Source organism: Pelomonas margarita (assembly GCF_043555875.1).
Classification (GTDB): domain Bacteria; phylum Pseudomonadota; class Gammaproteobacteria; order Burkholderiales; family Burkholderiaceae_C; genus Pelomonas; species Pelomonas margarita.
This window is the reverse complement of the sequence record NZ_JBIGHW010000006.1, coordinates 1-54612: the sequence shown is the minus strand read 5'-3', so window position 1 is coordinate 54612 and position 54612 is coordinate 1. Positions and strand designations below refer to the sequence as shown.

Here is a 54612-nt window from a genome sequence, read left to right as displayed (position 1 = left end):
TGCCGCCCATGACCTGGTGGTGCAGCTGCTGCAGGCGCTGGGGGCCGCGTGCGTGACGACCGACGCCGCTCAGCTGGCCCTGCTGTCGCACGACGTCTACCGCAGCGGCGGCCTGCCGCTGGCGGCCGTGCGACCGACGAACGTAGCGACGCTGCAGACCGCCGTGAAGCTGTGTGCCGCCGCGAAGGTCGCCATGGTGCCGCGCGGTGGCGGCGCCTCCTACACCGACGGCTATCTGCTGCCGGCCGGCGGCCATGTGGTGTTCGACACCGGCGGTCTGGACAGCATCGACGTCGACGCCGCCAACGCGGTGGTGACCGTCGGCGCCGGCGTGACCTGGGCCGCGCTGCGCGAGCGCCTGGCCCCGCTGGGCCTGCGCACGCCCTTCTGGGGGCCGTTCTCCGGCCTGGTGGCCACGGTGGGCGGCAGTGTCAGCCAGAACGCCATCAGCCACGGCAGCGCCAGCCATGGCATCTCGGCGCAGTCGGTGCTGTCGGTGGACGTGGTGCTGGCCTCGGGCGAGCTGCTGAGCACCGGCATCAGCTCGGCCACGCGCCACTTCGGCCCCGACATGACCGGCCTGTTCACGGGGGACTGCGGCGCCCTCGGCATCAAGGCCACCCTCCGCTTGTCGCTGATCGCCGCGCGTAGCGAGTTCGAAGGGCTGTCCTTCGCCTTCACCGACTTCGCGGCCTTCCACGAGACCATGCGCCTGGCCGCGCAGCAGGGGCTGGAGGACGAGAGCTTCGGCCTCGACAAGGCCTTGTCGCAGGGGCAGATCGGCAAGCAGGAGGGCATGGGCTCCAGGCTGCGCATCGCGCTGCAGGTGTTCCGCTCCGCTCCCAACGCGGTGGCCGGCCTGAAGCAACTGCTGCGCATGGCCCTGGCCGGCGACCAGGTGCTCGCCAGCGGCGAGTACATGGCGCACTTTCTGGTCGAGGGCGCCAATGCCGCCGACGCGAAGGCCAAGGCCCGTCACCTGCGCGAGCTGGCGCTGCGGCATGGCACGGAGATCGCCAACAGCGTACCGGGCTTCGTCCGCGCGCTGCCCTTTGCGCCGCTGACCAACATCCTCGGCCCCAACGGTGAGCGATGGGTGCCGCTGCACGGCATCCTGCCGCATGCCCGGGTGCCGGCCTTTCACACCGCGCTGCAGGACTTCCGCGCCCGCCACCGGGCGGACATGGAGCGGCTGGGCGTGTGGATGGGCACGATGTTCTCCACCGTCTCGTCGACCGGGCTGCTCTACGAGATCGCGCTGTACTGGCCCGAAGTGCCGACGGCCTATCACGAGGCGATGCTGGGCCGCGAGCACCTGCAGCAGGTGTCCAGCCACGCCGCCAACGCCTCGGCCTCGGCGCTGACGGCCGTGCTGAAGCAGGACCTGATCGAGCTCTACGCCGAACACGGCAGCGCCCATTTCCAGATCGGTCGCGCCTACCCCTACGCCCCCCGCCTGCACCCCGAGGCGCTGCGCATGCTGCGCACGCTGAAGGCGTCGCTGGACCCGCACAACCTGATGAACCCCGGCGCGCTGGGGCTGGACACGGCGACCGACTGACCACGGCGTGAATTCGCGTTCGCCCGCGTTTGACTTGCGTCCACGCTGCCCCTAGCCTGCGCGCCCGCCATCACTGGACCGCCCACCATGACACCTCGCCTTCTTCCCTGTCGCATCAGCCCGGGAAGCCGGCCATGACGGGCACCACCGGCGAGTTCCGCCGCGACCATGCCTGGCGCATCGTGCTCGCGGCCTGGCTGGGGGTGGCACTGGGCCTCACTGCACTGCCTTTCTACACGCTGGGCATCTTTGCCAAGCCGCTGGCGCAGGAGTTCGGCTGGTCGCGCGCGGTCATCCAGAGCGGCATCACCTTCTCCATGCTCGGCGTGGTCTGCAGCGCCTGGGCGGTGGGCTGGCTCATCGACCGGTTCGGCGTGCGCCCGGTGGCGCTCGCCAGCCAGGCCGGGCTGGCGCTGGGCTTTCTCGGGTTGTCGGCCCAGAACGGCTCGACCACGCTGTGGCATGCCAACTGGTTCCTGTTCGCGCTGGTGGGCGCCGGCACCACGCCGCTGGCCTGGTCGCGCGGCATCGCCTCCTGGTTCGTCGAGAAGCGCGGGCTGGCCCTGGGCATCGCGCTCAGCGGCACCGGCGCCACGGCGCTGCTCGCACCGCCGCTGCTCAACCAGCTGATCGCCTCGCATGGCTGGCGCAGCGGCTATGTGGCGGTCGCCGCTGCCATCGCGCTGGTGGCCATGCCCGCCGTCTGGCTGCTGTTTCGCGAAAAGCCCGACACCGGCAGCAGCAGCAGGCAGGCCAGCGCCGCGTCCAGCGACGGCCTGACGGTGGGCGAGGCGCTGCGCACCCGCCACTTCTGGCTGATGATCGTCGGCTTCTGGGCGATCTGCTCGACGGTGGCGGGCCTGATTCCCAACCTGATGCCCATGCTCACCGACGGCGGGCTGAGCGCGACCGAGGCGGCGGGCTATGCCAGCCTGCTGGGCCTGATGGTGATGGCCGGCCGCCTGCTGGCCGGCTGGCTGCTCGACCGCCTCTGGGGGCCGCTGGTGGCGCTGCTGCTGCTGACGCCGCCCGCCGCGGCGTGCCTGCTGCTGGCCTGGCAGCAATGGCCCGGCCTGGCGGTGATGCTGATCGGCCTGACGGCCGGCGCGGAGTTCGACCTGCTCGCCTATCTGTGCCTGCGCTACTTCGGCACGCGCAATTTCGGCCAGATCTACGCCTGGCAGTGGGTGGGCTTCTCGCTGTCCACCGGTGCCGGCCCGGTCGCCTTCGCGCTCATCTTCGACCGCACCGGTGGCTATCAGCTGGCCTTGCTCACCTCGGCCGTGCTGCTGGTGCTGGGGCCGCTGTTGCTGCTCGGCCTGGGCCGCTACCCGACTTCCTGGCCCGCTCGCACCGCAAGCGGGTCGTAAACTGGGCCGGGGCAGTGATGCAGAGGCGCGGTTCGGGGCATGGCAGAGCGGGACGAGATCAAGTCGCTGAAGAAGGCCCTGCGCGCCATCACCTTCCTGAACCAGCACGGCGACGCCACGGCGAGCAAGGTGGCCTCCGGCATCGACGTGCCGCGCGCCACCGCCTACCGCCTGCTGCAGACCCTCGCGTCTGAAGGCTATGTGGACAAGCTGCCCAGCAGCGACATCTACCGCCTCACCAGCCTCGTGCGGCGCCTTGCCGCGGGCTTCCAGGACACCGACCTGCTCGTCGAGATCGCTCGCCCGCTGCTGGCCGAGGTGCAGCGCGAGCTGGGCTGGTCGCTCGCGCTGGCAACGCCCCGCGGCAATGAGATGGTGGTGCGCCTGAACACCGACCACGACTCGCCGCTGGTGCTGACCCGCCACCGGATCGGCTTCGCCATTCCGATGCTGATGTCCACCAGCGGTCTGTGCTATCTCGCCCACTGCCCGGCAGCGGAGCAGGAGGCCGTGATGAAGGCCGACTTCAAGGACCGCAGGCCCCATGCGGCGCCTCGTTTCGAACGCGCCCGCATCGAGCAGCTGATGCGCGGGGTGCTCGACCAGGGGTACTGCCACATCGAGTTCGATCACAACCGCGAGGGCAATCTGGGCGTGCCGCTGCTGCTGGCCGGTCGACCAGTGGGTGGCATCGTGATGCGCTACATCAAGTCGACGCTGCGCAACACCGACCGCCTGCGCGAGGTCTATGCGCCGCGTCTGCAGCAGCTGGCCCATCAGATCGCCACTCACCGCTCCCATGCCGCCGATCACGACGCAATCCATGATGTGAACACGCCGCAGATCTGACTTTGCTAACGCCTCCATGACGGTTAGCCTGCGTGGCAGATCGATGGCCGGGGAGGCATTCAGATGGCAAGCACCGCCAAGGCCGGCTCGGGCCCCCGAAAACCGTGCGGCCCGGACAGCAGGCGCTGATGCGTACCACGCCCCTGGCTGCCCGGCTGGCCGATTTCATCCTTGCAAGGCAGCACACAGCCTTCGACGAGGCTGTCACCCGGCCAGCCAGGCGCTTGCTGCTGAACCAGCTCAAGGCCTCGGCCGAGTGCTACCTGCAAATGACGCATGCGCAGCAACTGCCTGCAACCATTGCTCCGCAGGACGGCGAGGCGCAAAGCGGCGGGGCGCTGGCCTGGTGGTCCGGCCTGCCCACGACGCCACAGCACGCGCAAAGCTGCAATCGCGCCTTGCTGGACCCGCTGGATTTCGGCGATACGCACCTGCCCAGCCTGCGTCGGCTCACGCCGGACATCGTGACCGCCCTGCTGGCGCATGCGCAAGCCGGGCGCTGCAGCGGACCTCGCCTGCTGACGGCGCTGGCCATCGGCCTGGAGGCGGAGATCGCCTGCGCCGCCCTTTGGCCCGGCATGGGCGTGGCCGCCGCCCGCTGCACCCTGTTGGGGCTGGACCGCGCAGCGACCATGGCGAGCCTGGCGCAGGTCGTGCCGTTGGCCATGGCCGCGACGCCTGCGGTGGCCGAAGCGCTGGACGGCCCCGATGACGACTGGCATCTCGACGACATCGCCATCCACTGCTGGCCCGCGCCCGTCCAGGCTTTGGCGGCCATCGATGCAACGCTGGTGCTGCGTGGCCTGTGCGCCGGGCGAGAGCCGCAGGCCTTGCAACTCACGATATCTCCGGTGGCGTGGCAACTCGCCGAGCAGCAGGCGGCGGGCACGGGCGCTGGCACGGCACTCTCGCTGCAGCACTGCGTTGCGGCCAGCTGGCGGCTGGGCCAGTTCACGGTGGACGAGCGCCAGCCCGCCTGCGTGGCGGACGCCGCGATGCGCGGCCTTGCGGACAAGGTGGCGCTGCGGGCCGATACCGACTGCGCCGGCGTGCAGGCCTGCTCGCTGACGGCCTGGTTCGATGACGGTTCGCGCGAGCACGTGGACGTGCCCGCCTTCCTCGGTACCAAGGGCGCGCCGCCGAGTGACTCGCAGCTCTGCGAGCTGTTTCGCGCCGCCGCCAACGACCTGGTGCTGCCCCAGCGCGCCGGCGAGGTGCTGCAAGCCTTGTGGAGCCTGGATCTGTCGCCAGATGTGGGCACGCTGTTGCGTCTGCTGAGGCCGCAGGCAGCGACAGCCTGAACGCGGCGCCCTGTGGCGCCGCCCGCTCCCTCAGGCCACTGCCAGCGCCTCGGTGGCGGGCTGGTTGACCGAGGCCGGAGCGGCCAGTTGCAGGGACAGCTCGCGGGCTGCGGCCTTCAGATCGTCGGCATAGCGGCGCACGGCCTCGGCCATCGGCAGGGCGGTGGCGAAGAACACCAGCGTCAACGTGGCCACCACCGCGCCCTTGTCGAACACCGGCACGGCGATCGAGGAAGTTTTTCCGGGGAACTGCGTGTGAGGATTGCGCTCCCAGGTCGCGTAGCCGTTCTCGCGGACGTTCTGCACGAGGCGCTCGGACTTGAACATGTCCAGCATGGGCGTTCGGCGGTCATAGGCTTCCAGGCCCGTCAACAGGCTCAGCCGCTCCTCGGCACCAATGTGGGCCAGGAATGCATGCCCGGAGGCGCATTCCAGCAGTGGCAGGCTATAGCCTGGTGCGTAGTTGCAGAAGGTCAGCGAGCTGAGCGTGTGCGTCGAGTCCCGCACGATCATGCTGCGGCCCACATGGGTCGTCAGCGAGATTGGCCAGGCGTGCTTCTGCGTCAGCTCGACCATGCGCGGACGTGCCAGTGAAATGAGGTTGCCATGGTCTGTGTAGCCCAGCGCCAGCGACTGCACCAGCGCGGTGACGCGATAGCGCTTGCAACTGGCTTCGCACGCCACCAGGCCTTCGTGCATTAGCGTCTGGATGATGCGGAAGGTGGTGGGATAGGGCAGGTCGACTGCCTTGGAGATTTCCATCACCGTCAGCCATTCGCCGCGGTTGATGGCCTGCAGGACAGCGATGCTGCGGCTGACGGAGCGGATGGGGACACTTCTTTCCATGATGACATCTCCGGATGCATGCGATGTGAGTCGGCCCTGCTGCGACGGCTCCGCAGGGCGGGTTGAAACCAATGTCTCGCAAGCCACATGCCGCAGCGTCCGAAAAAACCCGAGGCCCGAATCGACTGCCCGCAATGCGGACAGTGCGGTCAACCACATGGACAGAGGCGGGCCTCTTTGTAGGGGTGACAAGGTCGCCGCGACCGTTCCACTGTGTGGAGAGAGTGCCGCCGCCGATGGCCGCAGCCGCGACGACACGCACAAACTGACCCCGCCCGGGCACGCCACGCCCGCCATGCCAACTTCACCCAGAGGCAGACCTTGCAAGCTTTCTCCTTCCAGACCGTTCCTCATCTGGTGGTCGAGCGCGGCGCCAGCGCGCAGCTCGGCGGCCTGCTGACGCAGCGCTTTGCGGCCACCCGCGTCTGCGTCGTCACCGACGCCTTCCTGTACCGCAGCGGACTGCTGGAGCCGGCGCTGTCCAGCCTCACGTCCTCGGGGCTGAAGGTGCTGATCGTGGACGACGTGCAGGCCGACCCGCCCGACCATGTCGTGGACGCCGTCACCGCGCGTGCGCGCGAGTTCGGCACCGACCTGGTGGTGGGCCTGGGCGGCGGGTCGTCGATGGACGTGGCCAAGCTCGTCGCTGTGCTGCTCGCAGGGCGCCAGACGCTGGCCGACATCTACGGCATCGACAAGGTGCTTGGCGAGCGTCTGCCACTGGTGCAGGTGCCCACCACGGCCGGCACCGGGTCCGAGGTCACGCCCGTCGCCATCGTCACCACCGGCAGCACCACCAAGAGCGGCATCGTCTCGCGCCAGCTCTATGCCGACATGGCCATCGTCGACGCGACGCTGACCGTCGGCATGCCGCGCGGCCTCACGGCGGCCACCGGCATCGATGCGATGGTGCATGCCATCGAGGCCTTCACCAGCCGGCACAAGAAGAACTTCATGTCGGACCTGCTGGCCTTGCAGGCGCTGGAGCTGTTGTCGACCCACCTGCTGCCCGCCTGCGAGAACGGCCACGACCTGCAGGCGCGGGAAGCCATGTTGCTGGGTGCGCTGCTGGCGGGCCAGGCCTTTGCCAACGCCCCGGTTGCCGCCGTGCATGCACTGGCCTATCCGCTGGGTGGGCGCTTCCATCTGCCGCACGGGCTGAGCAACGCGCTGGTGCTGCCCCATGTGCTGCGCTTCAACGCACTGACCGCCGCTGCGCTCTATGCCACGCTGGCCGACCGGCTGCTGCCCGGCGTGCAGGGCAGCGATGGCAGCAAGGCAGCCGCACTCATCCGCCATCTGGAGGCCTTGATCGCCGCCACGGGCATGCAGACGCGACTGCGCGATCACGGCATTGGCGCCGACGCGCTGTCCCAGCTCGCGGCCGATGCGATGCTGCAGACGCGCTTGCTGGGCAACAACCCGCGCGATGTGCTGGAGGCGGACGCGCTGGCCATCTACCAGGCTGCCTATTGAAGTCACGATAAAAAACGGGCAGCGCTGCTTGCGCAGCGCTGCCCCATGTGCAGGCCAACCCGGGTCAGGCCGCCGCGCTCGCCCGCCCGGCGGACCACACCGGCTGCTCGGGCGCCGGCAGGCCGGTCTCCTCCAGGCAGCGCTCGCGCAGCGTCTGGATGTCGGGCCCGAAGTTGAAGGTGCCGAACTCGCCGCGCGCGGCGCGCATCTCGGCGCGAAGCGCCTCGGTGGCTTTCGCATCCACCTCATCGCCCACCAGCACCACGCCGTAGTCCCGCGCGCCCTGCACGCTGACCAGGCCCTGCTTCAGCTCCTTGGCCAGCAAGCCGGGGTCGCGCGCCAGCGGGTCGCCCCAGCCGCCTCCGCCCCAAGTGATGAACTGCAGGCTGTCGCCAGCCTCGACCGGATAGCCCTCCAGCTTGTTGCCGACGACGACCTGCGTGCCGTCCGCCTTGGTGAGGATCTTCCTGGCGCGTTTGCCCGGCAGGCCGCCGTTGACGCCCCAGGGCGGCACGAACCAGCGGTCGTCGTGGATGGCGATGGTGCCCGGCTCCAGGAAGCGGTAGACCATGTTGATGCCGTTACCGCCGCGGTGCAGGCCCGCGCCGCCGGAGTCGGTCACGGTCTCGTAGCGCAGGATCTCCAGCGGGAAGTAGCGCTCCAGGAACTCGTTGGGCACGTTGGTGAAGCCGGGGAACAGCGAGTGGCCGTCGGGGCCGTCGCCCAGCGGGCGGCCGGGGATGCCGCCGAAGCCGATCTGGAACAGCTGGAACCACTTGCCGTTGCTGTCGGTGCCCGCGTAGAACAGGTGGGGCGACGAAGAGAAGCCGGCGGCGTTCAGGAACTCCGGCGTCTTCTGGCCCAGCAGCCCGCCCAGGATGTCGAACAGCCGGCCCAGCACATGGGTGCGGCCCGACAGCGCGGCCGGGAACTTGGGCTTCAGCAGCGAGCCTTCCGGCACGCGCACGTCGATCAGGTCGTAGTAGCCGTCGTTGAACAGGATCTGGGGGTCGAACACCATGATCATGTAGATGCCGAAGAACATGCGCATCATGTTTTCGTTCAGCAGCATGTTGATCGACGCCTGCGACTGCGGATCGGTGCCGTCGAAGTCCAGCACCACGCGCCCGTTCTCACGCCACATCGTGCACTTGATCTTGTAGGGGCCGTAGCCCAGGCCGTCGTCGCAGACGTAGTCCTCGAAGGACACCTTCTCCTCGCCGATGGAGTTCTCGATCAGGTGCTTCATCGCGCGGTGATTGCGCTCCAGCAGCATCCCGGTGGCCGACACGAACACGTCGTCGCCGAAGCGCGTGACCATCTCGACGACGCGGTGCGCGGCCACGCGGCACGATGCGATCAGCGCGTTCAGGTCGGCTTTGCACCAGTCAGGCGTGCGGGACTGGTGCATCACCAGCTTGATGAGGTCCTCGTTGTACTCGCCCTTCTTCCAGATCTTGACGGGCGGGATGCGCACGCCTTCCTGGAAGATCTCGGTGGCGTGGATGGGCATGGAGCCGGGCACCATGCCGCCGATGTCGCTCTGGTGGCCGAACATCGAGGTGTAGGCGATCAGTCGGCCGTCCTTGAACACCGGCAGCAGCACCAGCCAATCGTTGCAGTGGCTGATGGCGCCGCCAACCGAATAGGGGTCGGACAGGAAGATCAGGTCGCCGTCCTCGACGGTGCCGTCATAGCCGTCCAGGAAGGGGCCGATGTACGAACCGAACTGGCCGACGATCATCTTGCCCTGGTGGTCGGCAATCAGCGGGAAGGCGTCGCCCTGTTCGCGGATGCCGGGCGACATGGCGGTGCGCACCAGCGTCGCGTCCATCTCGATGCGGGCATTGCGCAGCGCGTTCTCGATGATGTCCAGCGTCACCGGATCGACGGCGACCTTGTTGAAAGGCTTGGCGTTGGCCTGGATGATTTGTGCGGGCATGGTGGGTTGTCCTCGTCAGGCCAGGTGGATCAGGATGTTGCCGACGTGGTCGACGGTGCCGACGCAGCCGGCTTCGATCAGCGTGGTCGAGTCCATCTCGACGACGATGGCCGGGCCGGGGATCACGTCCTCGGCCAGCAGCCTGGCGCGGTCGTAGATGACGGCGGGCACCATCTGCCCGCCGGCCCACAGCTGGTGGTCGCGGACCTTGGCGCGCGCGACGTTGCCGTCGCTCTTGGCCAGCGGCGGCGCAGGCAGCTCCAGCGCCGGGCCCATGGCCACGGCGCGCAGGTTGACCAGCTCATGGGCCGAGTCCATGTTGAACGTGAACAGACGCAGATGCTCGGCGTCGAAGCGGGCGGTGACGCCGGCCAGACCGTCACGGCGCAGCGTGTCTGGGTCGATGGACAGCGGCACCTCGAAGGCCTGGCCTTCGTAGCGCACGTCCAGCTCGAACAGGCTGGTGATGTCGGCGTCGGCGATGCCCTCGGCGCGCAGCTCGGCGCGGGTCTGCTCGGCCATCTCGGACAGTAGCGTGATGACCGATTCTTCGTTCGTCTCCGCCACGCGGCGCGAGAAGCTGCGAGCGGTCTCCGTGCGCATGCGCGTCGTCGCGTCGCCAAGTGCGCACAGCACGCCCGGAGACACCGGCGAGATCGCGGGCCACGAGCCCATCAGCCGCGCCACCGCGTTGACGTGCAGCGGGCCGGCGCCACCGAAGCCCATCAGCGCGAAGTCGCGCGGGTCGTAGCCCTGTTGCACCGAGATCATGCGCAGCGCGCCGAACATGTTCTCGTTGACGATGTCAATGATGCCGCGTGCGGCTTCCATCAGGCCGATGCCGAGCGCGTCGGCGATGCCCTGCACCGCCTTCTTGGCGCCTTCGCGGTCCAGCTTGAAGGTGCCGCCCAGCAGGTTCTCCGGCAGGTAGCCCAACACGACGTTGGCGTCGGTCACGGTCGGCTGCGTGCCGCCCTTCTGGTAGGCCACCGGGCCGGGCACGGCGCCAGCCGACTGCGGGCCGACGCGCAGCGCCTTGGTCAGCTCGGGCACGTAGGCGATGGAGCCGCCACCAGCACCCACCGTCTTCACGTCCAGCGCCGATGCGCGCACCGACAGGTGGGCCACCTCGGTGCTGCGCTGGCGGCGCGCGTCCAGGTTCTCGATCAGCGCGACGTCCGTGGACGTGCCGCCAACGTCCAGCGTCAGGATGTTCTTGATGCCGGCGTTGCGGCCCACCCAGATGGCACCCGTAACGCCGCCGGCCGGGCCGGACATCAGCAGGTTGACCGGCTGCAACTCGGACTTCTCGGACGACATCAGGCCGCCGTCGGAGCGCAGCAGGCTCAGCGAGCCGCTCATGCCGGCGCCGCGCAGCTTGTCGCGCAGGTTCCGCACGTACTTGCCGACGACCGGGCGCATGCTGGCATTGGCCACCGTGGTCAGCGTGCGTTCGTACTCCTGCATCTCGGGCAGCACCTCATGGCTCAGCGAGATGGGCACGTCCGGCATGATCTCCGCGGCCAGTTCGCCGACGCGCTTCTCGTGCGCGCCGTTCAGGTAGGCGTTGATGAGGCTGACGGTCAGCGCCTGAATGCCGGCGTCGCGCAGCGTGGTCAGCACCTGGCGGATCTGCGCCTCGTCGATGGGGGCGGTCTCGCGGCCCTCGGCGTCCATGCGGCCGGTGATTTCGAAGGTGTCCTGCAGCGCGGCCAGCGGCTCGGGCTTGGGCCAGACGATCCAGCCGGCCAGGCCGCCCGGCACGAAGCTGCGCGCGATCTGCATGATCTGGCGGTAGCCCTCGGTCGTCACCAGCCCGACGCGTGCGCCCTTGCCCTCCAGCACCGCGTTGGTGGCCACGGTCGTGCCGTGCAGGAAGAACTCGACCTGCGACGGCGCGATGCCCGCCTTGTCGCAGATGGCGTTCACGCCGTTGAGGATGCCCTCGGACGAGTCATGCGGCGTGGACGGCGTCTTGTGCCGCCAGAAGCGTCCGTCAGTGTCGTTGAACAGCAGTAGATCGGTGAACGTGCCGCCCACGTCCACACCCAGGCGAAAGGCCATGTTTGCTCCAGCAAGTCGTCCCCGGAAGGACGGATGGAGGCATTCTTCGGACGGCGGCGCGAGTTCAGAAACCGAGGGCGCGGTTTGTTCGCCTGATGGCCTCTAGAGGAAGTTGTTCAGTGACGGGGCAAGCGAGCCCGCTGCCGCGAAATTGACGCAACGTGCTCTGGCTTGATAGTGGAAGCGAGAGAGGTTTGGCCAGTTTGCTGCAACCGGTTTGATACTGCATCGGAGGCGAGTCTAGACCGCCTCGTCAGGACCCCAACCAAGCAGGTTCACGTAGTACCGTGTCGAGCGCCCAGCGCCTGCCCGGGCAAGCAAATTGAGGTCTTCCAACTCGATGAGCTCTCGCGACGCCGTGGCGCGGGAAGTGCCTGCGATGCTCTCGTATTTCTTGGTGCTCATCCCACCTTCGAAGCCGTGGGGCCAGCGTCGAGCAGCAGGTTCACGACCTTGCGTTGACTCTCACTCAGGGCCTTGTTGCTGTGGTCCATCCAGAACCTCGCTTTGGCCAAAGTGTCGTCGACGGTCCTAGATGCCTCCTCGCATGACACCTGGACCTGATGCAAGAACCACAACACCCAGTCGGTCACATCGAGCCCGCCGCGCTGGGCGCGCTCAAGCTGCTCGTAGTAGTCGTTGCGGCGCTCCAGTGTAATAGTCCGACCACTACCCGCGACGATCAGTAGACCTCTGGCGTGAGGCGGCGGTTGGTCTCTTCGATGCTGAACTCCTTCGGGTCGAAGTCGCGGCCGATCCATTCCTTTTTCTCGGCGTACTCCGGATGCGCCGGGTCGGCCATGATCTCCAGGAATTCTTCGTACCCACCAGCTCCGCCGATGTCCTCTGGCGGGCATGCGTTCTCGCCTCCGATGCAAATCGCCAGCGCAATCGGTGCGTCGAGTTCGACGACCTTCTCGACCTTGACCTTGTGCCACCAGGCGTCGCCGTAGTCGTAGACATAGCGGAACGACCTGCTGCGGCCCAGCGCCTGTCGCAGCGTCACTCCTTCCTCGTCCAGCGCGTCGTCCGGCAACTCTGAGTTGGGCTCCTGCGCTACGTAGTTGGCGTCTGCGAACTCGAACTCGTGGATGTGGCCGCCATCCCACCCCGTGCCCCACAGCAGCGTCACGTGAAGACGAGGCAGCTCGATCGTGTCGGGCACGAGGAAGCGCCGCCACACCTTGGGCTTGACCCGCTCGAGCTCGACGTAGATTTGGTAGGCCAGCGTCGATGCGCCGGGCTCGAACAGGGTGGACTGGCTCATGGCGCCCACTTTACTGAACGACGCCTGGTTCGGCTGCCAGGTGCGACCGTTGCTCAGGCGGCCATTGGCAGCGCTTGAACCTCGGTCGCGGAGGCAGCCTCTTGCGCCCACTTCGCCGCAACCACCCATGGCAGCAGCTCGTCGATGCGGTTGCTCGGCTGGTCAGCAATGCGCTCCAGGACGTGACGCAGGTAGCGCTGCGGGTTGATGCCGTTCAGCTTGGCCGTGCCCAGCAACGTGTACATGACCGCTGCGGTCTGGCCGCCCACGTCTGAGCCCACGTGCAGGTAGTTCTTTCTGCCGATCGCCACGCCACGCAGGGCGCGCTCAGCCGTGTTGTCGTGCGCGTCAATACGCCTGTCATCAACGAAGTTCGTCAGCGCCGTCCAGTTGCTCAAGGAGTAGCCGATGGCCAAGGCCAGCGGCGACTTCGCCGACACCTGCGCCAACGTCTCGTTCATCCAGGATTTGAGCTCCCTAAGTACAGGCACCGAGCGCACCTGGCGCATTCGTCGTCGTCGCAGTGCCGAGCGCCCGTTCACCTCGGCCTCGACCTTGAACAGCTCGCCAATGCGCACCAAGCCCTGGTGCGCCAGCGTGCCCGGCAGGCGCTGCTGTTTGACGTGCAGGTCCCACAGCTTTCTGCGGGCGTGGCTCCAACACCCAGCCTCCGTGACCCGGCCGTCTTTGTAGATCGCGTTCTAGCCGGCGAACGCGTCGGCTTGCAGCACGCCTTGGAAGTTCTTCAGGTGCCGCGCAGTGTGCTCGCCCTTGCGGTCGGCAGAGTATTGGAACCACACCGCCGGCGGCGCCTGGTCGCCGCTGGGGCGGTCATCGCGAACATAAACCCACAGCCGACCCGTGTGGGCCTTGTTGCCCTTGCCGCCCAGCGCGCGGATCGGTGTGTCGTCGCCGTGGACCTTGTGCGCTCGAAGCACGTAGCGGCCCACCGCCTCGGCCAGCGGTGTCAACAATGCACCGCAATTGGTCACCAAGCATCCCCGCCAGGCTGCCGGCAAACCCCAGTGCGCAAGCAACACCAGCGACGAGCATGGCCGCGCTGCGAACTTGCTTGAGGTCGTGAATGCTGGTCACTGGCGTCGCTTTGAATCGTTGTTCATGGCTGCACGCGAACCGTAGCGTCTTGATGGTCGAGTGTCAAAGGCTAGGCCGACATGCCTGCGCGCCCGGCATTCATGGCGGTGCAGAGCAATGGGACAAATTTGGGACAACGACCCGGGGGATTTGCTCTAAAACGACATGAATGCCGATCAAAAGTAAAAAAGCCCAAGTGCTTGATTCACTTGGGCTTTTCCGTTTTTTGCCTGGTCGGGGTGAGAGGATTCGAACCTCCGGCCTCTACGTCCCGAACGTAGCGCTCTACCAGGCTAAGCTACACCCCGATGCCTTTGCTGATTACCACTTCAGGAGTGGCGCTCAACTGACTGAATTGCGAATTCTAGCAGAGATTCTGACCACTTGTTGCGAGGCAGCAGCTTGAGGCACTCTCCGGCGTGCTGCGCCTCAGTGCGGGCGGCTTCGCGGGTGGATTCCAGTGCGCCTGTGGAGCGCACGATGGCGACGATGTCCTGCAGCTTGTCGAGCTCGCCTTCCTCGATAGCGTGGCGCAACAGCGCGCGTTGCTCCGGCGTGGCGCGTTCCATCGCGATCAGCAGCGGCAGCGTCGTCTTGCCTTCGCGCAGGTCATCGCCGATGTTCTTGCCGAGTTCGTGCGTATCACCTTCGTAGTCCAGCACGTCGTCGATGAGCTGGAACGCCGTGCCCAGTGCGCGCCCGTAGCCGGCGCAGGCGTCTTCGATCTCGGGTGACGCATTCGCGAGCACAGCGCCCAGTCGCGCGCTGGCTTCGAACAGCTTGGCGGTCTTGAAGCGGATGACGCGCAGGTAGCTCTCGACGGTGATGTCGGGGTCGTGCATGTTCATCAACTGCAGGACCTCTCCCTCGGCGATGACGTTGGTCGCCTCGGCCAGCACTTCCAGCACGCGCATGCGGTCGACCGAGACCATCATCTGGAAAGCGCGCGAGTACAGGAAGTCGCCCACCAATACGCTGGCGGCGTTGCCGAACAGTGCGTTGGCGGTCGGCTTGCCGCGACGCAGCGACGATTCGTCGACGACGTCGTCATGCAGCAGCGTGGCGGTGTGGATGAACTCGACGACGGCCGCCAGTTCAAGGCGCGCTGCGCCCTCGAAGCCCAGTGCATTGGCGAACAGCAGCACGAGCTTGGGGCGCATGCGCTTGCCGCCGGCATGCACGATGTATTGGGCGATCTGGTCGATCAGCGCGACCTCGGAGCTCAGGCGCTGCGCGATCACTGCGTCGACCTGCGCCATTTCGGCGGTCAGCAGGGCGAGTGCCTCGGCAATTTGGGGTGGGGGCGAGGCAGACTCGACGCGCACTCTTGTCTCTCAAGCGAAGAAATTCGCGATTGTAGTGACCGCCGTTGCATTGTTCGTGGCGCTTGTCTGGCTTGATGTTGTCGGTCCGCGCGAGGGCCCGCATTGCTCTTGGCGTAAAGATGCGGGTATACTCGCGGGCTCTTTGCAATTCGTGTGCCTGGCGTACTGGTGTGTGCGATGTTGCTGAGAGCATCAAAAACCCACAAAAAGGCTGAACAAAGCGCGGTGGCTCAAGCTGCGGCGGCAGTTCGGTGATGCACCTTCGGGTGTGAAAGGAAGTTTATGTACGCAGTCATCAAGACTGGCGGCAAGCAATACAAGGTTGCTGCCGGCGAGAAGATCAAGGTCGAGCTGCTCGACGCTGAAGTTGGCGCTGTGGTCACTCTGGACCAAGTGCTGGCTGTTGGTAGCGGCGACGGCCTGACCGTTGGCGCGCCGCTGGTGGCTGGTGCCACCGTCAGCGCCACGGTTGTCAGCCATGGCAAGCACGACAAGGTTCGCATCTTCAAGCTGCGCCGTCGCAAGCACTACAAGAAGAGCCAGGGCCATCGCCAGAACTACACCGAGCTGGAAATCAGCGCGGTGAACGGCTGATCCCAACCTCTTCTTACGCTAATTTCTAGGAGCTAAACATGGCACAGAAAAAGGGCGGCGGTTCTACACGGAACGGCCGCGACTCCAAGCCCAAGATGCTGGGCGTCAAGGCTTACGGCGGTGAACTGATCTCCGCTGGCTCGATCATCGTCCGCCAGCGCGGCACGAAGTTCCACCCCGGCGTCAACGTCGGCATCGGCAAGGACCACACGCTGTTCGCGCTGGTTGATGGCCACGTGAGCTTCACCGTCAAGGGCGCCAACAACCGTTCGACGGTTGTCGTGACCCCGCTGGCTGCCTAAGGCAACAGCGATTGCGGGCGAACACATCGCCCGACACACGAGCCCCGGCCTGCCGGGGCTTTGTCATTTCTGAAGTCTGGCGCGTTGCACGACGGTGCGCCGGATTCAACCCAGCCATTACGATGGCCAAACGCCATGAAATTCGTTGACGAAGCCACCATCGATGTTGCCGCCGGGAACGGTGGAGCTGGCTGCGCGAGCTTTCGCCGCGAAAAGTTCATTCCGTTTGGCGGGCCCGACGGTGGTGATGGCGGCAAGGGTGGCAGCGTCTGGGCCGAGGCCGACCGCAACCTGAATACGCTGATCGACTACCGCTACGCGCGCCGCCATGAGGCGCGCAACGGCGAGGCCGGGCGAGGCTCTGACTGCTTCGGTGCAGCCGCCGACGACATCGTGCTGCGCATGCCGGTCGGCACCATCATCACGGACCTGGGAACCGAGTCCGTCATTGGCGAATTGTTGGAGCAGGGCGAGCGCATCCTGCTGTGCAAGGGCGGCGACGGCGGCTTCGGCAACCTGCATTTCAAGACGTCGACGAATCGCGCGCCGCGGCAGAAGACGCCGGGCTGGCCGGGTGAGATCAAGAAGGTGCGGCTGGAGCTGCGCGTGCTGGCCGACGTGGGCCTGCTGGGTCAGCCAAACGCGGGCAAGTCCACGCTGATCACGGCGGTCTCCAACGCCCGGCCGAAGATCGCCGACTATCCGTTCACGACGCTGCACCCCAACCTGGGGGTCGTTCGCGTCGCGCCGGAGAAGAGCTTCGTTGTCGCCGACATTCCCGGCCTCATTGAGGGCGCGGCGGAAGGCGCCGGCCTGGGCCACCAGTTCCTGCGCCATCTGCAGCGCACGCGGCTGCTGCTGCATGTCGTCGACCTGGCACCGTTCGACCCCGAGGTCGATCCCGTCAAGGAAGCCAAGGCCATCGTCGCGGAACTGAAGAAGTACGACGCCGAGCTGCACGCCAAGCCGCGCTGGCTGGTTCTGAACAAGCTGGACATGGTGCCCGATGACGAGCGCGCTGCGCGCGTGAAGGACTTCGTCAAGCGCTACAAGTGGAAGGGCCCGGTCTTCGAGATCTCGGCACTGACCCGCGAAGGCTGCCAGCCGCTGATCCATGCGATCTACGACCACGTTGCCGCCGAGCAGCGCGTCATCGAAGAGCGCGATGTCCGTTTCGATTCCCCTGATCCTGCCGAATGAGTTTGCTGTCCAGCGCGCGCCGTATCGTTGTCAAAGTCGGTTCCAGCCTCGTCACCAACGAGGGCCGCGGCGTGGATGCCGAGGCGATTGCGAACTGGAGCCGCCAGCTGGCGGCCTTGGCGGGCGAGGGGCGTGAGCTGGTCATGGTGTCCAGCGGCGCGATTGCCGAGGGCATGAAGCGCCTGGGCTGGACGACACGGCCCAAGGAACTGCATGAGCTGCAGGCCGCCGCTGCGGTCGGCCAGATGGGCTTGGCGCAGATGTACGAGAGCCAGCTCAGCGCACATGGCATGCACAGCGCGCAGGTGCTGCTGACGCACGCCGATCTGGCCGACCGCGAGCGCTACCTGAACGCGCGCTCGACGCTGCTGACGCTGATGGCGCACAGCGTGCTGCCGGTCATCAACGAGAACGACACGGTCGTCAATGACGAAATCAAGTTCGGCGACAACGACACGCTGGGCGCGCTGGTGGCCAACCTTGTCGAGGCCGATGCGCTGGTCATCCTGACCGATCAGCGCGGCCTGTATTCGGCCGACCCGCGCAAGGACCCGAACGCCCGCTTTATCGACAACGCCCAAGCCGGCGATCCCGAGCTGGAGTTGATGGCCGGCGGCGCCGGGTCCAGCATCGGCCGCGGCGGCATGCTGACCAAGATCCTCGCGGCCAAGCGGGCCTCCGGAAGCGGCGCGGGGACCGTCATCGCCTGGGGGCGTGAGCCCGACGTGCTGCTGCGACTGGCGCGCGGCGAGGCAATCGGCACGGCGCTGCACGCCGCCACCGCCAAGCTGCAGGCGCGCAAGCAGTGGATGGTCGATCACCTGCAGATGCGCGGCGCCGTGACGGTGGACGCCGGTGCCGTGACCAAGCTGCGAGGCGAGGGCAAGAGCCTGCTGCCCATCGGCGTCACCGAGGTGCAGGGTGACTTCCACCGCGGCGACGTCATCGCCGTGCTGGCGCCGGATGGCACCGAGCTGGCGCGTGGGCTGGCGAACTACTCGGGCGCCGAGTCGCGGCTCATCGCACGCAAGCCATCATCGGAATTCGAGAGCCTGCTGGGTTATGCGGCCGAGCCGGAACTGATCCACCGCGACAACCTGGTGCTTCGCTAGGCGGGCTCGCCCCGCGCCACCTGGCAGGTCAGGCCGGTGGATCGCTTTTGGCGGGCGCCGCATCCAGTGGCGCGGGCGCGCTGTGCCGTTCCCGATGGGCCGGCCGCATGCCGGCGCGCAGATAGCGGTTGTGGTGGTTGATGCGGGGCAAGAAGCGGGCGAGCTCGGTCAGCGCCATCTCGTAGACGCCGCGCTTGAACTCGATGACGGCTTCCAGCGGCACCCAGTACTCGTTCCAGCGCCAGGCGTCGAACTCGGGGTGATCAGTGGCGCGCAGGTTGACGTCGGAGTCGCGCCCGGCCATCTGCAGCAGGAACCAGATCTGCTTCTGGCCGCGGTAGTGGCCGCGCGCGTCGCGTCGGATGAAATGCTCAGGCACTTCATAGCGTAGCCAGTCACGCGTTCGCGCAAGGATGCGCACATGCTCTGGTGTGAGCCCCACTTCTTCGTGGAGCTCTCGGAACATCGCCTGCTCTGGCGTCTCACCGTGTTTGATGCCCCCTTGCGGGAACTGCCACGAATGCGTCCGGATGCGTTTGCCCCAGAACACCTCGTTGCGCTGGTTGAGCAGGATGATGCCGACGTTGGGGCGGAAGCCTTCACGGTCGAGCATAATCAACCTCAAATCTCTAGTTGGTTCGATTATTGCATCGGGCCGCGATCGCGGTAGCGCCCTCGCTAACCCGAAGATTTCTCTCCTTTTTGTCGTGACTTGGCCGGGTTTTCACCCGGCCTTCGCATTCCAGCCCCGCCATGAAAGCCTCCCAGTTCTTCATCTCCACCCTCAAGGAAGCGCCCGCGGACGCGGAGATCGTCAGCCACAAGCTGATGATGCGCGCGGGCATGATCAAGCGCCTGGGCGCCGGCATTTACAACTACATGCCCATGGGCCTGCGGGTGATCCGCAAGGTTGAGAAGATCATCCGCGAGGAGATGGACGCGGCTGGTGCTGTCGAGTGCCTGATGCCCGTCATCCAGCCCGCCGAGCTGTGGCAGGAGACCGGCCGCTTCGACAAGATGGGCCCGGAGCTGCTGCGCGTGAAGGATCGCCATGGCCGTGACTTCATCGTGCAGCCGACGAGCGAGGAAGTCATCACCGACATCGCCCGCCAGGAGCTGCGCTCCTACCGCCAGCTGCCGAAAAACTTCTATCACATCCAGACCAAGTTCCGCGACGAGCGCCGTCCGCGCTTCGGCCTGATGCGTGGCCGCGAGTTCACGATGAAGGACGCCTACTCCTTCGACCGTGACGTGGAGTCCGCCGGCCGCAGCTACGACAACATGTACGCGGCCTACTGCAAGATCTTCGAGCGCTTCGGCCTGGAGTACCGCGCCGTAGCGGCCGACACCGGCGCCATCGGCGGCGACCGCTCGCACGAGTTCCAGGTCATCGCCGAGACCGGCGAGGACGCCATCGTCTACTGCCCCACCAGCGACTACGCGGCCAACATCGAGCTGGCCGAAGGCGTGGCGCTGACGGCTGAACGTGGGGCGGCGACTCAGCCGCTGGTCAAGACGCCTACGCCGGGCAAGAGCACCTGCGCTGATGTCGCTGAACTGCTGGGCCTGCCGCTGGCGCAGACCGTCAAGTCGCTGGTGCTGGCTACTGACGAGCTGGACAAGGACGGCACTATCGTCAAGAGTCAGGTCTGGCTGCTGCTGGTGCGTGGCGACCATGAGCTCAACGAAGTCAAGGCCGGCAAGGTCGAAGGCCTGAAGGGCGGCTTCCGCTTCGCGACGGGCGCCGAGATCGACGCGCACTTCGGCTGCAAGCCCGGCTATCTGGGCCCCATCGGCCTGAAGGCGCCGTTGAAGATCGTCGCCGATCGCACGGTAGCCAACATGGCCGATTTCGTCTGCGGTGCCAACGAGGTGGACTTCCACTTCACCGGCGTCAACTGGGGCCGTGACCTGCCCGAGCCCGATGTCGTGGCCGACATTCGCAACGTTGTCGCCGGTGATCCGTCGCCCGACGGCAAAGGCGTGCTCGCCATCCAGCGCGGCATCGAGGTGGGCCATGTGTTCTACCTGGGTACCAAGTACTCGGCCGCGATGAACGCGACCTTCCTGGACGTCAACGGCAAGCCCGCGCTGCTGGAGATGGGCTGCTACGGCATCGGCGTGACCCGCATCCTGGGTGCCGCCATCGAGCAGAACCACGATGCGCGCGGCATCATCTGGCCGGACTCGATCGCACCGTTCACGGTCGTCGTCTGCCCCATCGGCGCGGATCGCAGCGAGGACGTCAAGGTCGCCGCCGACAAGCTCTACGGTGAGCTGAAGGCGCTGGGCGTGGACGTGCTGCTGGACGACCGCGGTGAGCGCCCGGGCGCGATGTTCGCGGACTGGGAATTGATCGGCGTGCCGCATCGCGTGGTGTTGGGCGATCGCGGCCTCAAGGAAGGCCAGGTCGAGTACCAGGGCCGCCGCGATGAGGCGGCGACCAAGGTGGCCGTGGCGGACATCGTGGCCCACCTGAAGGGCAAGCTCAAGCTTTGAAGCGCCGGCTTCTGCTGCTGGTCGGGCTGGGCGCGCCGCTGCTGGCGCGGGCCGGGGCGCAGGTGGAGGAGCCGCTGGCCGACTCCATCCGCTCGGCGCTCAGCGCCTCCATCGCGCAGGCCGCACCGCCGCGCCCGCGGTTCGACGACCCCAACGCGCGCGTAGCCTACCTGCGCTGGCTGGGCGAGATGAGCGAGCGTCTCAAGAAGCGCAAGACCGAGACGCAGATCCGCATCGAGTTCCTGGAGACGGTCTGGTACGAGGCCAAGCGCGCGGGCCTGGAGCCCGGGCTGGTGCTGGGGCTGATCCAGGTCGAGAGCGGCTTTCGCAAGTACGCGATCAGCACGGCCGGCGCGCGTGGCTACATGCAGGTCATGCCGTTCTGGACGCGCGTGATCGGCGACGGCAACGCCTCGACGCTGTTCCATATGCAGACCAACCTGCGTTTCGGCTGCGTGATCCTGCGGCACTATCTGGATCGGGAGAAGGGCGACCTGTTCCTGGCGCTAGGCCGCTACAACGGCAGCCGTGGCCGCGCGGAGTACCCCAACGCCGTGTTTGCTGCGCGGCGCCAGTGGCTGCTGCCCGGCGAGCGTTAGCGCGCCGTCTGCGCATGGCTTTCGGCCCGCAGGCGCAGGCCGGTTAGGCTTGAGGACTTCGTCCACAAGACACCACCCCATGCCCGCTGCCAAACGCTTCGCGCCCCTGCTCCTGTCCGTCCTGCTGGCCGCCGGCCTGAGCCAGGCCCAGACCCCCGCCGGCAACCCGCTGCTGACGCTCAGCCCGCTGCCGTTGCAGTACCCGCAGTTCGACAAGGTGCGCGACGAGCACTTCGCGCCGGCGCTGGATCGCGGCATGGCCGAGCAGTTGGTCGAGATCCAGGCCATCGCGGACAACCCCGCCGCGCCGACCTTCGAAAACACCCTGGTGGCTTGGGAGCAAAGCGGCCGGCTGCTGGGCCGCACGACGACGCTGCTGTTCGCGCTGATCGGTGCCGATGTCACGCCCGCCCGCCAGAAGCTGCAGACCGACTACGCCGCCAAGCTGGCCGCGCAGCGCGACGCGGTGCTGCTCAACCCCAGGCTTTTTGCGCGTGTGGAGGCGCTGTACGCCGCCCGTGACAAGGCGGCCCCGAATGCCGAGGCCAAGCGCCTGATCGAGCGCTACCGTCGCGAGATGGTGCGCGCCGGCGCACTGCTCAATGACGAGCAGAAGGCCCGCATGCGGGCCATCAATGCCGAGCTGGCCACGCTGGGTGCCAGCTTCAGCAAGGCGGTGCTGGCCGAGGTCAATGACTCTGCCGTGGTGGTCGACAGCGTGCAGGAGCTGGACGGCCTGAGCCCTGGCCAGATTGCCGCTGCCGCCGAGGCCGCGAAGAAGCGTGGCCTGGAAGGCAAGTACGTCATCGCGTTGCTCAACACCACCATCCAGCCCTTTGAAGCCGCACTGCACAACCGTGCCTTGCGCGAGCGCCTGCACCGGGCGTCGGTGGACCGTGGCGCCCGCGGCAATGGCTTCGACACGCGCGCGACGGTCGCCCGTGTGATCGCCTTGCGCCAGGAGCGCGCGGCGCTGCTGGGCCATGCCTCGCCAGCCGCCTTTGTGCTGGAGGACGAGACGGCAGGCACGCCGGCTGCCGTCAATGCCCTGCTGCGCAAGCTCGCGCCGGCGGCGCTGGCGTCGGCCAAGCAGGAGGCTGCCGAGCTGCAGAAGCTCATCGACCGCGAGCAAGCCGCCAAGGGCCAGCCCAGCTTTGCGCTGCAGGCCTGGGACTGGAGCTACTACGCCGAGAAGCTGCGTGCGGCCAAGTACGGCTTCGACGAGAGCCAGCTCAAGCCCTACCTGGAGTTGACCAGCGTGTTGGAGCGCGGCGTGTTCTTCGCCGCCGAGAAGCTGTACGGCATCACGTTCAAGCGGCGTACGGACCTGCCGGTGTACCAGAACGACGTGATGGTCTATGACGTCTTCGACACCGACGGCAAGCCGCTGGCCATCTTCATCGCCGACATGTACGCGCGGCCAGCCAAGCGCGGTGGCGCCTGGGCGAATGCCTATGTGGGGCAGAACGCCTTGGAGGGTACGCAGCCGGTCATTGCCAACCACCTCAACGTGCCCAAGCCGCCGGCCGGCCAGCCCACACTGCTGACCTGGGACGAGGTCAACACGCTGTTCCACGAGTTCGGCCATGCCCTGCACGGCATGTTCAACAAGAGCCGCTACCCCAGCCTGGCGCGCACGCCGCGTGATTTCGTCGAGTACCCCTCGCAGGTCAACGAAGTCTGGGCCGACTGGCCCAGCGTGCTGGCCAACTACGCCAAGCACCACCAGACCGGCGCGCCCATGCCGCGCGAGTTGCTGGACAAGGTGGCGCGTGCCCAGCGCTTCAACCAGGGCTACACGACGCTGTCTTACCTGCAGTCGGCCCTGCTGGACCAGCGCCTGCACCAGGCCAGCCAGGCCCCGGTGGCCGCCACGCTGATGGAGGATGAGGCCCGCGTGCTGCAGGAAGAGGGCGTGGCCTTCGCCCCGGTGCCGCCGCGTTACCGCACGCCGTATTTCAGCCACATCATGGGCGGCTACGCGGCGGGCTACTACGCCTACATCTGGAGCGAGGTGCTGGACGCCAACACCGTGGAATGGCTGCAGGCCAAGGGCGGCCTCCAGCGGGCCAACGGCGACGCACTCCGCGCCAAGCTGCTGTCGCGTGGCGGCAGCGAGGACGCGATGGTGTTGTTCCGCAACCTCGTGGGCCGGGAGCCGCGTATTGAGCCGCTGCTCGAGCGGCGTGGATTGGTGGTCGCCAAGCCCTGAGCGACGATTCAGGCCCGGGCCGCCAGTGAACCCGGGTAGGTCAGCGTGCTCGCCGTCGCGGACACCGAGAAGCTGACGCTGGCCGTGCCAGCCTGCTGCATCAGCGAGGTGTAGAGCGCCATGACGCCACCGGTGCTCCGGGCCGCCTTGGCAGCCTGCGAGATGGCGGCGCTCTGCTGCAGCGTCGTCGACAGCTGCAGCGCCTCCTTGGCCTGCGTCGCGATGCGGTTGGCGAACGAGGGCCGGCTGGTGTCGGCCTTCAGAAAGGCTTGCGTGGCGGCCTTGTCGGCCTCGCTGCCCTTGACGTCCACGCTGCCGTCGCTCTTGATGGTGAACTCGATGGCGCCGGTCAGCTTGACGCCGGCTTTCTCCATCGCCGCACGCAGGTCAGCGGCAAGCGTCTTTTGGCGGTCTTCCAGCGTCTGGATCGCGCCGGCGTTCCTGGCCATACCGCTCACCCGCTGCATCGCGGCAGGCGAGAGGGTGGTGCTGGCCGACTTGCCGCTGGACGCGGTGGCCTTGCTGCTGTCCTGCCCTTGCGTGGACAGATAGCCGAGCAGTGCGCTGTTGATGCTGGAAACCATGGTGCCGGCATGGTGCGGCACCGGCCCGCAGCCTAACGCTGCAACAGCGGCGGAATGGCCACGCTCCTTGGGCGATGCCGTGCTACAGCCCCGCCCAGACCTTGGGCTGCGCCTGCGCGATACCGGCCAGCTCCAGCACCCGCTCCACCGTCTCATTGACCATCTCGTCGATGTTCTTGGGGTGGTGGTAGAAGGCTGGAAGCGGCGGGAAGCAGATGCCGCCCATCTCCGTCACGGCCACCATGTTGCGCAGGTGGGCCAGGTTGAACGGCGTCTCGCGGACCATCAGGATGAGCTTGCGACGCTCCTTCAGCGTCACGTCCGCGGCGCGCGTCAGCAGGTTGTCGCCCAGGCCATGCGCGATCGCGGCCAGCGACTTCATCGAGCAGGGCGACACCACCATTGCGGCGGTCGAGAAGCTGCCGCTGGCAATGCAGGCGCCGACATCGCCGGGCGAGTGGGCGTGGCTGGCCTCGGCCTCAAGCGAGGAGCGGTCCAGCCCCAGCTCGTGGTGAGCGTTCAGGATGCCGGCAGGCGTGGCGACGAGGTGGGTCTCCACGCCCAGCTCGCGCGCACGGCGCAGCAGGCGCAGCGCGTAGGCCGCGCCGGTGGCGCCGGTCAGCCCGACAACCAGTCTCTGAGTCATCAGGCGGCCGAAAGCGCCTGCTGCAGCTCACCCGACTCGTACATCTCCATCATGATGTCCGAGCCGCCGACGAATTCGCCGTTGATGTAGAGCTGCGGGATGGTGGGCCAGTTGGCGTAGTCCTTGATGCCCTGGCGCACGGCCTCGTCTTCCAGCACGTTGAAGGTCTTGATGTCGGTGGCGCCGGCAGCCTTCAGGATCTGGATGGCGCGGCCAGAGAAGCCGCACATCGGGAACTGGGCCGTGCCCTTCATGAAGAGCATGACGCGGTTGGACTTGACCAGGTCGTCAATGCGTTGCTGAACGTCGCTCATGGGGATCTCGGGTTTGTGAGGAAACCCGGATTATCCGAGACGGCGGCCGGCCGGGCTCAATAGCTGTAGGCCAGGCCCAGCTGCAGCAAGGGCTTGAAGCGCAGGTCGCGCATGGCGTCCTCGAAGCCCTGGGCCGCGCTGCGCCCCAGGCGCAGGCCGCCCAGATTGCCGGACATCAGGCCCAGGTCGGCGCTGAAGGCCAAGCCGCTGCCCTCCAGGCGGCCGGTGTAGCCGATGCCCACGTAGGACAGGCTGCTGCCATGGCCCAGCGCCTCGTTGTCTAGTCGGCTCAGCGACACGCTGCGCCTGCCGGCGGACAGCATGCCGCCGCCCAGTGCGAGGCCGCTGCTGCTTTGCGAGATCGCAGCCGCGCCCAGCAGCACGCCGCCAGTGGCGCGCAGGCCGCCACTGACGCCGCTGAGGCCCGAGGTGGTGAGGTAGTAGTCACCCAGCAGGTTGGCACTGAGGATGCGCGAGCCGCCCAGACGGGGCGTGGCATCGGCGCTGGTGTCTGCGCTGCTGAGTTGCAGGCGGGCCTGCCAGCGCGTGCCGGCGGTGAGGTCGGCGAAGGCGGTGGCCGGCAGAACGGCAGAGAGGCTCAGGATGGCTGCGCGGGCGAGGCGGGACATGATCGACTCCTGCGCGGTGCGGGCGAGAGGGCACCGGGATTCGATACTACGCCGCCAATTCGTTCGAGGGAATGACGAACTGCTGGCAAAACATCACGCAGACCCGCGAGCGGGCGCCGCTTGTGGCGTGATCACCCCAGCCAGCAGCCGCCGCTGGCGCGTGCGCGGCCGGCCAGGTCGCGGCGCAGCGTCACGTGGGCCAAGCCCTGGGCGGCCAGGCGGGCGGCTATGGCGTCGGCCTGGTCCCAGCCGTGTTCCATCAGCAACCAGCCGCCCGCGTGCAGGTGGCCGGGCGCGCCGTCGATCAGGGCCTGCAAGTCGGACAGCCCATCGCCGCCGGGGGTCAGCGCGCTCAGCGGCTCGTGGCGCAGCGCGGGCAGGTGCGGGTCATCGCCGGCGATGTAGGGCGGGTTGCTGATGACGAGGTCGAAGCGCTCGCCTGCCAGCGGGGCGTACCAGCTGCCGTGGCGCCAGTCGATGTCCAGCGCCAGCCGCTCACCGTTCGCGCGGGCGACGGCCAGCGCGTCGGCGCTGACGTCGACGGCCGTGACCCGGGCGCGCGGGCAGGCGGCCTTGAGGGCCAGCGCGATGGCGCCGCTGCCGGTGCCGAGGTCGACGATGCAGGGCTCGCCGGGCAGCGCGGCCAGCCGTTCCAGCGCCCAGTCGACCAGCGTCTCGGTGTCGGGGCGCGGGATCAGCGTGGCGGGCGTGACAGCCAGCGTCAGGCCGTGGAAGGGCTGCCAGCCGGTCAGGTGGGCCAGCGGCTCGCCATCGGCCAGGCGGTGGAGCAGGCTCTCAGCGCCAGCAACGGGGGCGTCACCGTGTGTGACCAGCCATGCGCGGCCCTGGCCCGTCAGGTGGCCCAGCAGCGCCTGCGCGTCGCCGCGCTCCACGCCGAGCTGGCGGGCCAGGGCGAGGGCTTCGTCGACCGTCATGCGCGGCCGGCTTCCAGCTCGGCCAGCTGCTCGGCGGCCTGCGCGGCCAGCAGGCCCTGGATGACGTCGCTCAGGTCGCCGTCCATGATCTGCCCGAGCTTGTAGAGCGTCAGGTTGATGCGGTGATCGGTGAGGCGGCCCTGCGGGAAGTTGTAGGTGCGGATGCGGTCGCTGCGGTCGCCGGTGCCGATCAGGCCCTTGCGCGTAGCGGCCTCTTTGGCGGCGCGCTCGCTGCGCTCCTTCTCCTGGATGCGTGCCTGCAGCACCTGCAGCGCCTTGGCCTTGTTGCTGTGCTGGCTGCGGCCGTCCTGGCACTCGGCCACGATGCCGGTGGGCAGGTGGACGACGCGGACGGCCGAGTCCGTCTTGTTGATGTGCTGGCCGCCGGCGCCGCTGGCGCGGAAGGTGTCGATGCGCAGGTCGGCCGGGTTCAGCGTGATGGCCTCGGCCTCATCGGGCTCGGGCATCACGGCGATGGTGCAGGCGCTGGTGTGGATGCGGCCCTGGGTCTCGGTGGCCGGCACGCGTTGCACGCGGTGGCCGCCGGACTCGAACTTCAGGCGCCCGTAGACGCCGTCGCCTTCGACACGGACGACCAGTTCCTTGTAGCCGCCCAAGTCCGACACGTTCTCGGACAGGATCTCGGTGCGCCAGCCCTGGCTCTCGGCGAAGCGCAGATACATGCGCGCCAGATCACCCGCGAACAGCGCCGATTCGTCGCCGCCCGTGCCGGCGCGGATTTCGAGGAAGGCGTTGCGCTCGTCGTCCGGGTCCTTGGGGATCAGTGCGAGTTGCAGCTCCTGGTCGAGCGCGGTGAGCGCCGCTTCGTTGGCAGCGATCTCCTCGCGGGCCATGCCGGCCATCTCGGGGTCGTCCAGCATCTCGCGGGCGGCGGACAGGTCGGCCTCGTGCGCCTGATAACGGCGGTAGCGCTCGACGAGGGCCGACACCTCGGACTGCTCGCGGGTCAGCGCGCGGTAGCGCTTCATGTCCGACGCGATGCTGCCGTCGGCGAGGATGGTGTCCAGCTCGGCGAGGCGGAAGCCGAGGCGGTCGAACTGCTGGCGCAGGGAGTCTTTCATGGGCGGTGATCGAAGAAGCAGTCAGAGGCGGCGCCACGCAGGCGCCGGGCGGCGGCGGTGAGCGCCGCTAGGACTGCTTGTTGCGCAGGAACAGGCGCGAGACCGTCTGCGCCAGCTGCAAGCGCTGTTCGCCGTCGCTGGCGTGCAATTCGGCCAGCGTGCCGTGCAGCAGCTTCTGCGTGAGGCCCTTGGTGAGGGCGTCCAGCACCTCGTCGACATCTGCGCCCTTGGCCAGCAACTTGCGGGCGCGGGCCATTTCCACCGCGCGCCAGTCATCGGCCTGGGCGTGCAGGGCCTGGATCAGCGGCACCGAGTGGCGCTGGTCCAGCCAGTGCATGAAGCCTTGCACGCCGGTCTCGACGATGGCCTCAGCCTGCTCGACGGCGGCCTGGCGCTTCTCGCCGGCGGTCTGCACCTGCTGGGCGAGCTCGTCGACGGTGTAGAGGTAGACGTCGTCCAGCTGGGCGACCTCGGGCTCGATGTCGCGCGGCACGGCCAGGTCGACCATGAACATCGGGCGGTGCTTGCGCTTCTTGAGCGCGCGCTCGACGGCGCCCAGGCCGATCAGCGGCAGGCTGGACGCGGTGCAACTCACGACGATGTCGAACTCGTGCAGGCGCTCGGGCAGGTCGGACAGGCGCAGCGCCTCGGCGCCGAAGTGCGTGGCCAGCTTTTCGCCGCGCTCCAGCGTGCGGTTCGCCACAGCCATGTGGCGCGGCGTGCGGGCGGCGAAGTGCGTCGCCGTCAGCTCGATCATCTCGCCCGCGCCGACGAAGAGCACGCGGGTCTGCGCCAGGTCCTCGAACAGCTGGCTGGCCAGGCGCACGGCTGCGGCGGCCATGCTGATGGAGTGAGCGCCGATCTCGGTGGAGCTGCGCACTTCCTTGGCCACCGAGAAGCTGCGCTGGAACAGCTGATGCAGCGTGGTGCCCAGCGCACCGGCGGCTTCGGCCTCCTTCACGGCCTGCTTCATCTGGCCGAGGATCTGGGGCTCGCCCAGCACCATGGAGTCCAGCCCGCTGGCGACGCGGAAGGCGTGGCGCGCGGCGGCGCTGCCCTGCATCACAAAGGCATGTTCGCGCAGTGCGCCGGCATCCACGCCGCCGGTCTGCGCGAGCCAGGCGATGGCAGGCTGCACCTGGGTCGACGGCGCGGCCACATAGAGCTCGGTGCGGTTGCAGGTCGACAGGATGGCGGCCTCCGGCGCGCCGGGCAGCTTCTGGCGGAGGCCGGCCAGCGACGGGGCGAGCTGCTCCAGCGTGAACGCAAACCGCCCGCGCAGATCCAGCGGGGCAGTGTGGTGGTTCAGGCCGAGAGCGAAGACCGACATGGGTGGCAATTGTAGGATTCGCGGCCTTCGCCGCCCCTGACACGGATCAATCCCCGCATGAGCCCTTTGGATGCTTTCTGGCATATCGCCAACCTGTTCGCGCCGGCCTGGGGGCTGGCGGCGCTGCTGGCGGCGGCCATCAAGCTGGCTTGGTGGCGCGAGGCGAAGCCGCTGCGCTGGCTGCGGCTGTGGGGCTGGGGCTCGGCGGGCGGTGCTGTGGCCGTGATCGTGTCGCTGGTGCTGCTGGGGCGCGATGGCCGGATGGCGGGCTACGCGTTGCTGGTGCTCGGCGTGGCCCTGCCGCAGTGGTATCTGTTCAGCCTCAGGCGCTGAGCACGTCTTCAGTCGTCACGACTTCGCCGCGCAGCGAGTGCGCGAAGGCCGTCGTGATGCGCACGTCCACCAGCTGGTTCATCAGCCGCGGCGAGCCGGCGAAGTTGACGATGCGGTTGCACTCGGTGCGGCCCATCAGCTCGGAGGCGTCCTTGCGGGCGTTGCCGGTGACGAGCACCTTCTCGACCTTGCCGACCATGCCCTGCGAGATGCTGATTGCGTGGGCCTCGATGGCGGCCTGCAGTTCCTGCAGGCGCTTGACCTTGACTTCGTAGGGCGTCGTGTCCTCCAAGGCAGCTGCCGGCGTGCCGGGGCGGGGACTGAAGATGAAACTGAACGACGCGTCGAAGCCGACGTCTTGTACCAGCTTCATCAGCTTGGCGTGATCCTCGTCGGTCTCGCCGGGGAAGCCGACGATGAAGTCGCTGGCCAGGCGCAGGTCCGGGCGGATGGCGCGCAGCTTGCGCACAATGCTCTTGAACTCCAGCGCCGTGTAGCCGCGCTTCATCGCCATCAGGATGCGGTCGCTGCCATGCTGCACCGGAAGGTGCAGGTGGTTCACCAACTGCGGAATCTTGCCGTAGGCCTCGATGAGTCGCGGGCTGAATTCGTTGGGGTGGCTGGTGGTGAAGCGCAGGCGGCGGATGCCGGGGATCTCGGCGGCGTACTCAAGCAGCAGTGCCAGGTCGGCAAACTCGCTGGAGTCGCCCATCTTGCCGCGGTAGGCATTGACGTTTTGGCCCAGGAGGTTGATCTCCATGACGCCCTGGTCGGCCAGGCCGGCGATCTCGGTCAGCACGTCGTCGAACGGGCGCGAGACCTCTTCGCCGCGGGTGTAGGGCACCACGCAGTAGCTGCAGTACTTGGAGCAGCCTTCCATGATGGACACGAAGGCCGACGCGCCCTCGACCTTGGCCGGTGGCAGGTGGTCGAACTTCTCGATCTCGGGGAAGGAGATGTCCACCTGCGGGCGGCGCTGCTCGCGGCGGGCTTCCAGCATCTGCGGCAGACGGTGCAGCGTCTGCGGGCCGAAGACGACGTCCACATACGGCGCGCGTTCGATGATGGCGGCGCCTTCCTGAGAAGCCACACAGCCACCGACGCCGATCATGACGCCCTTGGCCTTCAGGTGCTTCACGCGACCGAGGTCGCTGAAGACCTTCTCCTGCGCCTTCTCGCGCACCGAGCAGGTGTTGAAAAGGATGAGGTCGGCCTGCTCGGGGTCGTCAGTCGGCGTGTAGCCCTTGGCGGCGCCCAGCACGTCGGCCATCTTGTCCGAGTCGTACTCGTTCATCTGGCAGCCAAAGGTCTTGATGTAGACCTTTTTGGAGGTGTCGGTCATGGCTTGATCCAGGTCTGGCTGGCGGGGATGAACTGCCACGTGGCAGATTCGGCGGGCGTGGTGGGCCAGGGCTTGTTGGCGAGCTCGACCGGGTTCAGCACCCAGACGTCCATGACCAGCCCGCTGCTCTCGACCGTGTAGTGGACGACGAGCTTCTGGCCGGTGAGGCCTGCTGGCGGCATCCAGAGGTTGGTGTCGCCCTTGATGCGGCTGCCGGGCGCCAGGCGCACGGGTTTGCCGTTCATGGTCGCGTCGGGGAACTGCGTGATGACGAGTTCGCCGCGCAACGCGTGGGCAGGGAAGGGGCGGTGCTGCTGGGCGTGGGCGACCAGGCTGCTGGCGGCAAGCACCAGCGGAAGGGCACAGCGGTACATGGTATGTGTCCAGTGGCTGCGTGGGCGGCGACCTGGCGATCGCCCGCGGGTTGAAAACGACGCTGCAAAGACAAACGGCCCGAGCAGATGCTCGGGCCGTTTGGATTTTGGTGGCGCTTCAGGGAGCCACCACCAACATGTTCGAAATCGGTTCCTTGCGTGAGGAAAATCAAGCACTTGGGACAACACTCCAGTGGCCTGGGTATGTCAGAAGTGTCGACCTGAAGTGTATACCCTCAAGCCGGGATTCCGGCAGCGCGGAGCGGCGTTTGGGGGCTCGATTTTTCGGCGTTGCAGATGAAGCAGCGCCAAGCAAGCTCTCATTGCGCAATCAGCCCGGGATTGCGGCCTGAAGCACGTCGGCATGGAGTTTGGCCGGTGTCCGGTTTGAAGCACGAATAGATCGCCTGTTGATCGGTTGGTGCTTCAAGGTCGGGAAGGTATATGGCTGGGCGAACGCGGACTGCGTCCTCATCTATCGCTCGTCGCTGATCTCCACCAGTCAGCACGGCATTGAACGCAAACGAGCCCGCTTCACGCGGGCTCGGGATCAACAGGGTGGCGTTGGAATCAACGTCCCTTGGGCTTGGCGCTGGACCGTTGGGTCAGCGCGGAAGCGGCCACAGATTTCACCGCAGCCGGGGTCTTGGGATTGCTCAACAGCTTTGATGCCGTTGAGGCAACGCGAGCGGAGGTCTGCTCGCTGGGAGTCTTTCTGCTTGCCATGATGGATAGCTTTCAAGTTCGAGTGCAGCGAAGAAGCAGGCGCCCTGCATAACGCTGGGCGCCTGCTGGGGGGGCGGGTCAGGTGAACAGTTCCATCTGACCGGGGTGCGAACGCCAGTGCTGACAAACGTGCTCCCGGCGTCCGAACCGGAAGCGGACGTAGGTCCGCACAAAAACGCTCTTCCAGCGGGTGTAGGCCATGCCAACTCCTCGTAGAAGGGTTGAGGGGTTTTCACGGAGGCCCTCGCACTGCGAACTGGTAATATCCGCCGTCTTCGCTAAGACGTGATGTGCTTGGGTGGTTTGGTAGACCCCTTTTCACCTCACCAAAGCCCTTGAGTGTTAGAGCACTCAGGGGCTTTTTCTTTGTTGATCAAGCTGGTTGGGCAAGCTCCTGCAGTTGATCGGCAAACAGTCGGCGCACATCCGCCTTGATGCTGCTGAGCAGGCGCCAGTTGCTTGTTTCGTGGCGAACGCGCCCAGCCACGATGGTGGGGTGAATGCGCAACTTGTCCGCCAAGGCCATCGCTGCCTCCATCGTCGGCTCTACGGTCAACCCCGAGGCAAGCCATTCAGCCTGTGGGATCAGGATGTCCCGAGCGCCGTCGTCGGCCTCGCGTTCTTCCTGGGTCTGTTGATGGACCTTGTCTTCGAGGTTGTCTGCGATGAACCAGTGATCCGGGCCCAGGTGTTTTTGGACGTGCACCAGTTCGTGCAGCAACGCGAACCAGAAGTTGTCGAGCCGGTCGTGTCTCAGGGTCAGCGCCACCACGGGGAGATCGCCATCGAACATGGCGGCGCCATCGAGGTAGGTCTTGCTGAAGTGTTCTTCGAACACCAGGGCAATGCCCATGTCGGCCAGGAACTCCTGCGCCAGCCGTGGCCCTTGTTCGAACCGCGACAGGCGAGCCAGCTCGCGCAGGCGTTCCTCGGTCAGGCTACCCTTCACGTATGCGGACTTGAGCTTGAGTTGACGCGCCTTCTTGAGCACCGCCACATGCCAGGTCAACAGGGCGTATTCGTCCATTAGACGGCTGCCGCTCTGGTGCATCGGTGCACGCAGTCGAGCCTGGTGGATCGGCTGCAGGTTGAAGCCGCGCATGAACCCGCGGATCAATTCTTCCGTCTTGTCCTTGGCTTCTCGGAGGGGCCCGCTGAAGCCTTCGAAGTAGCCGCGGGCGAACATCTCCTTGAATGGGAACTTGGCCGTGTCGTAGGGGAGTGCCTCGTCCAGGTCCACCGCATCATCGGTTTGTGCCAGCAGCACATCCGCCGGGATGCCCAGGCCCTGATGCAATTTGCGGATCATGGCCAGGTTGAGCGGGCGCTTGCGCGCTAGCACCTCGGACACCTTGGGCAGCGAGCCCATGTAGGGCACCAGGTCCACCTTCTTGAGGCCGAGTTGGTCCATCCGAAACAAGATGGCCTCGATCGGGTCAAGCACCACGGGTTCGACCTTGCTGCGCTCGTAGGACTCGACCACCAGGGCCAGCAGTTCCAGCTCGGCTTCCTTGCTGGAGCCCGGGGTCAAGTCTTCATCCATCAAAGCCGACAGACGAACGATCGCCGCATCGTAGTCACGCTGCGTCTTGATCACTTTCACCTGTTGCTTCATGTCCATTCCTTTCATGTACCCCGTCCGACCTAGAACTTCTGTTTGTCGTACTCGGCGTGCGTGCCAACCCACTCGATCAAGATCAAGCCGTTTTGGTACTTGGCCTTGATGACCAGCCGATAGGTGTTGCCTTTGATGTTGAAGATGACCCTGTTGTCTGCCAGAAAGCTGGCGCTGGGATACCGGGTTTTGACGTCTTGTGGGCCTGTCCACTGGGCGCGCTCAGCCTCGGACCGCCAAGCATCCAGCGGCCCGCGTGCATCAGCATGTTGGCGCTTGAATTCGTCGAGCTTGATGAGACCAAGTAACTGCATATTCGATCATGACTGTTTCCCCCAGTCTTTGTGAATGATACTTCCCTTTTTGGGGATTCGTCAAATCGCGTCTTTCCGGGAATCCTCGCTCCGGGTGCGCATCGAGTGCTGCGGTGGCTGGGCCAGGTTGGCCGTCCCACTCAGCAACGTCGTGCGGATGGGTGCCCACAAGAAGTATTGCGGTAGACTGCACAGAATTCTGTCACCCCTTCTCAAGGAGCCGGCCATGGGTTTCTCTGCCAGCGACGTGGTGCCCTTCACCCAGGCACGTGCCAACCTTTCCGAGTTGGCCGACCAGGCCAAGGCCGGCGCCGAGAAAATCATCACCAAGAATGGCGAGAGCTATGTCGCTCTGATTGACGCCGACCGGCTGGACTACTACCACCGGCTGGAGCGGGAGCGCATCCACCTGCTACTGATCGACGACGCCCGTCGCGGCCTGGCCGACATCGAGGCAGGCCGCACCTACGGGGCTGATGCGGCCATCGCCCAGCTCCAGCAGCGCCGAGCCGGTGCAGCATCTGCCAACGGCGCCAAGAAGCGTGGCTGATGAGGACGTCTACCAGGTCGAACTGACCGCGAGTTTCTTGGAGCGTCTGGACGCCATCGAGGCGTTCCTGACCGGGGCGGATGCGGCCTTTGCCTTCGATGAGCTGCTGGCCGAGTTGCGCGCGACGGTCATCCCCAACCTGGCGCGCTTCCCGCGCATCGGCCGGCGCTATCTGGACAAGCCACCGCAGTCGGCCGAGGCATTGGCTCAACTCGCCGCACTGCCTGCCGGTGCTGCCGGCGCCTTGCGTGAGTACCTGCACGGTGACTATCTGATGCTCTACGCGGCCATGGATCCTGGCGCGACGGTGTACTTGTTGTCCATCCGGCACCACCGCGAGCTTTCATTTGACTTCGCTCGGCTGTGGCCCGGCGCCTGATCTGGAAGACATCACGATGAAAGGGGAGGCAATGCGAGATGGCGTGATTACCGAAGCGGATACCTGCCGCGAGTTCGTGACGCCCCGCCTGGTGGAAGCCGGCTGGGGCGCGGCACCGCACGCCATCGGCGAGCAGCGCAGCTTCACCAACGGACGCATCATCGTGGCCGGCGGCAAGGTGCGGCGCGGCAAGCAAAGGCGCGCCGACTACCTGCTGTACTACCGCCGCGACTATCCGCTCGCCGTAGTCGAAGCCAAGGAAATCGGATTGCCTGCCGAGACCGGTGTGCAGCAGGCGCGCGAGTACGCGGAGATCCTCGGCCTCAAGTTCGCATACGCCACCAACGGCCACCGCATCATCGAGATCGACTACACCACCGGCACCGAGCGTGAGGTGGATCGCTACGCCACGCCCGACGAGCTGTTCGCTCGGCTGAGCGCTGCGGCGCAGCTGCCGCAGAACGCGCCCTCATACCTGCTGGAGCCGTTCAATCTGGTGTCGGGCAAGGTGCCGCGCTATTACCAGCAGATCGCGATCCATCGGGTGATCGAAGCGATCCTCCTCGGGCAGAAGCGCATCCTCGCCACGCTGGCCACCGGCACCGGCAAGACCTGTGTGGCCTTCCAGATCTGCTGGAAGCTGTGGAACAGCCGCTGGAACCGCAGTGGCGAATACCGCCGACCCAAGATATTGTTCCTGGCCGATCGCAACATCCTGGTCGATGACCCGATGGCCAAGATGTTTGCCCCGTTCGGCGATGCCCGCCACAAGATCGCTGGCGGTGACACCAGCCAGAGCCGGGACATGTACTTCGGCATCTATCAGGCCTTGTCCACCGCCAGTGCCGATGTGTTCCGGCAGTACCGTCCGGACTTCTTCGACCTGATCATCATCGACGAATGCCATCGCGGCTCCAGCCGTGACGTAAGCGCCTGGCGCGCGGTGCTGGACTATTTCGAGCCCGCCGTTCAGTTCGGCATGACCGCAACGCCGCTGCGCGAGGAGTCGCGCGACAGCTACGAATACTTCGGCAACCCGGTCTATACCTACAGCCTGCGCCAAGGCATCGAAGACGGCTTTCTGGCCCCGTATCGCGTGCACCGCGTCATCACCACCGTGGATGCCGCCGGCTGGCGCCCCAGCAAGGATGAGCTGGATCGCTACGGCCGTGCTGTGCCTGACGAGGAATACCAGACCAAGGACTTCGAGCGCGTCGTGGCCCTGCGCTCGCGCACGCGGGCCATGGCGCGGCATCTGACCGATCTTCTCAAGGGCACTGACCGCTTCGCCAAGACCTTGGTGTTCTGCGTCGACCAGGAGCACGCGGCCGAGATGCGCCAGGAACTGATCAACCTCAATAGCGATCTCGTCAAGCAGTATCCCGACTATGTCTGCCGCGTCACGGCCGACGAAGCTGCGATCGGCCTCACCCATCTGTCGCACTTCCAGGACGTTGACAAACCCACGCCCGTCATCCTCACCACCTCGCAGTTGCTGACCACCGGGGTGGATGCCGAGATGGTCAAGAACGTGGTGCTGGCGCGCGTGGTGGGCTCGCGCTCCGAGTTCAAACAGATCATTGGCCGCGGCACGCGGCTGAAGGTGGACTACGGCAAGGAGTATTTCAACATCATCGACTTCACCGGTACGGCCACGCGCCACTTTGCCGATCCAGACTTCGATGGGGACCCGACCCGCATCGAAGAAGTGAAGGTCGACGAAACCGGCGATGTGGTCGAGACCGTGGCTGACGAAATACCAGTCGTGGCCGAGCCCGAAGCTGAGTACCGGGTCGAGCTTGAAGGTGACGGGGGCGACCAGGGTGATACGAGCGGCGGTGGAGAAATCATCTCCGATCCCCCGGTGGAGCCACGCAAGTTCTATATCGATGGCGGCGAGGTCGAAGTCATTGGCCATCTGGTCTACGACCTCGATACCGACGGCAAGAAGCTGCAGGTGGTCAAGTACACCGACTATTCGGGCCGCGCCGTGCGCACCTTGTACCCCAGCCGCGAAGCGCTGCAGTCGGCCTGGGCCAACCCTGACACACGCGTCGAAGTGCTGCGCGAGCTGAGCGAGCGCGGTATCAGCTTCGAGGAACTGGCAGCCAGCAGCGAACAGCCCGATGCCGACCCCTTCGACCTGCTGTGCCATCTGGCCTGGAATGCGCCGCTGCTCACTCGCCGCCAGCGCGCTGAAGCTGCCAAACGTCAGGCCCAGGACCTCTTCGCGCAACACGGCGACACGGCCCGCGAAATCCTTGCGCTGCTGCTCGACCGCTATGTCGAGCGCGGCATCCTGCAATTCAATGCGCTGTCCGAGTTGATGAAGGTGCAACCCTTCGATCGCTACGGCAGTCCTTCTGAGATCGCCATACGCCACTTCGGTGGCGTGCTCGGCATGAAGGATGCCGTCTCCCGGCTCCAGACAGCGCTCTACCCATAACGAAAACTGTTCCCGATGGCCAAAGCCACTGCCCCAGCCGAGAAGAAGCCATGTGCGCCGCGCAAGGCCAAGGCGCCCCTCACCACGCGCGAGAACCTCTCGGCGTTGATCGGCACTGCCCGCAAGACCCTGCGCAAGGACAAGGGCCTCAATGGCGATGTCGACCGCCTGCCCCTGCTGACCTGGGTGATGTTCCTCAAGTTCCTCGACGATCTCGAAATCGTTCATGAGGAAGAAGCCGCGCTCGACGGCAAGCGCTATCAGCCCATCATCGAGCCGCCCTACCGCTGGCGCGACTGGGCCGCCCGCGAGGACGGCATCACCGGCGACGAGCTGCTGGCCTTCATCAGCCAGGAATTCACCGTGCGCACCCACGGCAGCACCGGCAAGGGCCTGTTCGCCTATCTGCGCGGCCTGGCCGGTGAGGGCGAAAAAGGCAGCCAGCGCGAAGTCATCGCCAATGTGTTCAAGGGCGTGCAGAACCGCATGGTCAGCGGCTACCTGCTGCGCGACATCATCAACAAGATCAACGGCATCCACTTCTCGGCCAGCGAGGAGATCCACACCCTCTCGCACCTGTACGAGTCGATGCTGCGTGAGATGCGCGATGCAGCCGGCGATGCCGGTGAGTTCTACACCCCGCGGCCGGTCGTGCGCTTCATGGTGCAGGTCAGCGACCCGCGCCTGGGCGAGACGGTGCTGGACCCGGCCTGCGGCACCGGTGGTTTTCTGGTCGAAGCCTATGACCACATCGCTCCTCAGGTGAGCACACCGGACCAGCGCCGCCGCTTGCAGCGCGACACCCTGCATGGGCAGGAAGCCAAGCCGCTGCCTTATATGCTGGCGCAGATGAACCTGTTGCTGCACGGGCTGGAAGCCCCGCAGATTGATTACGGCAACACGCTGGATCGTCGGATCGTTGAAATCGGCCACAGCGAGCGCGTCGATGTGATCCTCACCAACCCGCCCTTCGGCGGCGAGGAAGAAGTCGGCATCAAGGCCAATTTCCCGCCCAATATGCAGACGGCTGAGACCACGCTGCTGTTCCTGCAATACATCATGCGCAAGCTGCGCGTGGCGGGTGCGAAGGTGCCTGGGGCGAAGGCGGCCACGCGTGGCGGCCGCGCCGCCGTGGTCGTGCCCAACGGCACCCTGTTTGGCGATGGCATCAGCGCCGTCATCAAGGAGGAAATGCTCAAGGAGTTCAAGCTCCACACCGTCGTGCGCCTGCCGCAGGGGGTGTTCGCGCCGTATACCGACATTCCCGCCAACCTGCTGTTCTTCGAGCGCGGCGGGCCCACCGACACCATCTGGTACTACGAGCTGCCCTTGCCCGAGGGCCGCAAGAAGTACAGCAAGACCGCACCCCTGCAGTTCGAGGAATTCGCGCCGGCATTGGCCTGGTGGAACGCTCGCGAGGAAGGCCCCCAAGCCTGGAAGCTGGACTTCGCGGCCAAACGTGCTGCTGCCGTGGAAGCAGCCACGCCGCATTGGCAGCGGGCTGAAACCGAGCGCAACGCCGCCATCGCCATGGGCAAGCCCATTCGCAAGCTGGAGCAGGCCATTCAAGCGGGCACCAATGGCCGGAAGTCCGAGTTTCAGGAGCAATGGCGCGCCCTGAAGGCTCAGCAACAGAACCTTGAACAAGCGGCCAAGGCCGCACAGGCCGAGGGCGATGCCCTCTACTGGCCGATCTACAACCTGGATCTGAAGAACCCGAACGCCAAAGCCGGGCTCAAGCACGCCGACCCCAAGGACCTGATCGCCGCCATGCGCAGCCATGAGATCGAGGTGATGCGCCTGCTGGGCGAGATCGAAGCTCTGGTGGTCGAGGTGCAGGCATGACGAAACGCACGGCACTACCGACACCTCCGGATCAGGCCGGCTACGCCCTCGTCCATGGCGACATCGTCGCGCTGCTGGAGGCCGCGCGTCATGCAGCGGCGCGTAGCGTCAATGCGCTGATGACGGCCACCTACTGGGAGATCGGCCGGCGCATCGTCGAATTCGAGCAGGGCGGGCAGGAGCGGGCCGCACGGGGACAGCAACTGTTGCTCAATCTGTCCAAGGATCTTGGCCAGCGCTTTGGCCGTGGCTTCAGCGTGGACAACCTGGAACAGATGCGCTTGTTCTACCTCGCTTATCCACCGCAGCGCATTTCCGAGACGGTGTCTCGGAGCAAGGCCGATCCCCTGGCCACCGGTCAATCCGAGACAGCGTCTCGGAATATCACGCTGGAGCAGTTGGCGCAGGCCCTGCCGCTGTCCTGGTCGCACTATGTGCATCTGGTGCGTGGCACCCGTTCGGTCGAAGAGCGCGAGTTCTACGAGGCCGAGGCCTTGCGCGGCGGCTGGAGCGTGCGCCAGCTCCACCGCCAGATCGGCAGCCAGTTCTACACGCGGGCGCTGCTGTCGAAAAACAAGCGCGCCATGCTGGAGAAAGGCAGCCAAGCGCAGCCCGGCGACACCCTGACGCCGGACGAGGCCATCAAAGACCCCTACGTCCTCGAATTCCTCAACCTCAGGGACGAATACTCCGAGTCCGAGCTGGAAGGTGCGCTGATCCATCGCCTGGAAGATTTTCTGTTGGAGCTCGGCAGCGATTTCACCTTTGTCGGCCGCCAGCGCCGCCTGCGTATCGATGAAAGCTGGTTCCGCGTGGACCTGCTGTTCTTTCACCGCCGCCTGCGCTGTCTGGTCGTCATCGACCTCAAGCTGGGCGAGCTCACCCATGCCGATGTGGGCCAGATGCATATGTATTGCAACTACGCGCGCGAACACTGGACCTTGCCCGGCGAGAATCCGCCCGTGGGCTTGATTCTCTGCGCCCGTGCGAAGTCGGCGTTGGCCCGCTATGCGCTGGATGGCCTGCCCAACAAGGTCATGGCGGCCGAATACCAGACCATGCTGCCGGACGTCGAGCTGTTGCAGGCCGAGCTGGAGAAGACGCAGCGCGAGCTGGAGTTGCGGCGTTTTGGCCAGGACGGTTTGGAGGGCAAGGAATAATGACCTTACCCATCAGAATCGAGCTGGGAGAGGGCGGTCCAACGCCTTATCTGCCACTTGCAGAGATCGCCCCACTTGTCCGCCGCGTGGTCGCTGCGGACCCGGAGGTGACGTACACAGAACTGGGTGTGCGCAGCTTCAACAAGGGCATCTTCCACCGCCGAACGGTGAAGGGTGCAGAGTTCACCTGGCAGGAGCTGTATCTCGTCCAAAAGAGCGACCTGGTATTCAGCAACATCATGGCCTGGGAAGGCGCGGTGGCGCTGGCCGGTGCGGACGACCACGGGTGTGTCGGCAACCACCGGATGTTGACCTGCGCCTGCGACGAGAGACTGATAAATCCGGCGTTCTTGGCCCACTACTTCAAGACGCCGGAGGGCATGAACAAGCTTGTTGGCGCCTCCAGCGGCACGGTTGCCCGAAATCGCACGCTGACTGCGGCCGCGCTCGGGAAGATGACCGTGCCGGTGCCGCCGTTGGCAGTTCAAAGTCGCATCGTTCGGCACCTCGAATTGTTGGCGGAGAAGACGCAAGAGATCGAGACGCACTTGGATGCTGTAGAGCGAGACGCACAGCGCCTGATCCGAAGCTACATCTTTGCTTCTCATGGTGAGCGGTCGGCGAAACGCCGTCTGTCGGAGCTGGTCTCGCAACGACAGCCAGACGTGGCCGTGGACGGCACAGCCCAGTACCGCTTTGCCGGCGTCTACTCGTTCGGCCGAGGCGTATTTCCCAGCGCCGTCAAGATGGGTAGCGAATTCGCCTACGAGCGGCTGTCCACCGTTCGCGCGGGTGACTTCATCTACCCCAAGCTGATGGCCTGGGAGGGGGCGCTAGGTGTGGTGCCGGCCGAGTGCGACGGCATGGTGGTGTCGCCGGAGTTTCCGGTGTTCACGGTCAACACCGAGGCTGTACTGCCCGAAGTGCTCGATATCTATTTCCGCACCCCCGACGTGTGGCCGACGCTTGCCGAGATCAGCGGCGGCACCAATGCCCGCCGCCGCCGACTGCAGCCCTCGGCCTTTCTCAGCTACGAGATGCCCGTCCCTTCAATGGCTAAGCAGCTTGAGCTCCGGGCCATCTACCAGCGCACGCAGTTGCTCAAGGCCAAACACACCGCCATCCGCCAAGCCAATGCCGCACTGCTGCCTGCGACGCTGGAGCGGGTGTTTGCCGCGACCGAGGTCGCTCATGCCTGAAGCCAAGCCCAAAGCGGCGCGTAGCAAGGCCTCGCCGTCCTGGAGCGAGGTCAAAACCCGGCTGGCCGATTTCGACCGTGCCGGCCTGCTCGGCTTGCTGCAGGATCTGTACGCGGCCGGCAAGGACAACCAAGCCTTTTTGCACGCCCGCTTTGCGCTGGGGGATGACCCGATCAAGCCCTATAGGGCCACGATTGATCGCTGGCTGTGGCCGGATGTGCGCAAGAACCAGGACACCTCGGTGGCCAAGGCCAAGAAGGCGATCTCCGACTACAAGAAAGCCATCGGCCAGCCCGAGGGCCTGGCCGAGCTGATGGTGTTCTATTGCGAGCGTGCCGCCGGCTTCAGCAACGAGTTCGGCTTCCAGGACGAGACCTACTTCGATGCCCTGCGGCGGATGTTCGCGCAGGCCTTGCAGACCATGGCCCCCTTGCCGCAGGCGCACCAGGCATCGCTCTTCCAGCGCCTGGACGCCGTGCGCCATATCAGCCATGACTTCGGCTACGGCGTGGGCGACGAGATGGACGACTTGCTGGCCGAGCATGGGGTTGATGGCTGAGCGGGCTGCCTTTGCAAGCTTGCAGGCCGAGAACGCCCGCCTGATTGCGCTGCTCGAAGCCCATGGCATCGAGTGGCGCTTGCAGCAGCCGCAGCCCGGCGCCGTGCCAGCTCCAGGGCCGGAACCCTCCAGGCTGTCCACCGCTGAGAAGGTGGCGCTGTTCCGGCGACTGTTTCGCGGGCGAACCGATGTTTACCCGATCCGTTGGGAGGGGAAGACCTCCGGCAAGTCGGGATACGCCCCGGCCTGCGCCAACGAGTGGCGCGCCGGCGTGTGCGAGAAGCCGCGCATCAAGTGTGGCGATTGCGGCAACCGACTGCTGATCCCGCTGTCCGATGCGGTGATCTACGGCCACTTGGCCGGCGAGCACACGGTCGGCGTCTATCCGCTGCTGCAGGACGACTGCTGCTACTTCCTGGCCGTAGATTTCGACGAGGCCGAGTGGCGCGACGATGCGCAGGCCTTCATGCAGTCCTGTATGGAACTTGGTGTGCCAGCGGCGCTGGAGATTTCGCGGTCCGGCCAGGGCGCGCATGCCTGGGTGTTTTTCGCCAGCCGGGTTTCCGCCCGTGATGCCCGGCGCCTGGGCACGGCGCTCATCAGCCACACCTGCGCGCGCACCCGGCAACTGAAGCTGGCGTCTTATGACCGCTTGTTCCCGAACCAGGACACGATGCCCAAAGGGGGTTTCGGCAACCTGATCGCCTTGCCGCTGCAGAAGTGGCCGCGCGAGCAGGCATGCAGCGTGTTCGTCGATGCTGATCTGCGGCCCTACCCGGATCAGTGGGCGTACCTGTCGTCCATCCAGACGATGGCGGGCCATGACATCGAGCCGACCATCCTGCGTGCCGCAGGTGGCGTCCACCCGCTCGATGTCGCCTTCATCGATGAGGAAGATCTGGCCAGGCCCTGGAAGCGCGAGAGCCTGTTGACCCAGAAGCTGGCCGGGCCGATGCCGAAGTCGCTGACCGTGACGCTGGCCAACCTGATCTACTTCGAGAAGGCCCAGTTGCCGCAGACGCTGGCCAACCGCCTGATCCGGCTCGCCGCCTTCCAGAATCCCGAGTTTTACAAGGCTCAGGCCATGCGCATGTCGGTGTGGGACAAGCCGCGCGTGATCGGCAACGCCGAGAACTACCCGCAGCACATCGCCCTGCCGCGCGGCAGCCTGGATGCCGCGCTGGCGCTCTTGCGGGACAACGGCATCGCCTGTGATTTGCGCGATGAACGCTCTAGCGGCGAACCGATTGAGGTGGCCTTCGCCGGCACATTGCGCCTGGACCAGGAGGCGGCAGTGTCAGGGATGCTGCATCACGACGCTGGAGTGCTGTGCGCGCCAACGGCTTTTGGCAAGACCGTTACCGCTGCCGCGATGATCGCGCGCCGGGGTGTCAACACCCTGGTGCTGGTGCACCGAACCGAACTGCTCAAGCAATGGCAGGAACGCCTGCAGGCGTTTCTGGGCGTCGGCAAGGGGGTGGTCGGCACCATCGGCGGTGGCAAGACCAAACCCACCGGCAAGATCGACATTGCGGTGATGCAATCGTTGTCCCGGCAGGGGCAGGTCAATCCGCTGGTTGAGAACTACGGGCAGGTGATCGTGGACGAGTGCCATCACGTCGGCGCCACGTCTTTCGACGCGATCCTGAAAAGGACCAAGGCCAAGTATGTGCTCGGCCTGACGGCGACACCCATCCGTCGCGATGGTCAGCAGCCCATCATCTTCATGCAATGCGGGCCCATCCGGTACTCGGCGGCCAAGCCCGCCGGGGCTCCCCACGATCTGGAAGTGCTGCCACGATCCCGCTTCACACGGATAGCCTTGCCGACCGAAGCAGGGATCCAGGACGTGTTTCGGCATCTCGCCGGCGATCTGGCCAGAACGCAAGCCATTGCCACCGAGGCACGCGAGGCCCTCGAGCAGGGGCGCAAGGTGCTGGTCCTGACGGAGCGCACGGAACACCTCGATGCCATCAAGACGGCGCTCGACGGCTTGCACGCGGCGCCGTTCGTCTTGCACGGGCGCATGTCCAAGAAGCAGCGTTCGGCGCTGGTGACTGAGCTCGACGGGCTGCCGCCAGATACGCCCCGCATCTTGTTGGCCACAGGGAAACTCGTCGGCGAGGGCTTCGATCATCCGCCGCTCGACACGCTGGTGCTGGCCATGCCCGTTTCATGGAAGGGTACGCTACAGCAGTACGCGGGGCGTCTGCACCGGGAACACGCCAGCAAGACCGATGTGCGGATCATCGACTTCGTGGACACGGGCCACCCTGCATTGCTGCGGATGTGGGACAAGCGGCAAAGCGGCTATCGCGCGATGGGATACAGGATCGGTTCCGATGGCATAGATGAATATGCAGGGGAGGTGGCGATCTGATCGCCACGTGCGGCTACTTCAACGCCAGCAGTCGTTCCAACTGCTCGATCCGATCCAGCGCCCGTTCATGGCGGTCAGCCAGGATGTGCCAGGCTTGGCACAGTTCGTCGTAGCGAGCGTCGGCCGCAGCCTTGGCGGCCAGCGCACGCTCATAGAGATGGCCGTGATGGTGGGCATCCAGCGCCCGGGACGCGGCGGAGACGCCGGAGCCGAGGCTGCCGAGCATCATGTCCACGCCCTCGGTAGCGCTGATGAAGTTGCGGCGGTCGCCAGTCCCAGTCCACATAGTCGAACTCTCCTTGTACCCTGATCTGTACCCGCACCGGTACCCAGTCCTGTACCCGCCGGCTTGTACCCACAACATCACAGTAACGTCACCAGCAGGCCGTCGGGCTGTATCCGGTGGCATCAAGCCATCGGGTGGTATCGCGCCCGATGCTTCGGTAACGTTGAAGCCCGCATCGAGCACGCTGCGCACGGCATCGTGAGCGCAGCATCCGGTGGCCAAGGCCCCTTGGCGCCGCACAGAGCCATATGATGATGAGCATGGACAGTGTGTGCGACGCTGGCGAAATCACCTACGGTTTCGAAGCGATCGTCGGCGTCGCGTTGCCGCCGTTCCACACGCGCACCAAAGCTGCGGAGCTCGCGCACGAAGTCAGCGGCAGCGATGGAAAACGGGATCGTCAGCGTGGCAGCTTCGAGATCGAAGACGGTCTTCGGCAACGGTGCGGCCGCGGGTGCCAGGTCTGCGATGACGAAGCGCCGCGCCTGCCAGCGACCGATGAGGACAAGGCCGGGCACGCCGAGTTCGCGGAGCTTCTGCGTGGCCGGGCTGACGAGCAGCCTGGTGGCGCGCTCCAGCGTCATGCCGGAGAAGGACCGGCGACTGCTGCTGCCGCTCATGGTGGCGGCAGCGATGGGTCGCTGCAAGCGTCGCGTGCCTTTTCAAGGTAGGCGTCGATACGGCGCTGGACTTCCTCGAAGCGCTCACCCATCTGGGCCGGCGGCACTGGATCCCAGCGCTCGACGAAACGGGCGAGTCGCGCCTTCATGGCGTCGTGCTTCTGTGCCATGGCCGGCTCGTTGCGCTCGGCCTCTGAGATCCCGGCCAGGGTGTCCCATTCCGAGCGGGTCAGGCCGAGCAGCAGGATACGGATGAGCTTGGCCACCTCGACCGCGATCTCTTCGGCGGTCCGGGCGTTGCGGCTGATCAGCTCCCGCCAGTGCGCTGCCTTGGGTACGCGCTCGAAGTGGGCAAGACCGAGACGCTTGAGGATCTGCTCGGGTGATTCCGACTCGCGCTTCTCGCGCGGCGGGCCGGCCAGCGATTTCCAGAACGGCGAAAGACCGTCCGGTCGGACCGTGTCGGATGCTTGCCTGTCTGCCATGGTTTTAGCTCCCTTGTTGATCCGGTGAGCATCCGTCAGATCACCTCGACAAAGCGCTGCTGGATACGGATTGCGGCCTGTGAAGTTGGTGTCGGGAACCCCGGGGCAGCAAAAAACTGTTGGAGTCATGTCCGGTTCGGCTTCGGGATTCCGCCTTGAGGCTTGATGGGTCGGAACTGAGTGGTCCTGCGCGGCTTGCGCGAGGCTTCTGGTTCGACCCGGATTTCTCTATCGAAACAGGCATGGGCAGCCCCTCAGCGGGGTGCCCGACCGCCACCACCGAGGATCAGGCGATATGGCGATACAGGTACATCGAGGTGTTCTGAAGGAGCTGGGCGACGGCACCACCACCAGCACGGAGCGCAGCAGCTCGACGCTCTACAGCTATATCGAGATCGAGGACGGGCAGATGCTGCGCGACGTGCTCACGGCCTCCTGCTTGGACGGCAAGTTGCACGCCGCGCTGGACAGCACCGAGCCGGTCGAGCTGCATGTGCAGCACGGCGGCGGCATGCCGGACCTGCTGGTCGCCCTGCGCCTGGGCGAGGGCAGGACCTTCGCGACGGACCTGGACAAGGACAGCGGCATGCGCCTGATGTACGCGCTGGTGGCCTGCTTCGTGGTGATAGGCATTGCGCTGTTGCCGGTTCTCGGCGCCGGCCTGATCCCGCTGTTCATCGCCTGGCGCTTGTGGAAGAAAGCGGCGGTCCTGAGCGAGACGCGCGCGCATGTGCGCGGCCTGCCGAATGCCATCACGGTCTGATCATGGGCATGCCACAAAGGAATCCGATGTCGAAACCGGAACTCACCCCTCTGCAGCGCTTGCGCGGCCTGGCGCGCCAGAGCCTGGGCCTTGTACTGGCTGCCGCTGCAGCCCTGACGGCCGTGCCGGCGTGGGCCGGCCTGGATGAAGCGGCGCGCAACTTCCGCGCCGAGTTCAAGCAGCCGCCCGGCACGCAGATCGAGGACAGCCCCTTCGAGGGCTTCTACCTGCTGACCGGGCCGGACGGCCCGATCCGCCTGTTCAGCGAGCAGCTGGATTTCGTCGGCTACGGCGATGCCTGGGAGATGAAGGGCGAAAGCGGCCGCGTGATGCCGGTCCCGCCGCCGGCTCTGGCGGCACTGAAGAGCCAGTTGCGCGCCAGGCTGAAGAAGCACTGGCTGCCCGTGGGCCATGCCGGCCAGGGCAAGGACGCGATCGTGGTGATCTCGGCGCCGAACTGCGGCTACTGCAAGCTGCAGAACCGTGATCTCGATCGCCACGGGGCCGAGCTTGGCCTCGCTGTGCATGTCCTGCCGGAGCTCCTGGGCGGAAACTCTTTGCAGTTCGCCGCCGGCGTCCTGTGTAGCGCCGACCCCACCCGCGCCTGGAGCGATGCGCTGCGCGGCATGCTGCCGCGCCCGGCCGCCGAGTGCCAGAAGTCGCGCTGGGCGGCCATCGTCCGTACGCATGTGTTCGACAGCGCGGGGCCGGGCAAGATCCGGATTCGCACGCCGGCGACGATCCGGGCTGATGGCTCGGTGGCCTTCGGTTGGGGCGACAAGGCGTCGCTGGCGGAGATGCGGCAGAAGCTGCAGCTGCGATAGCCGGGATGGCCTGCTGACTTGGCCGCAGCGCTCAGCTCAGGGCGACGCGCAGCAGCAGCTTGGCCTTCTCCCAGTAGCGCCGCACGGTGCGGTCCGAGACGCCCAGCGCGGCGGCGATCTCGATCTCGGTCATGCCGGCGAAGTAGTGCATCTCGACCACCTCGGCCAGGCGCGGCTCGGCCTCGGCCAGGACGGCCAGGGCGGCATGGACCTGCAGGATCTGGTCCTCGGGCGCGGCCAACCGCTCGGACAGCGCCGTGTCGATGGGCACATGCTCGGCGCGTCCGCCCCGGCGCTGGCTTTGCCTGGCGCGGGCGTGGTCGACCAGGATGCCGCGCATCACCTGCGCGGCATAGGCCATGAAGGAATGCCGCTCGGCGCGGGACAGGTTCTCCTGCTTGATCAGGCGCAGATAGCACTCGTGCACCAGCATGGAGGTGTCCATCAGCGTGAGCGTGCCTTCCCGGCGCAGCTTGGCGCGGGCCAGGCGCTGCAGCTCGGGGTAGAGGTGGGCGAAGCGGCTCGCTGCCGAGATCGGCGCTGGCGGTTCCTCCTGGAATTCGTCCTGAAGGCCGTCGTGATCGGCGGTCGGTTGCAAGTCTGGATGATCGGTCATGGTGTAGGTGCTCCTCGATCGGCGGCACGCGCGACGATGATTGCAGCGCCCGGCCATGCGAGCCGGTCATCCGGCCTGGGTTTGATACTCGGGTGTCGGCCCCAGATGGCATCGACCTCCTGAGTCAGGCCTCGTGCAGCCGCATGATTCCCGAGCGTGCGTTCGGCCTTCGCCAGCAGGGCGAGCGTCCGTGCCCGATCCAGACTGAGCGTGGGGGCCTGCGTCCTGCGGAAGGTCTCGGCAGCGGCGGCCAGGGGCTCGCGCGCCTCCGCGGCCCGCCCGCTGGCCAGCAGCAATCTGCCCAGGGCATGCCGGGCTCGCGCCTTGGGCTCCTGCCAGGCGGCGTGATCTGCGCGGGCCGAAATAGACGCGAGGACCTTGCGCAGCAGCGCTTCTGCCTCGGCATGGCGCCCTTCGAGCGTCAGCACACGGCCCTCCAGGACTTCTTTCGTCCAGACCTGGTAGAACGGATATTCCCCCGGCTGCGGGCCGGTCGCACCCCATCTGTCCATCAGCGCGCGCGCGGCAGCCGCGTCCTCTTTGACGAGTGCGAGTTCAAGCGCCGGCAGGTAATACTGCAGCGCCCTGATAGTTTGAAACCCGCCGTTGCGGTTGAGCGTGGCGTCGTGCGCCGCCAGCAGCGCCGAGGCCTCGTCGAGCCGGCCGGCCGCAATGTAGGTAGAGGCCCAGAGGTCGGGATGAATCCGGCGCAGATCCTGCACGACGCCGGAACTCGTCTCGGGGCCTGCCTTGCGTGCATGCAGCGCCTGGGCACTGTCGAGATGCCGGAGTGCCAACTCGATGCGGCCGGTCCGCCAGGCGGCCCTTGCCGCTGTCGTGTACGGGCGTCTCATCTCCGGCGTGACCAGCGCGTCGGGCAACTGCTGCACCCGGTCAACGGCGATGGTGGCCGTGCGCAGGGCCTGTTCCAGGTCGCCGGTCGCGTCATGCATGAGCCACAGACCGAAGTACACGAACTGCTCCTCGACCGGCACGGCCGTGGACTCGGCGTAGCGGACGCCGGCCTCCAGCCGAGGCCTTGCGGCGGCCAGATTGCCATTGAAGAGCTCGGCCATGCCCAGCCAGGTCGAGAGCGCAAACCCCTTCGCGCGCTGATCCGCGCCCAGCGCTTCGTGCAGCCGCATCGCCTCGCGCATGGAAGCCAGACCTTCAGCCCGCCGGCCTGTCTGCATTTCCAGGATGCCGGCATTCATGTGGAGGAAGCTCAGTGCGGCGAGGTCGCGGCTGCCGGCGGCCCAGCGCCGGCCGTCGGCGATGGCAGCACGGCCGGCCGGGAGATCGACGCGCGCCCCGGCATCGGCCGTCACGCCGGCATAGCGGACCCAGGCGCTCGCCAGGGCTTCGCTGGGCGCCTGCCGCAGACTCGCCAGCACCGCCCGGGCTTTCGCAGCGTGGCGCAGGGCTTCCGCACCCTCGCCCTTGATGCTGGTGTTCCAGGCCAGATCAACCCAGGCCTGGGCGTACTCGATCGACGTCTCGCCATGGGCTTCCACGGCCGCAGTAACGCGCTGCCGCGCCAGCTGCGCGCCGGTCTCGACGATGCCCATCTCGCGGTAGATAGCTCCCATGGTGCCGAGCAGCTCGTAGCGGACGGCGGGCGCCATTGCCGTGTCGGCCAGCAGCCGGGCCGTGCCGTCGTCCAGCAGCTCGCGCGCTGTGCGCTTGCGGGCGCTGAGCACGTCGGTCCCCGCGCGACCGTTGACCGCGAACACGCTCTCCAGGAACTTGGAAACGAGCTGCGCGCGCGCCGCTTCCTGCTGCGCCAGCTGTTCATTGGCCCTGGCTCGCTGCATCTGGTGGACGGACACCGCGGTGCCGACGGCCATCGATGCAACCACTGCCGTCACCGCACCCAGCGCGATCGCATGTCGCTGGGCGAAGCGCCAGGCGATGTAGGACCTGCGGGCCGGGCGGGCGTGGATGGGTTCTCGCGCCAGGAAACGGCGCAGATCATCCGCCAGCGCCGCCACGGTGGCGTAGCGATCAGCAGGCCGAAGCTGCAGGGCCTTGGCAAGTATGGTGTCCAGGTCACCGCGCAGCTGGGCCTTCAGTGCGCGCAGCGAAGCACCGCGCAGGGCTGCGGTTTCCGTCGTGATGACGGTGCTGGCCCGTAGCCGCAGTGGGTCGAGGATGGCAGCCTCGATGTCGCGCCGCGAGCGGCTGCGCGGCCGGTAGGGGCGCGAGCCGGCCAGCAGCTCGTACACCACCACGCCCAGGGCATGGATGTCGGAGGCGGTGCCGACCGGCTGCTGCTGCACCTGTTCGGGCGAGGCGTAGTCCAGCGTCAGGGCCGCGCCGCCCCACTGGGTGAGCTCGGCATCAGCTGTCCCCGGCATCGCCGCATCTGGCGCCTCGGGTGCCAGGATCTTGGCAACGCCGAAGTCCAGCAGGCGCAGCTGGCCATCCGGCGTGACCAGGATATTGGCGGGCTTGATGTCGCGGTGGATGACCAGGTGTGCATGGGCATGTGCCACCGCGTCCAGCAGCTGCAGGGCCAGGGCGATCCGGCCGGCCAGGGGCAGGTGCCGCTCGTCGCAGAAGCGCAGCAGCGGCAGGCCCTCGATGTATTCCATCGCCATGAACACCTGGCCATCGCTGCCGACGCCGGCATCGAAGAGGGTGGCGATGTGGGTGTGATTCAGGCCGGAGAGGATGGTGCATTCCCGCTCGAAGCGCAGGCGCAGGGCCGGGTGCCGGGCGCTCATCAGCGGCAGCTTGAGCGCCACCTCGCGACCCACGGGCCCGTCGTCCCGCCGTGCCAGCCAGACCTCGCCCATGCCGCCGCGGCCGAGGAAGCGCAACAGGCGATAGGGCCCGACCTGCTCGCCGGGGGCGTGGGCGGTCTGCTCTGGCACCGCACCGGGGCCTGCTGTCAGCGGCGGGGGACCATCGGTCAGCGGATCGGTCGCCCCGTCGGCCTGCAGGGCCAGCATGGCGCGCAGCGCCGGGGCATGCGCCCGGTCTGCCGCGGGCAGGGCGGCAAGCCAGGCTTCTCTTGCCTGTTCCGGCAAAGCCTGCATGTCGTCCCACAGCTGCGATGTGCGCCTGAGTTCATCAGGGGTCATGAATAGATGCCCGCTTCTTCTCGTTGTCGTGCCGCCCCTCCGCTGTGCCGAGGGCGCCTCCTGCTTCCTGTGTCCGGATTCTGCGGGCGATCTCGCTTTACCCAAACAGGAGTCGATCAGTCCACCCGATGGGGGGAGGCTCCGAAACAACAGGGAGAAGCAATGAACATGATGATGAGCAAGTTTCGAGGCCGCCTGATTCGCAGCGGCGTGCTGGTCGCCCTGGCGCTCGCCGCACAGGGCGCGGTCCTGGCGCAGGCCGTGACGAGCGAGCCCAGGCTGCAGGCCGCGGCCGAAGCGGCCCGGCGTGACACGGATCCGCAGCTCAACGGCAGCCCGCTGGCTGGGGACCAGGCCTCGCTGCCCAGCCTGGACGATGCCTGGGGCGACTACGAGCGCTGCCATTGGCGCGAGGCCTTTCGGACCTTCGCCATCCTGGCCGACGCGGGGGACCCGGAGGCCGCGCGCATGGCTGTGGCCATGGCGCGGTATGGCGCGCTGCTGTACCAGCAGAACTTCGAGGTCGCGGCGCAACGCCTGGACTCCTGGCGGCGGGTCAGCCAGGTCCGGGCAAGCGCGGCTGTGGCTTCGAAGTAGGCGCGCCGGCCAAGGCTCAGGGCGCGGCTTCGTTGGCGATGCTTCATCGTGGACGGTGCTGAATCCGAGGCGCGATAACGGGCACGAAGCCTGCGGTACCGAAGAAGCCTACGGCAACGCAGCTACGGGTCCGGTGCTTTCACCGGCAACGACGGTTTCATCGTCACCGATGGCTTTTCAGGCGAGGGCCGCCAGCGCCGCGCGGCGTGCCGCGACGCTACGCGCCAGATCGCGCGCATGGCGGATCCAGGCAAAGCCGTCCTCGGCGCCGGTGTCCTCGTATTCGGGGATACCGAGGATGTAGGCCGTGGCATCCGCGCTGTCCGCGAGCACATCCATCAGATGACTGTGCATACCGTAGGCGGCGCAGAAATCAGCCACCATGCAGGGGCTGGGGCGAGCCTCCATCGTTTCCAGCGCCACATCGAACCGCACGCGCTCGAGCCTGGCCAGCAGGCTGGCCTCGGCGCTGTCACTGTCGATTTCGACGATGGCGAGGCAGGGTGATGTGAACCAGCGTTTTCCATGCGGCGGCTCTTCACCGCGCCGGAAGCGAAGGAGCTCGCCTTCGTCCAGTTTTCTCCAGGTCATGATGGTTTGCCCCGGTCAGTGCATGGTCTCGATGTCGCTGCCGCACCAATGCGCCAACATGAAGTAGGTCTCCAGCGGCAGGGCGAGCTCATTCCCGTCGACGATCCAGTCGAGCGTTCGATCCTTGATCGTCATCTGCATCAGGCTCCGGGTCGGCTCCGGCAGGCTGGCGATCACGATGCTGCCATCGGCGTCGAGTTGCGTCAGCGCGCGCTTCATCGCTCCTCCCTTCCACAGGCACCGCCGCAACGGCCACGGTGTCGTTTGATGGGGTCCGGTTCTTCGTCGTCGAAGAACCCGGGCGGGTACTTCTCCCGGAGGTAGCGGTCGGCTTCTTCCCGCTCCTGTTTCATCCAGCGCTCGAGGCGCCAGCGCTGGAACAGGCCCAGCAGCCACTTCATTGCAGCCACAGCGGCACCGGCGCGGGGCAGAGCACCACGAAGGCGACGAGGAAGAGGGGGATTGCGACCAGCGCCGACAGGCGCCGCAGGGACAGGTTCCGGACTTTCACATCAGCCTCGAACGCGCGCGACTCCGCCGCGTGTGCGGCAGATCACTGATCGGCGCTTCAAGGTCGGCCCTCAAACGGGCCGGTGAAATAGGAAAGTATCCAGTTTAGGAGTCGCGGTTGCAAACCCCAAGCTTTCCGCAGCAGGCGACAACAAGCAGATTCAGGCAGTAGTTGCATGCCGACAACGAATCGTGTTGGTAACTGTTTGTAATCATCCCACATGGGGCCAAGTTGTTGATTTTGTTGGGATGAGAATTTTGCTGATCGTTTACCGTATATCTTCTATTCCATCGAGATTTTTATCTATTCAATCGAAATCGCGCAACGAGTATCAGATACACCATCGCCGGAGTTTCATGCCTTGGCGATTGCTTGGAGCATCGGGCTGCTGATCCTAGAGTGAAGGCTTCTGCAACCCACCGGAGTACCGGATGCCCTTGAATTTCTGTAGCGAAGCCACCGTTTCAATCGAATCGGAGGAGACGCGAGTATCTGAACACCTCGAACCTGTGAACAACCAGCGCATCGCATCGGCGAAACCGAAGGCTCCGGTAATGCCGGCCCTTCCGCCGAGGCCGCTGTTCTCGATGGCAGCCACTCGTGTGGCAAGCCTGCCTGGCGGGTACTACCCCCTTCATCTGTCATCCGCATGGCCTGCGGCCATTCCAGCCAACGGGCGGCATGGAGATCCGAGCCAGATTCATCTGGCGGAACCAGCCGGCAGTCCATCGCGGGGGCGATTGAACCGAACTCGCCTCGCTGACGCGCTGGATGTCTATCTCGACGAAATGAGCGCGGAGGAACAAAACAAACCGCGTGTGCGCAGCGACAAACGCAGGGTCATCAACTCACTGGCCGCATTCCTGAAAAAGGAAAGGGGTGTGGAGCCCGATATCTGGGTGCACGACATTCAGGCGAGTGATATCTATTGGTATATCCGTCACCTGAGAGATCAGCCCGGAAAGGTGCGGGAAAAGGGCGGCCAACGCGGGAAATCGGCGTCGCGGACCCTGGAAAAGAAGGGCCGCATGCTGGATCACTTCTTTGAATTTGCCTGCAAGAAACTCAAGGCCTGCGAGGAAAATCCGGTCGCAGAACATCGGGATATCTTCGAGAAACTCAAGCAGGAGGCCGGCCGCGAAGGCCGGCACTACCTCCCGTTCACCTCGGAGCAGTTGCAGCTCATCTTCGATCCTCATTCATACCTGAGGTATTCGAACCAGCCGGATTGGTTCTGGTCGCCGCTGATCGCAGCTCATCTGGGCGTGCGCGCCGGGGAAGTGGTTCAACTCTCGGTCGACGACTTTCACTTCGATCCGTTGCACAAGATCTGGTTCGTGAGCGTCCAGCTCCAGTTTGCAAAGAACAGGAATTCGGTCCGGACCTTGCCGCTCCATCAGGGGCTGATCGATCTGGGGCTGATCGACTACATCGAGCGGGTGCGTTCGCTGGGGGGCACGCAGCTGTTTCCGCATCGGGACTACACGACGGCGACCCTGAGCCGCGACCCGTCCAAGCGGGTGTCGGAAAACTTCGCGAAGCTGCTGGCCAAGCGCGGCCTGGAGGATCCGGATCTTGTGTTCCACAGCTTCCGGCATATGGTGGTCTCGGCCCTTCATGACGCCGGAGTTTCCCTGGCCGAGGCAATGCAGATTTGCGGGCACGAAGCCATGGAATTCTGCGTCCGTAACAGGGTGATGACGAAGAAGCAGGGCCGAAGCATGCACCTGCCGACCTACACGCACCCGAATGCGTATTTCAGCGATCGTGGACGCCCATTTCAGGCTGATCGTGGACGGCAAAACTGAGCTTGCCGTGGCGGCGCCGGGGAGGCGCGCAGGAACTGGTTTGAATGTAGCTGAATCGTCCACGATGAG

The 54612-nt window shown here is 66.3% G+C and carries 52 protein-coding genes, 1 tRNA gene and 1 pseudogene (1 of these 54 only partly in view); 25 read left to right on the top strand and 29 right to left on the bottom strand.

The features are described 5' to 3' along the window. From ACG0Z3_RS12600 to ACG0Z3_RS12585, 4 genes are all read left to right on the top strand, one after another. Positions 1–1561, top strand: the 3' portion of a protein-coding gene (locus tag ACG0Z3_RS12600) for an FAD-binding oxidoreductase (RefSeq protein ID WP_394397844.1). It extends 44 nt beyond the left edge of the window; 1561 of the gene's 1605 nt are visible here — the last part of the coding sequence; the start codon falls outside the window, past its left edge; it ends in the stop codon at positions 1559–1561. 134 nt (positions 1562–1695) lie between these two features. Continuing rightward, on the top strand, positions 1696–2931 hold the full coding sequence (locus ACG0Z3_RS12595) for an MFS transporter (protein WP_394397842.1): 1236 nt from the start codon (positions 1696–1698) through the stop codon (positions 2929–2931). Between the two features lie 39 nt (positions 2932–2970). Next, positions 2971–3780, top strand: coding sequence for a helix-turn-helix domain-containing protein (locus tag ACG0Z3_RS12590; RefSeq protein ID WP_394397840.1), 810 nt, complete (start codon positions 2971–2973; stop codon positions 3778–3780). Positions 3781–3908: 128 nt separating this feature from the next. Then, positions 3909–5081, top strand: coding sequence for an MmgE/PrpD family protein (locus tag ACG0Z3_RS12585; RefSeq protein WP_394397838.1), 1173 nt, complete (start codon positions 3909–3911; stop codon positions 5079–5081). A gap of 30 nt (positions 5082–5111) precedes the next feature. On the opposite strand, the gene ACG0Z3_RS12580 is transcribed toward ACG0Z3_RS12585, so the two are convergent. Continuing rightward, on the bottom strand, positions 5112–5927 hold the full coding sequence (locus ACG0Z3_RS12580; RefSeq protein ID WP_394397836.1) for an IclR family transcriptional regulator domain-containing protein: 816 nt from the start codon (positions 5925–5927) through the stop codon (positions 5112–5114). Positions 5928–6248: 321 nt separating this feature from the next. On the opposite strand from ACG0Z3_RS12580, the gene ACG0Z3_RS12575 reads away from it, so the two are divergent. Continuing rightward, the gene (locus tag ACG0Z3_RS12575; protein ID WP_394397834.1) at positions 6249–7403 is read left to right on the top strand and encodes an iron-containing alcohol dehydrogenase; all 1155 of its coding nucleotides are present in this window, start codon (positions 6249–6251) and stop codon (positions 7401–7403) included. A gap of 64 nt (positions 7404–7467) precedes the next feature. Here the strand turns inward: ACG0Z3_RS12575 and ACG0Z3_RS12570 are convergent, their stop codons facing one another. From ACG0Z3_RS12570 to ACG0Z3_RS12540, 7 genes and pseudogenes are all read right to left on the bottom strand, one after another. Beyond that, positions 7468–9345, bottom strand: coding sequence for a hydantoinase B/oxoprolinase family protein (locus ACG0Z3_RS12570; protein ID WP_394397832.1), 1878 nt, complete (start codon positions 9343–9345; stop codon positions 7468–7470). 15 nt (positions 9346–9360) lie between these two features. Then, the gene (locus tag ACG0Z3_RS12565) at positions 9361–11409 is read right to left on the bottom strand and encodes a hydantoinase/oxoprolinase family protein (RefSeq protein ID WP_394397830.1); all 2049 of its coding nucleotides are present in this window, start codon (positions 11407–11409) and stop codon (positions 9361–9363) included. Between the two features lie 682 nt (positions 11410–12091). Then, on the bottom strand, positions 12092–12676 hold the full coding sequence (locus ACG0Z3_RS12560; RefSeq protein WP_394397828.1) for a plasmid pRiA4b ORF-3 family protein: 585 nt from the start codon (positions 12674–12676) through the stop codon (positions 12092–12094). 53 nt (positions 12677–12729) lie between these two features. Beyond that, positions 12730–12921, bottom strand: a complete 192-nt coding sequence (locus ACG0Z3_RS12555; RefSeq protein WP_394398237.1) for a transposase domain-containing protein — start codon at positions 12919–12921, stop codon at positions 12730–12732. 24 nt (positions 12922–12945) lie between these two features. Then, a pseudogene (gene tnpC / locus ACG0Z3_RS12550) lies at positions 12946–13668 on the bottom strand (IS66 family transposase); the annotation flags it as partial. A gap of 334 nt (positions 13669–14002) precedes the next feature. Next, positions 14003–14079: transfer RNA gene (locus ACG0Z3_RS12545), tRNA-Pro, on the bottom strand. A 21-nt stretch (positions 14080–14100) separates the two neighbouring features. Beyond that, positions 14101–15030 (bottom strand): polyprenyl synthetase family protein, encoded by a 930-nt coding sequence (locus tag ACG0Z3_RS12540; RefSeq protein WP_394398235.1) that lies wholly within the window; start codon positions 15028–15030, stop codon positions 14101–14103. A 348-nt stretch (positions 15031–15378) separates the two neighbouring features. Between ACG0Z3_RS12540 and rplU the strand changes: the two genes are divergently transcribed. The 4 genes from rplU (at position 15379) to proB (ending at position 18304) form a co-directional block, all read left to right on the top strand. Further along, positions 15379–15690 carry a 50S ribosomal protein L21 gene (rplU, locus tag ACG0Z3_RS12535; protein WP_268165086.1) on the top strand — a complete coding sequence of 104 codons (312 nt, stop codon included), beginning with the start codon at positions 15379–15381 and terminating at the stop codon, positions 15688–15690. 38 nt (positions 15691–15728) lie between these two features. Beyond that, the gene (gene rpmA / locus ACG0Z3_RS12530; protein ID WP_119043685.1) at positions 15729–15992 is read left to right on the top strand and encodes a 50S ribosomal protein L27; all 264 of its coding nucleotides are present in this window, start codon (positions 15729–15731) and stop codon (positions 15990–15992) included. 135 nt (positions 15993–16127) lie between these two features. After that, positions 16128–17192: a GTPase ObgE gene (obgE, locus tag ACG0Z3_RS12525; RefSeq protein ID WP_394397826.1), complete on the top strand. Its 1065-nt coding sequence runs from the start codon at positions 16128–16130 to the stop codon at positions 17190–17192. Beyond that, positions 17189–18304 carry a glutamate 5-kinase gene (proB, locus tag ACG0Z3_RS12520; RefSeq protein WP_394397825.1) on the top strand — a complete coding sequence of 372 codons (1116 nt, stop codon included), beginning with the start codon at positions 17189–17191 and terminating at the stop codon, positions 18302–18304. Before obgE ends, proB begins: the two co-directional genes overlap by 4 nt. Before the next feature lie 28 nt (positions 18305–18332). Here the strand turns inward: proB and ACG0Z3_RS12515 are convergent, their stop codons facing one another. Next, a complete protein-coding gene (locus tag ACG0Z3_RS12515) occupies positions 18333–18917 on the bottom strand; it encodes an RNA pyrophosphohydrolase (protein WP_394397824.1) in 585 nt (194 codons plus the stop codon). 140 nt (positions 18918–19057) lie between these two features. Between ACG0Z3_RS12515 and ACG0Z3_RS12510 the strand changes: the two genes are divergently transcribed. From ACG0Z3_RS12510 to ACG0Z3_RS12500, 3 genes are all read left to right on the top strand, one after another. Continuing rightward, positions 19058–20803 carry a proline--tRNA ligase gene (locus ACG0Z3_RS12510; protein ID WP_394397823.1) on the top strand — a complete coding sequence of 582 codons (1746 nt, stop codon included), beginning with the start codon at positions 19058–19060 and terminating at the stop codon, positions 20801–20803. Then, positions 20800–21402, top strand: coding sequence for a lytic transglycosylase domain-containing protein (locus tag ACG0Z3_RS12505; protein WP_394397822.1), 603 nt, complete (start codon positions 20800–20802; stop codon positions 21400–21402). Before ACG0Z3_RS12510 ends, ACG0Z3_RS12505 begins: the two co-directional genes overlap by 4 nt. 79 nt (positions 21403–21481) lie before the next feature. Beyond that, entirely contained in the window at positions 21482–23614 is a 2133-nt protein-coding gene (locus tag ACG0Z3_RS12500; RefSeq protein WP_394397821.1) for a M3 family metallopeptidase, read from the top strand. 8 nt (positions 23615–23622) lie between these two features. Here ACG0Z3_RS12500 and ACG0Z3_RS12495 read toward each other — a convergent pair whose 3' ends face one another. From ACG0Z3_RS12495 to hemA, 7 genes are all read right to left on the bottom strand, one after another. Continuing rightward, positions 23623–24198 (bottom strand): hypothetical protein, encoded by a 576-nt coding sequence (locus ACG0Z3_RS12495; protein WP_394397820.1) that lies wholly within the window; start codon positions 24196–24198, stop codon positions 23623–23625. Positions 24199–24280: 82 nt separating this feature from the next. Next, positions 24281–24844 (bottom strand): UbiX family flavin prenyltransferase, encoded by a 564-nt coding sequence (locus ACG0Z3_RS12490; RefSeq protein WP_394397819.1) that lies wholly within the window; start codon positions 24842–24844, stop codon positions 24281–24283. Next, complete coding sequence (gene grxD, locus ACG0Z3_RS12485; protein WP_268165094.1) at positions 24844–25158, bottom strand: Grx4 family monothiol glutaredoxin; 315 nt, start codon at positions 25156–25158, stop codon at positions 24844–24846. The genes ACG0Z3_RS12490 and grxD overlap by 1 nt, the downstream gene beginning before the upstream one ends. Before the next feature lie 56 nt (positions 25159–25214). Then, positions 25215–25787 carry a hypothetical protein gene (locus ACG0Z3_RS12480; RefSeq protein WP_394397818.1) on the bottom strand — a complete coding sequence of 191 codons (573 nt, stop codon included), beginning with the start codon at positions 25785–25787 and terminating at the stop codon, positions 25215–25217. Positions 25788–25918: 131 nt separating this feature from the next. After that, a complete protein-coding gene (gene prmC / locus ACG0Z3_RS12475) occupies positions 25919–26722 on the bottom strand; it encodes a peptide chain release factor N(5)-glutamine methyltransferase (RefSeq protein ID WP_394397817.1) in 804 nt (267 codons plus the stop codon). Then, positions 26719–27804, bottom strand: coding sequence for a peptide chain release factor 1 (gene prfA / locus ACG0Z3_RS12470; protein ID WP_394397816.1), 1086 nt, complete (start codon positions 27802–27804; stop codon positions 26719–26721). The genes prmC and prfA overlap by 4 nt, the downstream gene beginning before the upstream one ends. A 67-nt stretch (positions 27805–27871) precedes the next feature. Continuing rightward, on the bottom strand, positions 27872–29134 hold the full coding sequence (hemA, locus tag ACG0Z3_RS12465) for a glutamyl-tRNA reductase (RefSeq protein WP_394397815.1): 1263 nt from the start codon (positions 29132–29134) through the stop codon (positions 27872–27874). Positions 29135–29191: 57 nt separating this feature from the next. Here hemA and ACG0Z3_RS12460 point away from each other — a divergent pair, with 57 nt between their 5' ends. Then, positions 29192–29467, top strand: a complete 276-nt coding sequence (locus ACG0Z3_RS12460) for a hypothetical protein (RefSeq protein WP_394397814.1) — start codon at positions 29192–29194, stop codon at positions 29465–29467. On the opposite strand, the gene miaB is transcribed toward ACG0Z3_RS12460, so the two are convergent. From miaB to ACG0Z3_RS12435, 5 genes are all read right to left on the bottom strand, one after another. Further along, a complete protein-coding gene (gene miaB / locus ACG0Z3_RS12455; RefSeq protein ID WP_394397813.1) occupies positions 29457–30809 on the bottom strand; it encodes a tRNA (N6-isopentenyl adenosine(37)-C2)-methylthiotransferase MiaB in 1353 nt (450 codons plus the stop codon). The genes ACG0Z3_RS12460 and miaB overlap by 11 nt on opposite strands. After that, positions 30806–31183, bottom strand: coding sequence for a hypothetical protein (locus ACG0Z3_RS12450; protein ID WP_394397812.1), 378 nt, complete (start codon positions 31181–31183; stop codon positions 30806–30808). The genes miaB and ACG0Z3_RS12450 overlap by 4 nt, the downstream gene beginning before the upstream one ends. An 804-nt stretch (positions 31184–31987) precedes the next feature. Then, positions 31988–32110 carry a hypothetical protein gene (locus ACG0Z3_RS12445; protein ID WP_295538856.1) on the bottom strand — a complete coding sequence of 41 codons (123 nt, stop codon included), beginning with the start codon at positions 32108–32110 and terminating at the stop codon, positions 31988–31990. Between the two features lie 172 nt (positions 32111–32282). Then, positions 32283–33530: a transcriptional regulator gene (locus ACG0Z3_RS12440; protein WP_394397811.1), complete on the bottom strand. Its 1248-nt coding sequence runs from the start codon at positions 33528–33530 to the stop codon at positions 32283–32285. Between the two features lie 23 nt (positions 33531–33553). After that, a complete protein-coding gene (locus ACG0Z3_RS12435; protein WP_394397810.1) occupies positions 33554–33838 on the bottom strand; it encodes a type II toxin-antitoxin system HigB family toxin in 285 nt (94 codons plus the stop codon). A 226-nt stretch (positions 33839–34064) separates the two neighbouring features. On the opposite strand from ACG0Z3_RS12435, the gene ACG0Z3_RS12430 reads away from it, so the two are divergent. Genes ACG0Z3_RS12430 through ACG0Z3_RS12395 form a run of 8 tightly spaced genes read left to right on the top strand, consistent with a single transcriptional unit; the run spans position 34065 to position 44356 of the window. Then, positions 34065–34388 (top strand): type II toxin-antitoxin system Phd/YefM family antitoxin, encoded by a 324-nt coding sequence (locus ACG0Z3_RS12430; protein ID WP_394397809.1) that lies wholly within the window; start codon positions 34065–34067, stop codon positions 34386–34388. Further along, positions 34381–34767, top strand: coding sequence for a type II toxin-antitoxin system RelE/ParE family toxin (locus ACG0Z3_RS12425; protein ID WP_394397808.1), 387 nt, complete (start codon positions 34381–34383; stop codon positions 34765–34767). Before ACG0Z3_RS12430 ends, ACG0Z3_RS12425 begins: the two co-directional genes overlap by 8 nt. Before the next feature lie 31 nt (positions 34768–34798). Further along, positions 34799–37213: an EcoAI/FtnUII family type I restriction enzme subunit R gene (gene hsdR / locus ACG0Z3_RS12420; protein ID WP_394398233.1), complete on the top strand. Its 2415-nt coding sequence runs from the start codon at positions 34799–34801 to the stop codon at positions 37211–37213. 15 nt (positions 37214–37228) lie between these two features. After that, positions 37229–39058, top strand: coding sequence for a class I SAM-dependent DNA methyltransferase (locus ACG0Z3_RS12415; protein ID WP_394397807.1), 1830 nt, complete (start codon positions 37229–37231; stop codon positions 39056–39058). After that, positions 39055–40218 carry a PDDEXK nuclease domain-containing protein gene (locus tag ACG0Z3_RS12410; protein WP_394397806.1) on the top strand — a complete coding sequence of 388 codons (1164 nt, stop codon included), beginning with the start codon at positions 39055–39057 and terminating at the stop codon, positions 40216–40218. Before ACG0Z3_RS12415 ends, ACG0Z3_RS12410 begins: the two co-directional genes overlap by 4 nt. Then, positions 40218–41417, top strand: a complete 1200-nt coding sequence (locus ACG0Z3_RS12405) for a restriction endonuclease subunit S (RefSeq protein ID WP_394397805.1) — start codon at positions 40218–40220, stop codon at positions 41415–41417. The genes ACG0Z3_RS12410 and ACG0Z3_RS12405 overlap by 1 nt, the downstream gene beginning before the upstream one ends. After that, complete coding sequence (locus tag ACG0Z3_RS12400) at positions 41410–41976, top strand: hypothetical protein (RefSeq protein WP_394397804.1); 567 nt, start codon at positions 41410–41412, stop codon at positions 41974–41976. The genes ACG0Z3_RS12405 and ACG0Z3_RS12400 overlap by 8 nt, the downstream gene beginning before the upstream one ends. Next, a complete protein-coding gene (locus tag ACG0Z3_RS12395; RefSeq protein WP_394397803.1) occupies positions 41969–44356 on the top strand; it encodes a TOTE conflict system archaeo-eukaryotic primase domain-containing protein in 2388 nt (795 codons plus the stop codon). The genes ACG0Z3_RS12400 and ACG0Z3_RS12395 overlap by 8 nt, the downstream gene beginning before the upstream one ends. A 13-nt stretch (positions 44357–44369) precedes the next feature. Here the strand turns inward: ACG0Z3_RS12395 and ACG0Z3_RS12390 are convergent, their stop codons facing one another. The 3 genes from ACG0Z3_RS12390 to ACG0Z3_RS12380 all read right to left on the bottom strand — a co-directional run bounded on the left by ACG0Z3_RS12390 (position 44370) and on the right by ACG0Z3_RS12380 (position 45747). Further along, positions 44370–44642 (bottom strand): hypothetical protein, encoded by a 273-nt coding sequence (locus tag ACG0Z3_RS12390; protein WP_394397802.1) that lies wholly within the window; start codon positions 44640–44642, stop codon positions 44370–44372. Between the two features lie 122 nt (positions 44643–44764). After that, the gene (locus ACG0Z3_RS12385) at positions 44765–45262 is read right to left on the bottom strand and encodes a hypothetical protein (RefSeq protein WP_394397801.1); all 498 of its coding nucleotides are present in this window, start codon (positions 45260–45262) and stop codon (positions 44765–44767) included. Beyond that, complete coding sequence (locus ACG0Z3_RS12380; RefSeq protein ID WP_394397800.1) at positions 45259–45747, bottom strand: hypothetical protein; 489 nt, start codon at positions 45745–45747, stop codon at positions 45259–45261. Before ACG0Z3_RS12380 ends, ACG0Z3_RS12385 begins: the two co-directional genes overlap by 4 nt. Positions 45748–46042: 295 nt before the next feature. Between ACG0Z3_RS12380 and ACG0Z3_RS12375 the strand changes: the two genes are divergently transcribed. Both ACG0Z3_RS12375 and ACG0Z3_RS12370 read left to right on the top strand, forming a co-directional pair. Then, entirely contained in the window at positions 46043–46510 is a 468-nt protein-coding gene (locus ACG0Z3_RS12375) for a hypothetical protein (RefSeq protein WP_394397799.1), read from the top strand. Positions 46511–46512: 2 nt separating this feature from the next. Further along, positions 46513–47334: a thioredoxin domain-containing protein gene (locus ACG0Z3_RS12370; protein WP_394397798.1), complete on the top strand. Its 822-nt coding sequence runs from the start codon at positions 46513–46515 to the stop codon at positions 47332–47334. Between the two features lie 31 nt (positions 47335–47365). Here ACG0Z3_RS12370 and ACG0Z3_RS12365 read toward each other — a convergent pair whose 3' ends face one another. Beyond that, entirely contained in the window at positions 47366–47950 is a 585-nt protein-coding gene (locus ACG0Z3_RS12365; protein ID WP_394397797.1) for an ECF-type sigma factor, read from the bottom strand. Further along, on the bottom strand, positions 47947–51036 hold the full coding sequence (locus ACG0Z3_RS12360; protein WP_394397796.1) for a protein kinase domain-containing protein: 3090 nt from the start codon (positions 51034–51036) through the stop codon (positions 47947–47949). Before ACG0Z3_RS12360 ends, ACG0Z3_RS12365 begins: the two co-directional genes overlap by 4 nt. Positions 51037–51198: 162 nt before the next feature. Between ACG0Z3_RS12360 and ACG0Z3_RS12355 the strand changes: the two genes are divergently transcribed. Further along, the gene (locus ACG0Z3_RS12355; protein WP_394397795.1) at positions 51199–51633 is read left to right on the top strand and encodes a hypothetical protein; all 435 of its coding nucleotides are present in this window, start codon (positions 51199–51201) and stop codon (positions 51631–51633) included. A 177-nt stretch (positions 51634–51810) separates the two neighbouring features. Here the strand turns inward: ACG0Z3_RS12355 and ACG0Z3_RS12350 are convergent, their stop codons facing one another. From ACG0Z3_RS12350 to ACG0Z3_RS12340, 3 genes are read right to left on the bottom strand one after another with little or no spacing between them, the layout of a single operon-like run. Then, the gene (locus ACG0Z3_RS12350; RefSeq protein ID WP_394397794.1) at positions 51811–52224 is read right to left on the bottom strand and encodes a hypothetical protein; all 414 of its coding nucleotides are present in this window, start codon (positions 52222–52224) and stop codon (positions 51811–51813) included. Positions 52225–52239: 15 nt separating this feature from the next. Beyond that, positions 52240–52443 (bottom strand): hypothetical protein, encoded by a 204-nt coding sequence (locus tag ACG0Z3_RS12345; RefSeq protein ID WP_394397793.1) that lies wholly within the window; start codon positions 52441–52443, stop codon positions 52240–52242. After that, complete coding sequence (locus ACG0Z3_RS12340; RefSeq protein WP_394397792.1) at positions 52440–52625, bottom strand: hypothetical protein; 186 nt, start codon at positions 52623–52625, stop codon at positions 52440–52442. Before ACG0Z3_RS12340 ends, ACG0Z3_RS12345 begins: the two co-directional genes overlap by 4 nt. A 541-nt stretch (positions 52626–53166) precedes the next feature. Here ACG0Z3_RS12340 and ACG0Z3_RS12335 point away from each other — a divergent pair. After that, on the top strand, positions 53167–54543 hold the full coding sequence (locus tag ACG0Z3_RS12335; protein ID WP_394397791.1) for a site-specific integrase: 1377 nt from the start codon (positions 53167–53169) through the stop codon (positions 54541–54543). Positions 54544–54612: the final 69 nt, after the last annotated feature.

What these genes read in the sequence shown, in the direction of transcription:
- ACG0Z3_RS12460 (WP_394397814.1), top strand. Translation starts at nt 29,192, where the DNA reads ATGAGCCCTTTGGATGCTTTCTGGCATATCGCCAACCTGTTCGCGCCG.
- ACG0Z3_RS12390 (WP_394397802.1), bottom strand. Translation starts at nt 44,642, where the DNA reads ATGTGGACTGGGACTGGCGACCGCCGCAACTTCATCAGCGCTACCGAG.
- ACG0Z3_RS12510 (WP_394397823.1), top strand. Translation starts at nt 19,058, where the DNA reads ATGAAAGCCTCCCAGTTCTTCATCTCCACCCTCAAGGAAGCGCCCGCG.
- ACG0Z3_RS12515 (WP_394397824.1), bottom strand. Translation starts at nt 18,917, where the DNA reads ATGCTCGACCGTGAAGGCTTCCGCCCCAACGTCGGCATCATCCTGCTC.
- ACG0Z3_RS12400 (WP_394397804.1), top strand. Translation starts at nt 41,410, where the DNA reads ATGCCTGAAGCCAAGCCCAAAGCGGCGCGTAGCAAGGCCTCGCCGTCC.
- ACG0Z3_RS12555 (WP_394398237.1), bottom strand. Translation starts at nt 12,921, where the DNA reads ATGTACACGTTGCTGGGCACGGCCAAGCTGAACGGCATCAACCCGCAG.
- miaB (WP_394397813.1), bottom strand. Translation starts at nt 30,809, where the DNA reads ATGACCGACACCTCCAAAAAGGTCTACATCAAGACCTTTGGCTGCCAG.
- ACG0Z3_RS12355 (WP_394397795.1), top strand. Translation starts at nt 51,199, where the DNA reads ATGAACATGATGATGAGCAAGTTTCGAGGCCGCCTGATTCGCAGCGGC.
- ACG0Z3_RS12565 (WP_394397830.1), bottom strand. Translation starts at nt 11,409, where the DNA reads ATGGCCTTTCGCCTGGGTGTGGACGTGGGCGGCACGTTCACCGATCTA.
- proB (WP_394397825.1), top strand. Translation starts at nt 17,189, where the DNA reads ATGAGTTTGCTGTCCAGCGCGCGCCGTATCGTTGTCAAAGTCGGTTCC.
- ACG0Z3_RS12490 (WP_394397819.1), bottom strand. Translation starts at nt 24,844, where the DNA reads ATGACTCAGAGACTGGTTGTCGGGCTGACCGGCGCCACCGGCGCGGCC.
- ACG0Z3_RS12495 (WP_394397820.1), bottom strand. Translation starts at nt 24,198, where the DNA reads ATGGTTTCCAGCATCAACAGCGCACTGCTCGGCTATCTGTCCACGCAA.
- ACG0Z3_RS12385 (WP_394397801.1), bottom strand. Translation starts at nt 45,262, where the DNA reads ATGAGCGGCAGCAGCAGTCGCCGGTCCTTCTCCGGCATGACGCTGGAG.
- ACG0Z3_RS12340 (WP_394397792.1), bottom strand. Translation starts at nt 52,625, where the DNA reads ATGAAGTGGCTGCTGGGCCTGTTCCAGCGCTGGCGCCTCGAGCGCTGG.
- ACG0Z3_RS12440 (WP_394397811.1), bottom strand. Translation starts at nt 33,530, where the DNA reads ATGGACATGAAGCAACAGGTGAAAGTGATCAAGACGCAGCGTGACTAC.
- ACG0Z3_RS12395 (WP_394397803.1), top strand. Translation starts at nt 41,969, where the DNA reads ATGGCTGAGCGGGCTGCCTTTGCAAGCTTGCAGGCCGAGAACGCCCGC.
- rplU (WP_268165086.1), top strand. Translation starts at nt 15,379, where the DNA reads ATGTACGCAGTCATCAAGACTGGCGGCAAGCAATACAAGGTTGCTGCC.
- ACG0Z3_RS12480 (WP_394397818.1), bottom strand. Translation starts at nt 25,787, where the DNA reads ATGTCCCGCCTCGCCCGCGCAGCCATCCTGAGCCTCTCTGCCGTTCTG.
- ACG0Z3_RS12595 (WP_394397842.1), top strand. Translation starts at nt 1,696, where the DNA reads ATGACGGGCACCACCGGCGAGTTCCGCCGCGACCATGCCTGGCGCATC.
- ACG0Z3_RS12415 (WP_394397807.1), top strand. Translation starts at nt 37,229, where the DNA reads ATGGCCAAAGCCACTGCCCCAGCCGAGAAGAAGCCATGTGCGCCGCGC.
- ACG0Z3_RS12540 (WP_394398235.1), bottom strand. Translation starts at nt 15,030, where the DNA reads ATGGCGCAGGTCGACGCAGTGATCGCGCAGCGCCTGAGCTCCGAGGTC.
- ACG0Z3_RS12430 (WP_394397809.1), top strand. Translation starts at nt 34,065, where the DNA reads ATGGGTTTCTCTGCCAGCGACGTGGTGCCCTTCACCCAGGCACGTGCC.
- obgE (WP_394397826.1), top strand. Translation starts at nt 16,128, where the DNA reads ATGAAATTCGTTGACGAAGCCACCATCGATGTTGCCGCCGGGAACGGT.
- rpmA (WP_119043685.1), top strand. Translation starts at nt 15,729, where the DNA reads ATGGCACAGAAAAAGGGCGGCGGTTCTACACGGAACGGCCGCGACTCC.
- ACG0Z3_RS12435 (WP_394397810.1), bottom strand. Translation starts at nt 33,838, where the DNA reads ATGCAGTTACTTGGTCTCATCAAGCTCGACGAATTCAAGCGCCAACAT.
- ACG0Z3_RS12335 (WP_394397791.1), top strand. Translation starts at nt 53,167, where the DNA reads ATGCCCTTGAATTTCTGTAGCGAAGCCACCGTTTCAATCGAATCGGAG.
- ACG0Z3_RS12450 (WP_394397812.1), bottom strand. Translation starts at nt 31,183, where the DNA reads ATGTACCGCTGTGCCCTTCCGCTGGTGCTTGCCGCCAGCAGCCTGGTC.
- hemA (WP_394397815.1), bottom strand. Translation starts at nt 29,134, where the DNA reads ATGTCGGTCTTCGCTCTCGGCCTGAACCACCACACTGCCCCGCTGGAT.
- ACG0Z3_RS12585 (WP_394397838.1), top strand. Translation starts at nt 3,909, where the DNA reads ATGCGTACCACGCCCCTGGCTGCCCGGCTGGCCGATTTCATCCTTGCA.
- ACG0Z3_RS12345 (WP_394397793.1), bottom strand. Translation starts at nt 52,443, where the DNA reads ATGAAGCGCGCGCTGACGCAACTCGACGCCGATGGCAGCATCGTGATC.
- prfA (WP_394397816.1), bottom strand. Translation starts at nt 27,804, where the DNA reads ATGAAAGACTCCCTGCGCCAGCAGTTCGACCGCCTCGGCTTCCGCCTC.
- ACG0Z3_RS12350 (WP_394397794.1), bottom strand. Translation starts at nt 52,224, where the DNA reads ATGACCTGGAGAAAACTGGACGAAGGCGAGCTCCTTCGCTTCCGGCGC.
- prmC (WP_394397817.1), bottom strand. Translation starts at nt 26,722, where the DNA reads ATGACGGTCGACGAAGCCCTCGCCCTGGCCCGCCAGCTCGGCGTGGAG.
- ACG0Z3_RS12590 (WP_394397840.1), top strand. Translation starts at nt 2,971, where the DNA reads ATGGCAGAGCGGGACGAGATCAAGTCGCTGAAGAAGGCCCTGCGCGCC.
- hsdR (WP_394398233.1), top strand. Translation starts at nt 34,799, where the DNA reads ATGCGAGATGGCGTGATTACCGAAGCGGATACCTGCCGCGAGTTCGTG.
- ACG0Z3_RS12405 (WP_394397805.1), top strand. Translation starts at nt 40,218, where the DNA reads ATGACCTTACCCATCAGAATCGAGCTGGGAGAGGGCGGTCCAACGCCT.
- ACG0Z3_RS12370 (WP_394397798.1), top strand. Translation starts at nt 46,513, where the DNA reads ATGGGCATGCCACAAAGGAATCCGATGTCGAAACCGGAACTCACCCCT.
- ACG0Z3_RS12380 (WP_394397800.1), bottom strand. Translation starts at nt 45,747, where the DNA reads ATGGCAGACAGGCAAGCATCCGACACGGTCCGACCGGACGGTCTTTCG.
- ACG0Z3_RS12365 (WP_394397797.1), bottom strand. Translation starts at nt 47,950, where the DNA reads ATGACCGATCATCCAGACTTGCAACCGACCGCCGATCACGACGGCCTT.
- ACG0Z3_RS12410 (WP_394397806.1), top strand. Translation starts at nt 39,055, where the DNA reads ATGACGAAACGCACGGCACTACCGACACCTCCGGATCAGGCCGGCTAC.
- ACG0Z3_RS12560 (WP_394397828.1), bottom strand. Translation starts at nt 12,676, where the DNA reads ATGAGCCAGTCCACCCTGTTCGAGCCCGGCGCATCGACGCTGGCCTAC.
- ACG0Z3_RS12360 (WP_394397796.1), bottom strand. Translation starts at nt 51,036, where the DNA reads ATGACCCCTGATGAACTCAGGCGCACATCGCAGCTGTGGGACGACATG.
- grxD (WP_268165094.1), bottom strand. Translation starts at nt 25,158, where the DNA reads ATGAGCGACGTTCAGCAACGCATTGACGACCTGGTCAAGTCCAACCGC.
- ACG0Z3_RS12445 (WP_295538856.1), bottom strand. Translation starts at nt 32,110, where the DNA reads ATGGCCTACACCCGCTGGAAGAGCGTTTTTGTGCGGACCTACGTCCGC.
- ACG0Z3_RS12570 (WP_394397832.1), bottom strand. Translation starts at nt 9,345, where the DNA reads ATGCCCGCACAAATCATCCAGGCCAACGCCAAGCCTTTCAACAAGGTC.
- ACG0Z3_RS12580 (WP_394397836.1), bottom strand. Translation starts at nt 5,927, where the DNA reads ATGGAAAGAAGTGTCCCCATCCGCTCCGTCAGCCGCAGCATCGCTGTC.
- ACG0Z3_RS12500 (WP_394397821.1), top strand. Translation starts at nt 21,482, where the DNA reads ATGCCCGCTGCCAAACGCTTCGCGCCCCTGCTCCTGTCCGTCCTGCTG.
- ACG0Z3_RS12375 (WP_394397799.1), top strand. Translation starts at nt 46,043, where the DNA reads ATGGCGATACAGGTACATCGAGGTGTTCTGAAGGAGCTGGGCGACGGC.